Source organism: Variovorax sp. LjRoot175, from assembly GCF_964253805.1.
Taxonomy (GTDB): Bacteria; Pseudomonadota; Gammaproteobacteria; order Burkholderiales; family Burkholderiaceae_C; genus Variovorax.
This window is the reverse complement of sequence record NZ_CAXURY020000001.1, coordinates 3,464,580-3,520,922: the sequence shown is the minus strand read 5'-3', so window position 1 is coordinate 3,520,922 and position 56,343 is coordinate 3,464,580. Positions and strand designations below refer to the sequence as shown.

At 67.3% G+C, this 56,343-nt stretch carries 52 protein-coding genes (2 of these 52 running past the window's edge); 32 read left to right on the top strand and 20 right to left on the bottom strand.

Features of this window, described 5'->3' with window-relative positions; genetic code table 11:
- Together ACSQ89_RS17475 and rlmB are read left to right on the top strand one after the other, a co-directional pair.
- A protein-coding gene (locus ACSQ89_RS17475; protein ID WP_093108059.1) for an ABC transporter ATP-binding protein crosses the window boundary here: on the top strand, positions 1-552 show its 3' portion. 150 nt of this gene lie to the left of the window's left edge; the window shows 552 of its 702 coding nt (coding positions 151-702); the start codon falls outside the window, past its left edge; its stop codon occupies positions 550-552.
- 21 nt (positions 553-573) lie between these two features.
- Positions 574-1,326, top strand: coding sequence for a 23S rRNA (guanosine(2251)-2'-O)-methyltransferase RlmB (gene rlmB, locus ACSQ89_RS17470; protein WP_436292756.1), 753 nt, complete (start codon positions 574-576; stop codon positions 1,324-1,326).
- Between the two features lie 15 nt (positions 1,327-1,341).
- Here the strand turns inward: rlmB and ACSQ89_RS17465 are convergent, their stop codons facing one another.
- The 7 genes from ACSQ89_RS17465 to ACSQ89_RS17435 all read right to left on the bottom strand — a co-directional run bounded on the left by ACSQ89_RS17465 (position 1,342) and on the right by ACSQ89_RS17435 (position 5,186).
- Positions 1,342-1,653, bottom strand: a complete 312-nt coding sequence (locus ACSQ89_RS17465) for a hypothetical protein (RefSeq protein WP_436292757.1) — start codon at positions 1,651-1,653, stop codon at positions 1,342-1,344.
- A gap of 65 nt (positions 1,654-1,718) precedes the next feature.
- Positions 1,719-2,099, bottom strand: coding sequence for an Hsp20/alpha crystallin family protein (locus tag ACSQ89_RS17460; RefSeq protein ID WP_436292758.1), 381 nt, complete (start codon positions 2,097-2,099; stop codon positions 1,719-1,721).
- Between the two features lie 14 nt (positions 2,100-2,113).
- Positions 2,114-2,551: an Hsp20/alpha crystallin family protein gene (locus tag ACSQ89_RS17455; protein WP_093108051.1), complete on the bottom strand. Its 438-nt coding sequence runs from the start codon at positions 2,549-2,551 to the stop codon at positions 2,114-2,116.
- A 120-nt stretch (positions 2,552-2,671) separates the two neighbouring features.
- On the bottom strand, positions 2,672-2,842 hold the full coding sequence (locus tag ACSQ89_RS17450; RefSeq protein WP_139191699.1) for a SoxR reducing system RseC family protein: 171 nt from the start codon (positions 2,840-2,842) through the stop codon (positions 2,672-2,674).
- A gap of 91 nt (positions 2,843-2,933) precedes the next feature.
- The gene (locus tag ACSQ89_RS17445; RefSeq protein ID WP_436292759.1) at positions 2,934-3,899 is read right to left on the bottom strand and encodes an aldo/keto reductase; all 966 of its coding nucleotides are present in this window, start codon (positions 3,897-3,899) and stop codon (positions 2,934-2,936) included.
- 20 nt (positions 3,900-3,919) lie between these two features.
- Positions 3,920-4,519: a chromate transporter gene (locus tag ACSQ89_RS17440; RefSeq protein WP_436292760.1), complete on the bottom strand. Its 600-nt coding sequence runs from the start codon at positions 4,517-4,519 to the stop codon at positions 3,920-3,922.
- A 79-nt stretch (positions 4,520-4,598) separates the two neighbouring features.
- Positions 4,599-5,186 carry a chromate transporter gene (locus tag ACSQ89_RS17435; protein WP_093108045.1) on the bottom strand — a complete coding sequence of 196 codons (588 nt, stop codon included), beginning with the start codon at positions 5,184-5,186 and terminating at the stop codon, positions 4,599-4,601.
- A gap of 77 nt (positions 5,187-5,263) precedes the next feature.
- Here ACSQ89_RS17435 and ACSQ89_RS17430 point away from each other — a divergent pair, with 77 nt between their 5' ends.
- Complete coding sequence (locus ACSQ89_RS17430; protein ID WP_436292761.1) at positions 5,264-6,154, top strand: YihY/virulence factor BrkB family protein; 891 nt, start codon at positions 5,264-5,266, stop codon at positions 6,152-6,154.
- Here ACSQ89_RS17430 and ACSQ89_RS17425 read toward each other — a convergent pair.
- The gene (locus tag ACSQ89_RS17425) at positions 6,151-6,696 is read right to left on the bottom strand and encodes a DUF924 family protein (protein WP_436292762.1); all 546 of its coding nucleotides are present in this window, start codon (positions 6,694-6,696) and stop codon (positions 6,151-6,153) included. The genes ACSQ89_RS17430 and ACSQ89_RS17425 overlap by 4 nt on opposite strands.
- 106 nt (positions 6,697-6,802) lie before the next feature.
- Here ACSQ89_RS17425 and ACSQ89_RS17420 point away from each other — a divergent pair, with 106 nt between their 5' ends.
- The 3 genes from ACSQ89_RS17420 to ACSQ89_RS17410 all read left to right on the top strand — a co-directional run bounded on the left by ACSQ89_RS17420 (position 6,803) and on the right by ACSQ89_RS17410 (position 9,382).
- Positions 6,803-7,252, top strand: a complete 450-nt coding sequence (locus ACSQ89_RS17420; RefSeq protein WP_436292763.1) for a CHRD domain-containing protein — start codon at positions 6,803-6,805, stop codon at positions 7,250-7,252.
- Positions 7,253-7,296: 44 nt separating this feature from the next.
- On the top strand, positions 7,297-8,496 hold the full coding sequence (locus tag ACSQ89_RS17415) for a patatin-like phospholipase family protein (RefSeq protein ID WP_436292764.1): 1,200 nt from the start codon (positions 7,297-7,299) through the stop codon (positions 8,494-8,496).
- Between the two features lie 103 nt (positions 8,497-8,599).
- Complete coding sequence (locus ACSQ89_RS17410; RefSeq protein WP_436292765.1) at positions 8,600-9,382, top strand: 3-hydroxybutyrate dehydrogenase; 783 nt, start codon at positions 8,600-8,602, stop codon at positions 9,380-9,382.
- Here the strand turns inward: ACSQ89_RS17410 and ACSQ89_RS17405 are convergent.
- On the bottom strand, positions 9,372-10,325 hold the full coding sequence (locus ACSQ89_RS17405; protein ID WP_093108033.1) for a bifunctional helix-turn-helix transcriptional regulator/GNAT family N-acetyltransferase: 954 nt from the start codon (positions 10,323-10,325) through the stop codon (positions 9,372-9,374). The genes ACSQ89_RS17410 and ACSQ89_RS17405 overlap by 11 nt on opposite strands.
- 167 nt (positions 10,326-10,492) lie before the next feature.
- On the opposite strand from ACSQ89_RS17405, the gene ACSQ89_RS17400 reads away from it, so the two are divergent.
- Together ACSQ89_RS17400 and ACSQ89_RS17395 are read left to right on the top strand one after the other, a co-directional pair.
- The gene (locus ACSQ89_RS17400; RefSeq protein WP_093108031.1) at positions 10,493-12,835 is read left to right on the top strand and encodes a YgiQ family radical SAM protein; all 2,343 of its coding nucleotides are present in this window, start codon (positions 10,493-10,495) and stop codon (positions 12,833-12,835) included.
- An 88-nt stretch (positions 12,836-12,923) separates the two neighbouring features.
- Positions 12,924-13,838, top strand: coding sequence for a hypothetical protein (locus tag ACSQ89_RS17395; RefSeq protein ID WP_436292766.1), 915 nt, complete (start codon positions 12,924-12,926; stop codon positions 13,836-13,838).
- 18 nt (positions 13,839-13,856) lie between these two features.
- Here the strand turns inward: ACSQ89_RS17395 and ACSQ89_RS17390 are convergent, their stop codons facing one another.
- Positions 13,857-14,303, bottom strand: a complete 447-nt coding sequence (locus tag ACSQ89_RS17390) for a universal stress protein (protein WP_436292767.1) — start codon at positions 14,301-14,303, stop codon at positions 13,857-13,859.
- A gap of 183 nt (positions 14,304-14,486) precedes the next feature.
- On the opposite strand from ACSQ89_RS17390, the gene ACSQ89_RS17385 reads away from it, so the two are divergent.
- Together ACSQ89_RS17385 and ACSQ89_RS17380 are read left to right on the top strand one after the other, a co-directional pair.
- Entirely contained in the window at positions 14,487-16,592 is a 2,106-nt protein-coding gene (locus tag ACSQ89_RS17385; protein ID WP_436292768.1) for an esterase-like activity of phytase family protein, read from the top strand.
- A 143-nt stretch (positions 16,593-16,735) separates the two neighbouring features.
- Complete coding sequence (locus ACSQ89_RS17380; protein WP_436292769.1) at positions 16,736-17,452, top strand: hemerythrin domain-containing protein; 717 nt, start codon at positions 16,736-16,738, stop codon at positions 17,450-17,452.
- Here the strand turns inward: ACSQ89_RS17380 and ACSQ89_RS17375 are convergent.
- Together ACSQ89_RS17375 and ACSQ89_RS17370 are read right to left on the bottom strand one after the other, a co-directional pair.
- Positions 17,449-18,801, bottom strand: a complete 1,353-nt coding sequence (locus tag ACSQ89_RS17375; protein ID WP_436292770.1) for a GAF domain-containing protein — start codon at positions 18,799-18,801, stop codon at positions 17,449-17,451. The two genes, ACSQ89_RS17380 and ACSQ89_RS17375, sit on opposite strands and share 4 nt — an antisense overlap.
- Positions 18,798-19,307: a hypothetical protein gene (locus tag ACSQ89_RS17370; RefSeq protein WP_436292771.1), complete on the bottom strand. Its 510-nt coding sequence runs from the start codon at positions 19,305-19,307 to the stop codon at positions 18,798-18,800. Before ACSQ89_RS17370 ends, ACSQ89_RS17375 begins: the two co-directional genes overlap by 4 nt.
- A 94-nt stretch (positions 19,308-19,401) precedes the next feature.
- On the opposite strand from ACSQ89_RS17370, the gene ACSQ89_RS17365 reads away from it, so the two are divergent.
- The gene (locus ACSQ89_RS17365) at positions 19,402-20,382 is read left to right on the top strand and encodes a Bug family tripartite tricarboxylate transporter substrate binding protein (RefSeq protein ID WP_436292772.1); all 981 of its coding nucleotides are present in this window, start codon (positions 19,402-19,404) and stop codon (positions 20,380-20,382) included.
- A 6-nt stretch (positions 20,383-20,388) separates the two neighbouring features.
- Here the strand turns inward: ACSQ89_RS17365 and ACSQ89_RS17360 are convergent, their stop codons facing one another.
- Complete coding sequence (locus ACSQ89_RS17360; protein ID WP_436292773.1) at positions 20,389-21,264, bottom strand: CoA transferase; 876 nt, start codon at positions 21,262-21,264, stop codon at positions 20,389-20,391.
- A 103-nt stretch (positions 21,265-21,367) separates the two neighbouring features.
- On the opposite strand from ACSQ89_RS17360, the gene ACSQ89_RS17355 reads away from it, so the two are divergent.
- Positions 21,368-22,270, top strand: coding sequence for an SDR family oxidoreductase (locus tag ACSQ89_RS17355; protein ID WP_436292774.1), 903 nt, complete (start codon positions 21,368-21,370; stop codon positions 22,268-22,270).
- A gap of 96 nt (positions 22,271-22,366) precedes the next feature.
- Here ACSQ89_RS17355 and ACSQ89_RS17350 read toward each other — a convergent pair whose 3' ends face one another.
- Entirely contained in the window at positions 22,367-22,759 is a 393-nt protein-coding gene (locus ACSQ89_RS17350; protein WP_093108011.1) for a DUF488 domain-containing protein, read from the bottom strand.
- Positions 22,760-22,856: 97 nt separating this feature from the next.
- Between ACSQ89_RS17350 and ACSQ89_RS17345 the strand changes: the two genes are divergently transcribed.
- On the top strand, positions 22,857-23,681 hold the full coding sequence (locus ACSQ89_RS17345) for a crotonase/enoyl-CoA hydratase family protein (protein WP_093108009.1): 825 nt from the start codon (positions 22,857-22,859) through the stop codon (positions 23,679-23,681).
- A gap of 9 nt (positions 23,682-23,690) precedes the next feature.
- On the opposite strand, the gene ACSQ89_RS17340 is transcribed toward ACSQ89_RS17345, so the two are convergent.
- On the bottom strand, positions 23,691-24,359 hold the full coding sequence (locus ACSQ89_RS17340) for a nitroreductase (protein WP_093108007.1): 669 nt from the start codon (positions 24,357-24,359) through the stop codon (positions 23,691-23,693).
- Positions 24,360-24,534: 175 nt separating this feature from the next.
- Here ACSQ89_RS17340 and ACSQ89_RS17335 point away from each other — a divergent pair, with 175 nt between their 5' ends.
- From ACSQ89_RS17335 to ACSQ89_RS17245, 19 genes are all read left to right on the top strand, one after another.
- Positions 24,535-24,759, top strand: coding sequence for a hypothetical protein (locus ACSQ89_RS17335; protein ID WP_436296304.1), 225 nt, complete (start codon positions 24,535-24,537; stop codon positions 24,757-24,759).
- A gap of 301 nt (positions 24,760-25,060) precedes the next feature.
- The gene (gene aceE, locus ACSQ89_RS17330) at positions 25,061-27,733 is read left to right on the top strand and encodes a pyruvate dehydrogenase (acetyl-transferring), homodimeric type (protein WP_436292776.1); all 2,673 of its coding nucleotides are present in this window, start codon (positions 25,061-25,063) and stop codon (positions 27,731-27,733) included.
- Positions 27,734-27,746: 13 nt separating this feature from the next.
- Positions 27,747-29,342: a dihydrolipoyllysine-residue acetyltransferase gene (gene aceF, locus ACSQ89_RS17325; protein ID WP_436292777.1), complete on the top strand. Its 1,596-nt coding sequence runs from the start codon at positions 27,747-27,749 to the stop codon at positions 29,340-29,342.
- A 13-nt stretch (positions 29,343-29,355) separates the two neighbouring features.
- Positions 29,356-31,107, top strand: coding sequence for a dihydrolipoyl dehydrogenase (gene lpdA, locus ACSQ89_RS17320; RefSeq protein ID WP_436292778.1), 1,752 nt, complete (start codon positions 29,356-29,358; stop codon positions 31,105-31,107).
- Between the two features lie 11 nt (positions 31,108-31,118).
- On the top strand, positions 31,119-31,913 hold the full coding sequence (locus ACSQ89_RS17315) for an alpha/beta fold hydrolase (protein WP_436292779.1): 795 nt from the start codon (positions 31,119-31,121) through the stop codon (positions 31,911-31,913).
- Between the two features lie 42 nt (positions 31,914-31,955).
- Positions 31,956-34,238: an NADP-dependent malic enzyme gene (locus ACSQ89_RS17310; protein ID WP_436292780.1), complete on the top strand. Its 2,283-nt coding sequence runs from the start codon at positions 31,956-31,958 to the stop codon at positions 34,236-34,238.
- 10 nt (positions 34,239-34,248) lie between these two features.
- Entirely contained in the window at positions 34,249-35,193 is a 945-nt protein-coding gene (gene lipA, locus ACSQ89_RS17305) for a lipoyl synthase (RefSeq protein WP_436292848.1), read from the top strand.
- 18 nt (positions 35,194-35,211) lie between these two features.
- Positions 35,212-36,555, top strand: coding sequence for a dicarboxylate/amino acid:cation symporter (locus ACSQ89_RS17300; protein WP_436292781.1), 1,344 nt, complete (start codon positions 35,212-35,214; stop codon positions 36,553-36,555).
- Positions 36,556-36,587: 32 nt separating this feature from the next.
- Entirely contained in the window at positions 36,588-37,922 is a 1,335-nt protein-coding gene (locus ACSQ89_RS17295; RefSeq protein WP_436296303.1) for an NAD(P)/FAD-dependent oxidoreductase, read from the top strand.
- Between the two features lie 12 nt (positions 37,923-37,934).
- Positions 37,935-39,404, top strand: a complete 1,470-nt coding sequence (locus ACSQ89_RS17290) for a PHA/PHB synthase family protein (RefSeq protein ID WP_436292783.1) — start codon at positions 37,935-37,937, stop codon at positions 39,402-39,404.
- A gap of 48 nt (positions 39,405-39,452) precedes the next feature.
- Entirely contained in the window at positions 39,453-40,637 is a 1,185-nt protein-coding gene (locus tag ACSQ89_RS17285) for an acetyl-CoA C-acetyltransferase (protein WP_436296302.1), read from the top strand.
- A 40-nt stretch (positions 40,638-40,677) separates the two neighbouring features.
- Positions 40,678-41,430 (top strand): acetoacetyl-CoA reductase, encoded by a 753-nt coding sequence (gene phbB / locus ACSQ89_RS17280; protein ID WP_436292785.1) that lies wholly within the window; start codon positions 40,678-40,680, stop codon positions 41,428-41,430.
- 10 nt (positions 41,431-41,440) lie between these two features.
- A complete protein-coding gene (locus ACSQ89_RS17275) occupies positions 41,441-42,094 on the top strand; it encodes a DUF6781 family protein (protein ID WP_436292786.1) in 654 nt (217 codons plus the stop codon).
- A gap of 46 nt (positions 42,095-42,140) precedes the next feature.
- Positions 42,141-43,559, top strand: coding sequence for a cytochrome ubiquinol oxidase subunit I (locus ACSQ89_RS17270; RefSeq protein WP_436292787.1), 1,419 nt, complete (start codon positions 42,141-42,143; stop codon positions 43,557-43,559).
- Complete coding sequence (locus ACSQ89_RS17265) at positions 43,556-44,551, top strand: cytochrome d ubiquinol oxidase subunit II (RefSeq protein WP_093107978.1); 996 nt, start codon at positions 43,556-43,558, stop codon at positions 44,549-44,551. Before ACSQ89_RS17270 ends, ACSQ89_RS17265 begins: the two co-directional genes overlap by 4 nt.
- Positions 44,552-44,642: 91 nt before the next feature.
- Entirely contained in the window at positions 44,643-46,466 is a 1,824-nt protein-coding gene (locus tag ACSQ89_RS17260; protein WP_436292788.1) for a sensor histidine kinase, read from the top strand.
- A gap of 7 nt (positions 46,467-46,473) precedes the next feature.
- On the top strand, positions 46,474-47,838 hold the full coding sequence (locus ACSQ89_RS17255) for a sigma-54-dependent transcriptional regulator (RefSeq protein ID WP_436292789.1): 1,365 nt from the start codon (positions 46,474-46,476) through the stop codon (positions 47,836-47,838).
- 45 nt (positions 47,839-47,883) lie between these two features.
- Positions 47,884-48,726: an ATP adenylyltransferase family protein gene (locus ACSQ89_RS17250; protein WP_436292790.1), complete on the top strand. Its 843-nt coding sequence runs from the start codon at positions 47,884-47,886 to the stop codon at positions 48,724-48,726.
- Positions 48,727-48,768: 42 nt separating this feature from the next.
- A complete protein-coding gene (locus ACSQ89_RS17245) occupies positions 48,769-49,104 on the top strand; it encodes a hypothetical protein (RefSeq protein ID WP_436292791.1) in 336 nt (111 codons plus the stop codon).
- A 35-nt stretch (positions 49,105-49,139) separates the two neighbouring features.
- Here the strand turns inward: ACSQ89_RS17245 and ACSQ89_RS17240 are convergent, their stop codons facing one another.
- The 5 genes from ACSQ89_RS17240 to ACSQ89_RS17220 form a co-directional block, all read right to left on the bottom strand.
- On the bottom strand, positions 49,140-49,517 hold the full coding sequence (locus ACSQ89_RS17240; RefSeq protein ID WP_436292792.1) for a PH domain-containing protein: 378 nt from the start codon (positions 49,515-49,517) through the stop codon (positions 49,140-49,142).
- Positions 49,518-49,678: 161 nt separating this feature from the next.
- Entirely contained in the window at positions 49,679-50,347 is a 669-nt protein-coding gene (locus ACSQ89_RS17235; protein WP_436292793.1) for a GMC family oxidoreductase N-terminal domain-containing protein, read from the bottom strand.
- Between the two features lie 431 nt (positions 50,348-50,778).
- Positions 50,779-55,188 carry a LamG-like jellyroll fold domain-containing protein gene (locus ACSQ89_RS17230; protein WP_436292794.1) on the bottom strand — a complete coding sequence of 1,470 codons (4,410 nt, stop codon included), beginning with the start codon at positions 55,186-55,188 and terminating at the stop codon, positions 50,779-50,781.
- Positions 55,189-55,336: 148 nt separating this feature from the next.
- The gene (locus ACSQ89_RS17225) at positions 55,337-56,194 is read right to left on the bottom strand and encodes a class I fructose-bisphosphate aldolase (RefSeq protein WP_436292795.1); all 858 of its coding nucleotides are present in this window, start codon (positions 56,192-56,194) and stop codon (positions 55,337-55,339) included.
- Positions 56,195-56,237: 43 nt separating this feature from the next.
- A protein-coding gene (locus ACSQ89_RS17220; RefSeq protein WP_436292796.1) for an aldo/keto reductase crosses the window boundary here: on the bottom strand, positions 56,238-56,343 show its 3' portion. It continues 875 nt past the right edge of the window; only the last 106 of its 981 coding nucleotides appear in the window; the start codon falls outside the window, past its right edge; the stop codon is at positions 56,238-56,240.

The following is a 56,343-nucleotide window of genomic DNA, read 5'->3' as shown; positions in this document are numbered from 1 at the left end:
GGCAAGAGCACGCTGCTGTCGATCGTCGCCGGCCTCGACACACCCACCCGCGGCACGGTGAGGCTCGCGGGCGAAGACCTGTTCGCGATCGACGAGGACGAGCGCGCCGCGCTGCGCGCCCGCAAGGTCGGCTTCGTGTTCCAGAGCTTCCAGCTGCTCGGCAACCTGAGCGCGCTCGAGAACGTGATGCTGCCGCTCGAACTGGCCGACCGCCGCGACGCACGCAAGGCCGCCACCGAGATGCTCGGCCGCGTCGGCCTCGGCCAGCGCCTGGGCCACTATCCCAAGGTGCTTTCGGGCGGCGAGCAGCAGCGCGTGGCGCTGGCCCGCGCCTTCGTCGTGCAGCCGGCGCTGCTCCTGGCCGACGAGCCCACCGGCAGCCTCGACTTCGCGACCGGCGAGCAGGTGATGCGGCTGATGTTCGACCTCAACCGCGAGCTCGGCACCACGCTCGTGCTCGTGACGCACGACCGCGGCATCGCCGCGCAGTGCGAGCGCCGCATCACGATCGAGGCCGGGCGCGTGGTCCCCGGGGACGAAAACGGGGTCTGAACCCGGCTCGATAATCCCCACATGTCTTCCCCCAAAGTGATCTTCGGCTTCCATGCCGTGGGCGTGCGCATCAAGACCGCGCCCAAATCGGTGATCGAGGTGCTGTTCGATGCCAGCCGGCGCGATGCGCGCATGCGGCAGTTCGTCGCCCGGGCCCAGGAGGCCGGCGTGCGGCTGGTCGAGGCCGACGGCCTGCGCCTGGCCAAGCTCAGCGGCAGCCACGGCCACCAGGGCGTGGCTGCGCGCGTGGAGCCGATCCCGCAGACCCATTCGCTCGACGAATTGCTCGAAGGCCTCGAGGCGGCCGGCACCGTGCCCTTGCTGCTGGTGCTCGACGGCGTCACCGACCCGCACAACCTGGGTGCCTGCCTGCGGGTGGCCGACGGCGCGGGCGCGCAGGCGGTGATCGCCCCCAAGGACCATGCGGCCGGCATCAACGCCACCGTGGCCAAGGTGGCGAGCGGCGCGGCCGAGACGGTGCCGTACTTCATGGTGACCAACCTCGCGCGCACGCTGGGCGAACTCAAGGAACGCAACATCTGGTGTGTCGGCACCAGCGACGACGCGCCGGGCACGCTCTACCAGAGCGACCTGAGGCGCCCGCTCGCGCTTGTGCTGGGCGCCGAGGGCGAGGGCATGCGGCAGCTCACGCGCAAGACCTGCGACGAGCTGGTGAGCATTCCGATGGCCGGTGCGGTAGAGAGCCTCAATGTCTCGGTCGCGAGCGGGGTGTGCCTCTACGAAGCGATGCGGCAGCGCAGCCTCGCGGCTTAGGGGCCCGTTCAGGCCCTAAAGGCTGACGAAGCCGGTGTTGCCGGTGTGGTCGCGGGAACTCCAGTCGTCGACCCAATCCCTGGCCTTGCGTTCCAAGGCGTCGCAGGCCTGCGCATCGTCCTCAAAGCGGCCCGACAGCGCAACGCGGCACAGGTGGGCTCCTTCTCGCCACAGATCGGCATGTCCGGCCGTCTGACCATCGACCCCCAGGGCACTCAGGCAGACGCGAATCTCCCAGTCCGCATAGACGAAGCGTTTGACTTCGCCGTCTTCATTCATGATTTCCTCGCTCAAGGTCTTTTTGTTCCGATGGCCGAATTGATCCATGCGGAAGCTTAAACCTTCCGCATGGGCCTACTTTGCACTTTGACCGCCGGGGGCGGTCCGAGCGCTCAGGCTACCTTGACGTCGATGCGCCGCGGCTGCGCCTGTTCCACCTTGGGGATGCGCAGCGTCAGTACGCCGTTGGCCAGCTCGGCCGAGACCCTCTCGGTGTCGAGCTCCTTGCTCAGCGTGAAGACGCGGTGGAAGCGCGCGAGGCCGACCTCGGCGTGGCTCGATTGCAGGCCTTCGGGGACGGCCAGGTCCGACTCGGCGTCGATGGTGAGCGTGTCGGACTCCACCTGGAGCCGCAGCTTGTCCTTGGAGACGCCGGGCAGATCGGCATAGAGCGTGATGCCGGTGCTGTCCTCCACCACGTCCACCGGCGGCGTGAGCGCCGCCTCGCCGTAGCCCGCCTTGTCCTTGCGGGCGAGGGTGTCAAGCTCGTTCATGGCAAGTGCTCCTTTCATTGGATGGCGATGCGACGGGGCTGCGCGGAAGCGCGCCGCTGGATCGTGATGTGCAAGATGCCGTCGCGGTACTTGGCGTCGACGGCGTCGGGGTCTGCGTCTTCCGGCAGCGTGAGAACGCGGCGGAAGCTGCCCGCAAAACGCTCGTGGATGTGCACGGTGGAAGGCGAGTCGTCTTCCGGCAGCAACGACTTGCGCTCGCCGGCAATGGTCAGCAAGCCACGGTCGAGCTGGACCTCGAGCGTGGCCGGATCAATGCCGGGGGCGAAGGCGTAGATTTCTACCGTTTGCGGCGTGCCGCCGACGTTCAGGGCCGGGAAACCGCCGCGGCCCAAACCTCGGATGCTCGGAGACAGATCGAAGGCCTGCTGCATTTCGCGTTGCAGGCGATCCATCTCGGCGAACAGATCGCGTGGGAACAGGGATCGATACATGGCGAAACCTCCATTTGGCTGAAGAGACAAACGGAGCGCCGGAGACGCCTCCGGCGCTTCCGGTCAAGAAGTAGGACCGGCCCGCGCGGATTTCAAGAGCGGGGCAGCGCTAAAAAAAGCTCAGGAAGGATCCTTGCTGCGCGTGCGCCCCACGGCGGTGAAGATGCCGATGCCGAGCAGGATGAGCGCGCCGATGCCGATGTAGAGCGTCGGCACGCCGGCCACCGAGGCGCCCCAGGCCACGCCGGCCAGGAAGATCAGAAAACCGATCAGGTAGAGCGCAAAGGACATGGTTCTCTCTCCGATGTTTGGATCGAGCCAGTGTGTCCGGGGAATCGGCCAGGCACGGCGGCTGGTGCCGCCAATGCGTGTGGGAGGGTGCCTACCGCGCCGTGGTCTCGGCGCTCGCGGCGTCGAGCGCGGCGATGGTTTCGGCATCGAGCGCAAGGCCGGCCGCGGCCACCAACTCGTCGAGCTGCTTCTGCGAAGTGGCGCTCGCGATGGGTGCCGTGATGGAGGGGCGCGCGATCTGCCAGGCGATCGCGACCTGGCCCGGCGTCGCGCCATGTGCCTTGGCCGCCGCATCGAGCGCGGCCAGGATGCGCAGGCCGCGCGGGTTGAGGTACTTCTTCGTGGTGTTCGCGCCGCGCGCGCTCTTGGCGGCGTCGGCCTCGCTGCGGTACTTGCCCGTGAGGAAGCCGGCCGCGAGCGCGTAGAAGTTGATCACGCCGACGCCGCGTTCGAGGCACAGTGGTTCCAGCGCGTCCTCGAACACGGCGCGGTCGTAGAGGTTGTAGAGCGGCTGCAGGCTCTCGTAGCGCGGTAGGCCTTCGCGCTCGGCGACGTCGAGCGCGTCCGCCAGCCGCGGCGCGCTGTAGTTCGAGGCGCCGATGGCGCGCACCTTGCCGGCCTTGATCAGGTCGGCGAAGGCGCCGAGCGTGTCGGCCAGCGGCGTCTCGGCATCGTCGTCGTGCGACTGGTAGAGGTCGATGTGGTCGGTCTTGAGGCGCTTGAGCGACGCATCGACCGCCTCGCGGATGTAGGCCGGCGAAAGCCCCTTCTTGCCTTCGCCCATCGGCTTGCCGACCTTGGTCGCGAGCACCACGCGGTTGCGCTTGCCGGTCTGGCGCAGCCACTTGCCGATGATGGTTTCCGATTCGCCGCCGCTGTGGCCCGGCACCCAGCTCGAGTAGACGTCGGCGGTGTCGACGAAGTTGAAGCCGGCGTCGAGCCAAGCATCGAGCAGCCGGAAAGAGAGCGCCTCGTCGACGGTCCAGCCGAAGACGTTGCCGCCGAAGGCGAGCGGCGAGACCTGGAGGCCGGAGCGGCCGAGGGGGCGAAGTTGCATGGGATGCTTTCCTTGAAGACTCAGACGAAGCCCAGCGCGCCCAGCAGCGCCCCGGCACCGAGCAGCCAGAGCAGATGGATGCGGGTGCGCCAGACGATAAATGCTGCCACGCCGGTCAGCAGCCAGAGGTGCCAGGCGGGCGCACCGCCGCCATGGTTACCGGCGGCGAGCACCCAGCCGGTCGCGATCAGCAGGCCCACCACCACCGGCGCCATGCCCTGCTTGAAGGCGCGCACCTCGCGCCGCGTGCGGTTGCGATGGCCCCAGCGCGTCGCGACGTAGGTCAGCGTGGTGCTCGGCAGCATGATGCCGACCATCGTGATCGCGAGTCCGAGCAGGCCGAGCCCCCAGGCCTGCGGGCCGGCGCCGATGCCGCCGCCGGCATTGAGGCCCACGTTCCACCCCATCAGCGCCACGAAGAGCACGTTGGGCCCCGGCGCGGCCTGCGCGATCGCGACCGAGGAGCTGAACTGCGCGTCGCTGAGCCAGCCGTGCTGCGCGACCAGGTAACGGTGCATGTCGGGCACGGTGGTGATGGCGCCGCTGATCGAGAGCAGCGAGAGCAGCAGGTACTGGCCGAAAAGGGCCAGCCAGTCGTGCCAGTGCATGGCAATGGTCATGTGGCCCCCACGCTCGGCACTGGCGTGTGCTCGCTGCCCCCCGAGGGGGCTCTCGCATCTTGGGGCGGCCCGGCGATGCTCATGGTCCGATCTTTCGCCAGGTCCACACGCACGCCACGCCGCCCACCGCCAGCAGCACCCATCCGAGCGGAATGCGCGCGAACGCGATGGCAGCGAAGACCAGGGCCACGAAGCCCAGGCAGGCGCCGAAGCCGAGCGGATGCCGGCGCAGCGCCGGGATCAGCTTGATACCGGTGGCGGCGATCAGCCCGCCGGCCACCGCGCCCATGCCGCGCAAGGCGCCGGCGACCTGCGGGTTGCCGGCGTAGTGGGCGTAGAGCACGGCCAGCGCGAGGATCACGACCAGCGGCACGGTCAGCATGCCGGCCACCGCGGCCACGGCGCCGCGCAGGCCGAAGTAGCGGTCGCCGATCATCAGCGCCAGGTTGATCACGTTCGGCCCCGGCAGCACCTGGGCGACTGCCCAGTCCTCGAGGAATTCGTCGGCCGTGAGCCAGCGCTTCTTCTCGACCATCTCGCGCTGCACGATCGCGAGCACGCCGCCGAAGCCCTGCAATGCGAGCCAGGTGAACGAAACGAAGAGGTCGCGGGCGGATCGGGGTTGCGGGCGGTCGGGTGCCGCCGCATCGGTAGGGGCCGGGTGCATCGCGCTCGATTATCGGGGCAGGTCGGGCGGGCCGTTTGCCGACACGCCGGCGCTGCGCATGCTGCGACACTCGCGCCATGCAGCCGCGCGAACTCTTCGATCTCTGCAAGCAGGCCCTCATGTCCTGGAAGGCCGACTACGCGCCGAGCATGGGCGCGGCACTGGCCTACTACACGGTGTTCTCGGTGGCGCCCCTGCTGCTGATCGTGATCTCGGTGGCCGGCCTGGTGTTCGGCCAGGAAGCGGCGCGCGGCGAGATCATGACGCAGCTCTCGGGCCTCATGGGCGAGCAGGGCGCGCGGGCGGTGCAGGGCATGCTGGAGGCCGTCAACAAGCCGAAGGAAGGCATCATCGCCACCGTGATCGGCATCGCCTTGCTGGTGATCGGCGCGACCACGGTGTTCGGCGAACTGCAGGATGCGCTCGACCGCATCTGGCGCGCCCCCGCGCGCGACGAGAGCAGCGGTCTCTTGAGCCTGCTGCGGGTGCGCCTGCTGTCCTTCGGCATGATCATGGGGATTGGCTTCCTGCTGATGGTGTCGCTGGTGGCCAGCGCGGCGCTGGCGGCGCTCAGCAAGTGGTGGGCACCGGTCTTCGGCGGCTGGGCGACGCTCGCGCAGGCGGTCAACTTCGTCTTCAGCTTCGCGATGGTGACGGTCGGCTTCGCGATGATCTACAAGATCATGCCGCGCGTGCGCGTGCAATGGCGCGACGTGTGGGTGGGGGCCGCGGTCACGGCGCTGCTGTTCACCGTGGGCAAGCACCTGATCGGCCTGTACATCGGCAAGAGCAGCGTGGCCTCGGGCTACGGCGCCGCGGGTTCGCTGGTGGTGGTGCTGGTGTGGGTCTACTACTCGGCGCAGATCTTCCTGCTCGGCGCCGAGTTCACCTGGGTCTACGCGCACAAGTACGGATCGCTGCGCGGCGTCGCGCGCCCCGATGCGCCTTCGTCGCCGACGCGAGCCTAGCCCGCAAAGCCGCCCTCATCGAGGAACGTCTGCTCCTCCGGCGTGGTCTCGCGGCCCAGCGCCTTGTTGCGATGGGGAAAGCGGCCGAAGCGCGCAATGATGTCCCGGTGCAGCACCGCGTAGCGCTGCGTGTTGGCGTCGAGCGCGGCATTCAGTTCGACGGAGCGCTCCTGGTCCTGGAGCGATTCCGAATGCATGAAGGGCAGGTAGAAGAAGGGCCGCAGCGCGGCTTCGACCTGCCGGTCCAGGCCGGCCTCGATCGCCGTACCCGCGATGGCGCGCGCCTTGCCGTCGGTGGCGAACATGTGGGCGCTGTTGCGCCACGCGTTGCGCGGGAACTGGTCGAGCAGCACCATGAGGGCGAGCGCGCCTTCGGCATCGGCTGCCCAGGCGTCGAGCGCGCCGGTGGCGGCGGCATGGTGGGCGGCTTCGAAGCGCGACTTGAATTCGGCATCGAAGGCCTCGTCCTTGGCGAACCAGCGCTTCGGTCCTGCCTCGGTCCAGAAGGTCGCGACATCGTGGGCTGTAGGCAGGGATTTCATGGGCTCGATGATGCCATCGGGTGCCCCGAAGTCGGGCTCGTGGCCGACACGCTGCGCGCCGGGCGCTGTCTATGCTGGGTGCTCTTGAAACTGACGGAGATTCGCAATGAACAAATATGGCACCCTCTTGCGCATGGCCCTCGTGGCTGGCGCCGCGACCGCGATACTCGCGGGCTGCGGAATGATGTCGAAGTCCAGCACGGCGAGCTTCAGCGGCAGCATGAACGCGGCCAGCCAGGTGCCGCCCAACATGACGCGCGGCAGCGGCCTGGCCGAGGCCTGGCTGAACAAGGACACCAATGTCCTCAAGTACAAGATCGTCTATACCGGCTTGAGCGGTCCGGCCACCGGGGCGCACTTCCACGGTCCGGCCGCCGCCGGCGCCAATGCCGGCATCGTGCTGCCCTTCGCGAGTCCGGCCAGCCCGATCGAGGGCCAGGCCACGCTGACGCCGGCCCAGGCCGCCGACCTCATGGCCGGCAAGTGGTACGCCAACATCCACACGGCGGCCAATCCTGGCGGCGAAATCCGCGGGCAGATGCTGCCGAAGATGTAGCCCTGCGAGCCGCGGCGGCGGTGCGCATGGTGTCAAATTGATCCATGCCCGCCGCCAAAAAACCGAACTCGCATCCCTCCACCCCTCGCGTCGACATCACGACCGCCAAGAAGGCCCTGGTGCTCCAGGGCGGCGGCGCGCTGGGCGCCTACCAGGCCGGCGTGTACGCCGGCGTGTTCGAGAAGCACAAAGAGCTCGACTGGGTGGCCGGCGTGTCGATCGGCGCGGTCAATGCCGCGCTGATCGCCGGCAACGCGCCCGAGCTGCGCGTCGCTCGCCTGCGCGAGTTCTGGGATCTCGTCTCATCGGGCCCGGCCCAGCGCCTGCCGCCGGGCTGGGGCGACCGCGCGCTCTTCAACCAGTGGAGCGCCACCTCCGCCGCGGTATTCGGCGTGCCGGGCTTCTTCACGCCGCGCCGCAGCCCGGCGCTGCTGCTCGGAGGCGCGGCGCCGGTGCTGAGCTACTACGACACCGCGCCCTTGAAGTCCACGCTCGAGCGGCTGGTGGATTTCGACCGCCTCAACGACGACGAGATCCGCTTCAGCGTGGGCGCGGTCAACGTGCGCAGCGGCAACTCGGTCTATTTCGACAACAAAAAGCAGCGCATCGGCCCCGAGCACATCATGGCCAGCGGCGCCTTGCCGCCCGGCTTCGCGCCGGTGCACATCGAGGGCGAGGACTACTGGGACGGCGGCATCGTTTCCAACACGCCCCTTCAGTACGTGCTCGACACGCATCCGCGCAGCGAGCCGTTGATGGTGCTGCAGGTCGACCTGTTCAGCGCCCGCGGCACCATGCCGCGCACGCTGGCCGAGACCCTGGAGCGGCAGAAGGACATCACCTACTCGAGCCGCACGCGCATGAACACCGACGCCATGGCCTCGAACATGAACCTGCAGCAGGCGGTGGCCGACCTGATCGCCAGGCTGCCCGCCGCGCTGCGCAAGGACGCCAGCGTCGCCGCCGTGTGCGCCCAGCTGACGCACCAGCCGATCGAGATCGTGCACCTGATCTACCGCGACAAGCCCTACGAGCTCGACTCCAAGGATTACGAGTTCTCGCGCGCCTCGGTCGACGAGCACTGGGAGTCCGGCCTGCGCGACATCTGCAACACGCTGGAGCATCCGGAATTGCTGCAGAGCGCTTCGCAGGTCAACGGCGTGACCACCTTCGACCTGGCCCAGCCCAGCGCGCCGCGCGTTCGCCATCCGATGCGGGTGCCGGCCATTCCGGCGGGTCGCTGAGGGCACTGGTCAGCTTCATTCAAGACTTCGGGCGCAGGCTGCGTCACAGGCACGCAGCTTGCACGCGCCATCCTCTCTTCACCTTTCATTCCAAGGAGATCCCATGCAACTCAAGGACAAGGTCGCTTTCATCACCGGTTCGGCCAGCGGCATCGGCAAGGAGATCGCCATCCTGTTCGCGCAGGAAGGCGCGAAGATCGTGATCGCCGACCTCAACAAGCAGGCGGCCGACGCCACCGCCGCCGAGCTCAAGGAGGCCGGCGCGCAGGCGATCGGCGTCGGCGTCGACGTCACCAGCGAAGAACAGGTCGATGCCGCCATCGAGGAAGCCGCCAAGGCCTTCGGCGGCATCGACATCCTGATCAGCAATGCCGGCATCCAGATCGTGCATCCGGTCGAGGAGTTCAGCTTCGCCGACTGGAAGAAGATGCTGGCCATCCACCTCGACGGCGCCTTCCTCACCACCAAGGCCTGCCTCAAGCACATGTACGCGCAGGGCCGCGGCGGCAGCGTGATCTACATGGGCTCGGTGCATTCCAAGGAAGCCTCGCTGCTCAAGGCGCCCTACGTCACGGCCAAGCACGGCCTGATCGGGCTGGCCAAGACGGTCGCGAAGGAGGGTGCCAGGCACGGCGTGCGCGCCAACGTGATCTGCCCGGGCTTCGTGCGCACGCCGCTGGTCGAGAAGCAGATTCCCGAGCAGGCCAAGACGCTGGGCATCACCGAGGAGCAGGTGATCAAGAACGTGATGCTCAAGGAGACGGTGGATGGCGAGTTCACCACCACCGACGACGTGGCGCGCGTGGCGCTGATGTTCGCGGCCTTTCCGACCAATGCGCTTACCGGGCAGTCGCTGGTCGTGAGCCACGGCTGGTTCATGCAGTGAGCTTGAGCTCCCAGGTCTCGCCGACCAGCTGCTGGCCGAAGCCTTCGTAGGGCTCGGACTTGACCAGCTTGAAGCCGCGCGCAGCGTAGATGCCGCGTGCGGCGCTCAGGCAGCTGTTGGTCCACAGCAGCATCTTCTTGTAGCCCTTGTGGCGGGCGAAGGCGATGCATTCGTCGGTGAGCCGGGCGCCCAGGCCCAGGCCGCGCGCCTGCGGCGTGAGGATCAGGAGCCGCAGCTGGGCGACGGTGGCCGATTTGCGCATCAGGAACACGGCGCCGACGCGCTCGCCGTCGAGCTCGGCGATCCAGCAGCGCTCCCATTCGGGCTGGAACTTGCGCAGGAACTGGCCTGCGATCTCGGCCACCAGCGCTTCGAATTCGCCGTTCCAGCCGTACTCGCGCGCATAGATCTCGCCATGCTGCTGCACCACCCAGCCGATGTCGCCGGGGCCCGGATCGCGCAGCACGGCGGTGCGGGGCTTGGCCGGCGCGTTGGCCGCGGGTTCGATCAGCGCCTGCACCGTGTGCATCGCATCGATCAACTGGCGTTGCTGCGGCGCCGACAGCGCCGAGAGCAGGGCGCGTGCCTCGTCGCGCGATTTCTGCTGCAGTGGCGCGAAGGCCGCATGGCCGGCCTCCGTGAGGCGCAGCAGGCTCTGGCGGGCATCCTTCGGATGCGTCTCGCGCGTGAGCCAGCCGGCGCTTTCGAAGCGGCGCAGGATGCGGCTCAGGTAGCCGCCGTCGAGCCCGAGGTCCTTGCCGATCTCGCTCGCCACCGCGCTTTCGCGGTGGGCAAGCTCGTAGAGCACGCGCACGTCGGTCAGCGACATCTCGCTGCCCAGGTAGGGGTCGAGGGCACCGATGCGGCGCGTATAGAAGCGGTTGAACTGGCGCACCGCCTTGACGGCGGCCACGTCGGAAAGAAAAGGTGTTTCGACGGACATGCTTGCTATTGTCAATTGAATAGTTGACTTGAGCAAGCATTTGTGGGGCTCGCCTTCGCGCCCCGCCAAGGCCTTTAGGGCGACAGACCCACCCCGAACCCGTAAAATCGCGGGTTGCCTGAAAACGGGCCACCGCGGCATGTCCAGCCGCCCCCCCCCTTCCCCCGATGAACGCCCCTGTCGACGTCTCTTTCTTCCAGCGTGCTGCGAAGCCGCTGACCAGCTACCGCAAGTACTGGGCAGCCCGCTTCGGCACGGCGAAATTCCTGCCCACCTCGCGGGCGGAGATGGACGCGCTCGGCTGGGACAGCTGCGACATCGTCATCGTCACTGGCGACGCCTACGTCGACCATCCGAGCTTCGGCATGGCGGTGATCGGCCGCATGCTGGAGGCGCAGGGTTTTCGCGTCGGCATCATCGCGCAGCCCGACTGGCACAGCGCCGAGCCCTTCAAGGCACTGGGTAAACCGAACCTGTTCTTCGGCGTGACCGCCGGCAACATGGATTCGATGATCAACCGCTACACGGCCGACCGCAAGATCCGCAGCGACGACGCCTACACGCCTGGCGACGTCGGCGGCGGCCGGCCCGACCGCGCGGCCATCGTCTATTCGCAGCGCTGCAAGGAAGCCTGGAACGAGGTGCCGATCGTGCTCGGCGGCATCGAAGGGTCGCTGCGCCGCATCGCCCATTACGACTACTGGCAGGACAAGGTGCGCCGATCCATCGTGGTGGACGCCAAGTGCGACCTGCTGCTCTACGGCAATGCCGAGCGCGCGATCGTCGAGATCGCGCACCGCCTGGCCGCGCGCGAGCCCGTGGCGCAGATCACGGACGTGCGCGGCACCGCATTCGTGCGGCGTAATGGCGACGAGTCGGCCCGAGGCTGGTTCGAGATCGACTCGACCAGCGTCGATGAGCCTGGCCGCGTCGAAGCCCATGTGAACCCCTACCTGATGGTCTCGGAGCAGGCCAAGGCGAATGGCGCGACCTGTGCGAAGGAAGACGAGGCCGAGGCGGTGGCCGCTGCGGCGCAGGCGGCTGCTTCGGTCAATCCAGCCATCAAGCCGCTGAACTTCGTGCCCAACCCGGCCTTGCAGGGTCGCAGCAAGCTCAAGGTCCCGCCGCGCGACCGCTCGGTGATCCGCCTGCCTTCCTACGAGCAGGTGCGTGCCGACCCGGTGCTCTATGCCCATGCCAACCGCGTGCTGCACCTCGAGACCAACCCTGGCAATGCCCGGGCCCTGGTGCAGGCGCATGGCGAGGGCACGACCGCGCGCGACGTCTGGATCAACCCGCCGCCGATCCCGCTTACCACGGCAGAGATGGACCACGTGTTCGACCTGCCGTACGCGCGCAGCCCGCATCCGCGCTACGCCGACGAGCACGGCAGCCACGACGGCGCGACCAAGATCCCGGCCTGGGAAATGATCCGCTTCAGCGTGAACATCATGCGCGGCTGCTTCGGCGGCTGCACCTTCTGCTCGATCACCGAGCACGAGGGCCGCATCATCCAGAGCCGTTCGGAAGAATCGATCATCAAGGAGGTCGAGGCCATCCGCGACAGCGTGAAAGGCTTCACCGGCACCATCTCCGACCTCGGCGGGCCGACGGCCAACATGTACCGCATCGGCTGCAAGAGCCCCGAGATCGAATCGGCCTGCCGCAAGCCCAGCTGCGTGTACCCGGGCATCTGCCCGAACCTCAACACCAATCACGACCCGCTGATCAAGATCTATCGCCGCGCGCGTGCGCTGAAGGGCATCAAGAAGATTCTGATCGGTTCGGGGCTGCGCTACGACCTGGCCGTGCAGTCGCCCGAGTACGTGAAGGAACTGGTGCAGCACCATGTGGGTGGCTACCTGAAGATCGCGCCCGAGCACACAGAGCAGGGCCCGCTCACCAAGATGATGAAGCCCGGCATCGGCAGCTACGACAAGTTCAAGCAGATGTTCGAGAAGTTCAGCGCGGAAGCGGGCAAGAAGCAGTACCTGATCCCCTACTTCATCGCCGCGCATCCGGGCACCAGCGACGAGGACATGATGAACCTCGCGATCTGGCTCAAGAAGAACGGCTTTCGCGCCGACCAGGTGCAGACCTTCTATCCGTCGCCGATGGCCACCGCGACGACGATGTACCACACCAACAAGAATCCGCTGCGCAAGATCACCCGCGAGAGCGAGACGGTGGACATCGTGCGCGGCGACAAGCGCCGCCGCCTGCACAAGGCCTTTTTGCGCTACCACGATGCCAACAACTGGCCGCTGTTGCGCGAGGCGCTCAAGAAGATGGGCCGCGCCGACCTGATCGGCAACGGCAAGCACCACCTGATCCCGACCTATCAGCCGCTGACCGACGGCAGCTACCAGAGCGCCCGGCGCAAGAACTCGACCACGGTCGCGTTGAAGCCCGTGCAGCCCGTCAAGGGCCGCATCCTCACGCAGCACACCGGGCTGCCGCCGCGCGACAACGGCGCCGGGCGCGGCAAGCCGCTGCGCAAGAGCCGCTGAGCGCTGCGGCCTCTAAGCCTGTCTCTCGCGCATGCGGCGCAGGCGCGCCGGCAGCGGCTGAAAGCCGAGCCGTTGTATGGTGTCGGACATGAACAGCTTTTTGGCCGCTTCGTGTCGCTGCGTATCTCGCATGGTCCTGTGGCTCGCGCTGGGTGCCTGGGCGCTCGGCGCGCAGGCAATTGCGCAAGAGGCCGGCTCGGCGCAGGCCCTGCGCGAGCTGCACCAGAAGCTGGCCGGCCAGCTCGCACGCAGCCCGCTGAAGCGGCCGATGCATCTGGAATCGGTGGAAACGGAGAACGGGCTCCAAGGCGATATCTATGCCGTCGTCGATCACCCGTTGGGCGAGGTGCGCGCCGCGCTCGGCAATGCGTCTCAGTGGTGCGAGATGCTGCTCCTGCACATCAACAACCGGCGTTGCCGCGTGGCCCGGCAGCCGGACGGCGACGTGCTCACGCTCAGCGTGGTGCGGCGCTACGACACGCCGGTGGAGCAGGCCTTCGAGCTCCCCTTCACCCATCGCACCGCCAGCGCCACGCGCGACTACCTGGCGATCGATTTGTCCGCGGAAGCAGGGCCGCTCGGCACCAGCCGCTACCGCGTGATGCTCGAAGCCACGCCGCTCGGCGAGCGCCAGACCTTCCTGCACTTCGGCTACGCGTACGACCACAACATGATGGCGCGCTACGCCACCATGGCCTACCTCGCGACCTTCGGCAGCCACAAGGTGGGTTTCACCGTGGTCGGAAAGGCGCCGAACGGCCAGCCCGAATACATCCGCGGACTGCGCGGCCTGATGGAGCGCAACGCGATGCGCTACTTCCTCACCCTCGATACCTACCTGGCCGGCCTCAAGGTGCCGGCAGTGAAGCGCTCGGAGAAGCGCTTGCATCGCTGGTTCGAAGCCGTCGAGCAATATCCGGAGCAGCTGCACGAGATCGACCTCGCAACCTACCTCGCGCACAAGCACGAGGACCGGCAGCGCGAAGCCGGCGCGGCGCGCTGACCAGACCCTGTTATCCGCTTAACGCAGCACCAGCACCGGCGTGTGCGAGTGCGTCAGCACGTGCAGCGTTTCGCTGCCCATCAGCAGGCGCTTGATGCCGCGCCGGCCGTGCGATGCCATGACGATCAGATCGCAGCGGAAGTTGCGGGCGGCTTCGATGATGGCTTCCGAGACGAGCTCGGACTTCATGACGACCGCCTTGGTGCTCTCGACGCCCTTGGCCAGCGCCTTTTCCTTCACCTTATCGACCACGCGCTGCGCTTCGGAATCGGCTTGTTCCTGCAGGCGCGTGACTTCCATCTGGTTCAAGAGCAGCGAGCCCTCGAAATAGCCGGTGGGGTAGTGGTGCACCACCTTGACGGCAACCAGTTCGGCTTTCATCAGGATGGCCAGGTCGATCGCGCTGGTCACGGCTTGTTCCGAGAGCTCGGAACCGTCGGTGGCGACGAGTATGCGTTCATACATGGCGGTCTCCCGGGCGGGAGGGGCCCCGCCCCTGCTTGCAGGTTAATGCGCGGACCGGTGCCGAGCAAGGCATCCGGCGCGTTCTAGGCGGGCCAGCCTAGCGTTTCACCGCAGCGTCACAGAGCTTCGCCTTAATCCCCGGGGCTCGCGCACGGTGCGCGGGTCGAACCAGCAGGAACAAGAATGAACAAGCGATCGAGGATGGGGTGGCTGGCAGCGATGACTGCCGGCGTGGTGGCGACGGCATGCGGCGGCGGGGGAGGCGGGGGCGGGGGCGGTTTCGCGCCGTCGTCGGGCGGTGGAGATGCACCGCCTGCAGCCAAGAGCGTCACCGGCGTGTTCCTCGATTCCGCCGTCGAAGGCCTGGACTACATGGCGGGCTCGTCCGCCAAGGCAGTCACCTCCGCCAAGGGCGAATTCGTCTGCAAGGAAGGCGAGACGGTGCGCTTCAGCCTGGGTGCGCTCGTGCTCGGCAGCGCGACCTGCGGTGCCGCGATCACCCCGCTCACGCTGGCCAATCTGCACGCCACCGCGGCCGGCGTGAAGGCCGACAAGGTGGTCAATCGGCTGTTCGCGCTGCAGAGCTTCGACGAGGACGGCGACCCCTCCAACGGCATCAAGATCACCGATGCGCTGAAGGCGGCGCTCACGGCCGGTTTGCTCGATTTCGACGCCGAGGCCAGCGCCTTCGACGCCAAGCTCGGCACGCTGCTCGCAGCTCTGCCCAGCCCGTACAGCACGCGCGTGATCGATGCCGGCCGCCGCCTGCTGGCGCGCGAACACTTCGAGAACACGCTGGCCGCCAACCTGGGCACGCCGGTGACCGAAGCTTCGACACAGACCAACGCGCTCGGCAGCATCGCGGTGAACGTCACGCGCCATCAGCTGCAGGCCGACAAGAAGTTCTACGTGCCCTACGAAGGCAGCAACGAGAAGACCCGCGCCGAGTTCGCGGACGGCTTCCTGCCGGCCTACGGTTCGGGCCTGGCCTTCAAGGGCACGGCGGCCGACGGCGCACTGGAGTTCTACGCCATCACCGACCGCGGCCCCAACGGCGACGGCCCGACGGCGCCCGTGCCCGGCGGCGGCGGCGCCACCAACATCAGCAAGGTGTTCCCGGCGCCGTCCTTTGCGCCGAGCTTCGGCGTGGTCACCGTCGGCAAGAACGGCGCGGTGCTGCAGTCGAGCACGCCGCTCAGGCGCGATGCCGCGCGCAAGCTCACCGGCCTGCCGCCGCAGTCGGGCGTGGGCTCCACCGGCGAGACGCCGCTGACCGAGAACTACGTGTTCGACGCCGCCAAGGCCGGCTTCGACGCCAACGGCCTCGACCCGGAGACAATGGTGCTCGACAAGGCCCGCAACGTGCTGTGGACCAGCGACGAGTACGGCCCCTTCATCGCGCGCATCAACATCGCCAGCGGCGTGGTCGAGAAGAAGTACGGCCCCGGTGCAGGCGCAGCGGATCTGCCCGCGGTGCTCTCGCAGCGGCGGCCCAACCGAGGCATGGAAGGCCTTGCGCTGGAGGCGGCCGGCGGCAAGCTGCATGGCTTCCTGCAAAGCCCCATCGATCCGAAGGACGGTGCCGGCAAGTCCATCAAGGCCAAGCCGCCGGGCGGCACCGACACCGACGTGCGCCACATCGCCAAGTTCGCGCGCTGGCTCGAGTTCGACCCGGCCACCGAGACCTCGAAGATGTACGCCTACCCGATCGACGGCAGCCAGTACGACAAGGACCGCACCGGCAACGCCAAGCTCGGCGATATGGTGAGCCTGGGCGGCGGCCGTTTCGTCGTGATCGAGCAGGGTGCGCGCAAGAGCGATGCCAAGGTGTTCAACAAGCTGATGCTGGTCGAGATTCCGGCCAACGCGACCGACATCGCGGCGCTGGACCACAACCTCGAGATCAGCAGCATCACGCAGGCCGTGTCCGGCGCTGCCGACTGGTCCACCGTGGTCCCGATGAAGAAGACCGAGCTGCTCGACCTCAACGCGCTCGGCTGGCTGGCCGAGAAGGCCGAGGGCCTGACGCTGGTGGACGAGAACACGCTGGCGCTGGTGAACGACAACGACTTCGGCCTCGGCACCATGCTCCTGGACGCCAGCGGCCAGCGCGTGGCTGGCAGCATGGAAGACTGCACCGTGGACGCCGCCGGCGCGATCGTCAGCGGCTGCCCGGCGGGCGCGGTCGGTGCGCGCATCATGCGCGGCAGCGAGCTGGAGCGGCCGACGCGCATCTGGCTGCTGCGCTTCGAGCGCAAGCTCGGCGAGCTGCGGCTTCCGGCGCCCTGAAGCCGGGCCTCGCGAAATTTAAGGTTTCGTGAGGGATTGCTTAAGCAATTCTTAGCGGCGCCGCGGGCCTCGGATTCCTAGACTTCTTTTCCAGCAGGCCGGTGCATGGTGCACCGGCCGCTCACCGAAAAGAAGGACACCCCATGAACATCGATCAGCGCGAGATGCGCAACGTCGCCCAGGCGGCCATGCCCCGCGTCGACCTCTACGCCGGCATCCACAAGGCGCTGCGCGCGCTGATGGCCGACACCCTGCTGGCCGTCGGGCGGATGGACAGCGACGATGCACTCGAACTGGCGCAGGTTGCGCAGCGCGTGATGCAGCTGCTCGACTTCTGCCGCTCGCACCTGCGGCACGAGAACGAGTTCGTGCATGCTGCCATGGAGGCCCGCGCACCCGGCGCCAGCGGCCAGATCGCCCACGAGCATGCGCAGCATGAGGAAGAGATCGCGGTGCTCGCGAACCAGACCGCCGCGCTGCTGCAAGACAGCGCGGCGAACCGGGCGGCCGGCGCGCTCGCGCTGTATCGGGCGCTCTCGCTCTTCGTCGCCCACAACTTCGCGCACATGCACGTGGAGGAAACGGCGCACAACGCGGTGCTGTGGGCGCGCTACACCGATGCCGAGCTGATCGAGATCCACAACGCGCTGGTCGCATCGATCCCGCCCGAAGAGATGATGTTCGTGCTGCGCTGGCTGGTGCCTTTCATGAACCCCGCCGAGCGTGCCGCCATGCTGGCCGACATGCGCGCGCATGCGCCGGCGCCGGCCTTCGCGGCTGCACTCGACGTGGTGCGCCCGCACCTGAGCGAACGCGAATGGGCCAAGCTCGGCGCGAGCCTGGGCCTGCCTGCCGCCTAAGCAGGGATCTCTTCGAGCGCGACCGGCCGGTCCACGCGCAGGCGAAAGCGGCCGCGCCCGGTCTTCTCGATGCGGATGTGCGGGCAGTTCTCGACCAGGCGGCGCTGCAGCAGTACCAGGCGCGCCTCGAGGTTGTCCGAAAGGTCGGGCAGCCGGATGGCCGGGTCGAGCCGCAACTCGCGGTTGGTGAACTCCGAGCGGCCCAGCTGCGCGTGCTCGCGCAGCAGCTTGCCGAGGATGGCTCCGGCCACGCCCTTGATCAGGTAGCGCTCGCCGACGAAGACGCTGTTGTTGGCGAGGTAGTGCCGCACCGGGAAGGGCGGGCCGCTGGCCGAGGGCGCAGCCGCCGCCACGGGCTCCTCGGGCGCCGCGGGCTCGGCCACGGTGTGTAGCAGATCGAGCGCCGCGCCGAGGTGGCCCGCGATGGCGACCAGCGCATCCTCGTCCTCGAAGCCGAAGCGCATGTCGAGCGGGCTCTCGACGAACAGCACGCCGAGCAGCCGGCCGGTCGAGAGGATGGGCACGGCCAGCTGGCTGTGCGGCTCGGCCAGGCCCGGGAAGGGGATCTCGGTGTCGAGCGCGAGGCCGGGTTCGCTCTCGCGCATGCTGCTGCGCACGGCGTGGCTGTAGGCGGCTGCGTTCGTCATATGGCCGATGCGCACCGGCGTGCGTTCGCGCGCGGCCACGCCGATGACGCCATGGCCCATCTCGATCTCGGAGCCGACGCCGGAGGTCGCGTAGCCGCAGCTCGCCACGGCATAGAGGCGCTGCGTCGCCGCGTCGTGCATCAGCACCATCGCGTGCCGGATGTCCAGGTGGTCGTTGAGCGCGGCCAGCGCGGCCTGCAGCAGCTCGTCGGTCGCGCTGCAGGCGGCGAGGCCTTCGGCCGCGCGCCGCACACCGGCGAGCAGGCCCGGGCGCGGCGCTGCCGGCAGGCATTCGCCTTCCAGGCGCTCGACGGCCTCGACCTCGTAGATGTCGGAACCGAGCAGCCGGAACACACCGGCCATGCCCGAGTGCGAGGCGATGCCCGCGAGCTGCGCCTTCATGCCCTCGAACAGCGGGCCCCCGGTTTCGGTGCGCAGGTAGCGCATCTGCAGTCGGTAGAAGCCGGCCGTGACCGGATCCATCACCAGCACGCTGCCGTGCGGATTGGCCAGGATGTTCCGGCGCGTCTTGTTGAAGAACTGGAAGGACAGCGCGACATGGCGCTCGTCCACGTAGTAGACCTGCGAGATGTAGGCCACGTTGGGGGTGCCGTCCTCGGCGCAGGTCGCCATCATGGCCGGGATCGCGCCCTCGAAGCAGGCGCGGATTGCGGGCAGCGAGGGCGCGATGCCTGCGGTCATGGCGCGGCGGACGAAGCGGGCAGGGCGCTGCCTGCGCGCGGGCCGGGCGTCTGGTCGAAGGCCTCGGTGGGGCAGAAACTCACGGCGACCACGTCGCCGAGTTCGCAGGCGAGCATCGCGCGCACGAAGACGGCGCCGTAGCCCACGCAGCCCACTTCGTGTTCCATCGAGGCCAGGTAGCGGCGCAGCACCGGCAGGTCGCTGTCGTCGGCAGCGCGAAGCCGCACCGCCTTGGCCTTGACTTGCACGGTGCGGTGACTCAGCGGCTCGCTGAACACCACGGCCACATGGCCGGTGGCAGCCAGGTCCTGCAGCAGCTGGCGCGATTGGGTGCGCGCGAGGTACACGGTGATCTCCGAACCCTCGGCCGAGATGCCGGTGCCGACGGCGCGCATCAGGCTCGGGCGAAGCGCAGCGTCGCGCGAAGCCACGATGGCGGACACGCCCTTGCCGATCATCGCGATGCGATCGGGGCTCAGCAGCAGCGGTGGAGGGGCGGCGGTCATGAAAGGAGCTGGAGCGGGAAGAGGGGCATTGTGGTTCAAAGTGGCGCTTCGCCGCATGATTTGCGCGCGGGCATCGCTTTTGCTTGGAAGCGCCATGACCCTCACCACCCGCTCCACGCGCCGCGGCGCGCTTCAACTGCTGGCCGCCGGCGCCGCCTCCCTGGCGCTGCCGGCCTTTGCCCAGTGGCCCGACAAGCCGATCAAGATCATCGTGACCTTCCCGCCCGGCGGGTCGAGCGACATCCTGGCGCGCGTCATGGCCGAGCAGCTCGGCAAGAAGCTGGGCCAGCCCGTCGTGGTGGACAACAAGCCCGGCGCCGGCGGCACCATCGGCGGCGCGCTGGTGGCCGCGGCGCCGGCCGACGGCTACACCTTCATGCTCTCGAACACGACGCCGATCGCGCTCGGACCCTTCACGCTGGAGAAGCAGCCCTACGATCCGCTGCAGGCCTTCACGCACGTCGCCTACCTGGGCTCGGCGCCGCTGGCGATCATGGCGAGCAAGCCCTCGGGCATCGCGAGCTATGCCGAGCTCGACGCGCGAGCGCGCAAGGAAGGGCGGCTGGATTTCGGCTCGGGCGGTCCCGGATCGATCGGCCATATCCACGGCGAGCTGATCCGCAAGACGACTGGCGCCAACCTGGTGCACGTGCCCTACCGCGGCGGCGCGCCGATGACCACCGACCTGATCGCCAACGTGATCCCGGTCGGCATCGACGTCATCACCGCCTACGTGCCCTTCTTCAAGAGCGGCCAGTTGGTGCCGCTGGCAGTGACCGGCAGTGCGCGCTCGCCGCTCATGCCCGAGGTGCCGACGGTGGTGGAACTCGGCCAGCCCAAGCTGGTGCTCGAGAACTTCTTCGGGCTCAGCGGGCCGGCGAAGCTGCCCGCGGACATGGTTGCCAGGCTCAACACCGCCTGCAACGAGGTGCTGGTGATGCCCGAGGTGCAGAAGAAGCTCGTCGAGCTGGGCATCGTCGGCAAGCCCGAGAGCACGGCGCGCTTCGAGAGCTTCGTGAGGGAGCAGGTGGGCGTGCTCGGCCCGACGGTGAAAGGCGCGGGCATCAAGCTTTGAGTTGGTTCAGTCGGCCAGCGTGAGCAGTGGCACGTCGCGCTCGTCCGCCATCGCCTCCAGCTCGGCGCGCGTTCGCGTGCGCAGCCAGGCCGCGAGCGCTTCGCGGGTGCCTGGCGCCAGCATGTCGCGCGAGGCCACGCCGGCGGCTTCGCACAGGCGCGCGGCGAAATGCGGCTCCAGCGCAGCCACCGCCACGCGCCCATCGGCGCAGGGGTAGACGCGGTAGCCCGCATGCGCGCCGCCGACCGCGCCGGTGGGCCGGGTCAGGCCCCAGGTGCGCGGCAGCGCGAGCCAGTCGGCCGCGGCATTGAGCGCGACTTCGAGGTACGCGCCCGTCCCCGGCGCGGCACGGGTATGGAGGAGGGCCTTCAGCACCGCCTCGCTCGCGAGCACGGCACCGCCCATGTCAGCATAGAGCGTGGGCGGCAGCTCGGTGCCGGTGACGAGGCCGCTTTCGGCCAGGTAGGTGAGGTCGTGGCCCGGCTCCTCGGCGCGCGCGCCGGGTGCGCCGACGATCGCCACCTGCGAGAGCGCCGGATGGCGCGCATGCAGCGCCGCCCAGCCCAGGCCCAGCTTGTCGAGGGCCGAAGGTCGAAACGAAGTCAGCAGCACATCGGTTTCTTCGAGCGTGCGATGCAGTTCTTCCTGGCCGGCCTCCGTCTTGAGGTCGGCAGTCCGGACGTCGACGCCCTCGTGCAGCGCGGCGTAGGCGGCCTTGTTGTAGTGGCCCATCGGGTCGCCCGTCGGCGGCTCGAACTTCACGCAGCTCGCGCCCATGGCACGGCAGCGCAGCAGCGCGGCGGGGCCCGGGAGGTTGAGCGCGAGGCTCAGCACGCGCACGCCGGCGAGCGGTGCGAAGGCGGGGGCAGGGGAAGTCGGCATGCTGGGTGTCCTCGGCGGTGTCACCTTGGGAGCTTACCGGCTCGGGCCGGCCGCTCTACGATGCGGCTTGCACAGCCCTCAAACCCAAGACAAGGAGACCCACATGTACCAATCCGATCTCATGGCCGGCCGGCGCATTCTCGTGACCGGCGGCGGCACCGGCCTCGGCCGGGCGATGGCCGAGCGCTTCCTGGGCCTGGGCGCCGACGTTGCGATCTGCGGCCGGCGTCAGGCGGTGGTCGAGGAGACGGCGGCCGAATGGCGCACCCAGTTTCCGGGGCGGCGCATCGATGCCTTCGGCGTCGACATTCGCAACGCGCAGAGCGTGGAAGAGATGGTCGAAGCCCTCTGGCAATCTGGCGGGCTGACCGGGCTCATCAACAACGCGGCCGGCAACTTTGTCGCGCCGACCGAGAGCCTGTCGCCGCGCGCCTTCGACGCGGTGGCCAACATCGTCTTCCATGGCAGCTTCTACGTCACGCAGGCGGTGGGCAAGCGCTGGATCGCCGAGGCCAAAGCGGGGCAGTGGAAGGCGGGCGACCCGTACCGCAGCGTCATGAGCATCATCGTGACCTGGGTCGACAACGGCAGCCCCTACGTCGTGCCTTCGGCGATGAGCAAGGCCGGCGTGGAGGTGATGACCAAGTCGCTCGCGATCGAATGGGCGCGCCACGGCATCCGGCTCAATGCCGTCGGACCGGGCGAGATCCCCACCGAGGGCATGAGCAAGCGCCTGAACCCGGGCGAGGAGCCCGGCGCGCGCAGCAAGGCCCACAACCCGATGGCGCGCACCGGGAAGATGAGCGAGCTGCAGAACCTCGCGGCCTTCCTGATGGCGCCGGGCCAGTGCGACTGGCTCACCGGCCAGAGCATCATGATGGACGGCGGCAACGCGCTGGCGACCGGCGGCAACTTCTACGAGCTGCGGCAGTGGAGCGATGCCGACTGGCAGGAGGCGCGCGAGCGCATCGAGGCACAGAACCAGAAGGACAAGGCGCAAAGATAAGGCCCCCCCCCGGCTTTTCACTCCGCTTCGCCGCGTGTAACTCCACTCCCCGAGGGGGAGGCCCGGCCGCCTTGGGGCGGCCCGGCGGCGGCCGGATCAGTCCTTGGCGATGTCGGCCCCGCGTTCGGCCAGCAACTCGCGCAAGAATGAGCGGTGGCAATGCGCTTCGTCTTCGCAATAGCAGCCGATCGAGAACGCGCTCTGGTGCGACAGTGCCGCCAGCAGGTCGAGGCTGCGGCTGGCGTCGGCCTCGGCCATCTCGCTCTTGAACTTGCGGCCGAAGGCAGTCCATTGCGCCGGGGTTTCGGCGGCCTGAGCCATCTTCATGGTCTCGACCGAGGGCGCGAGATTCGGGTACCAGACGTCGTACCAGTTCTGCGAGGCGAACTCGGTCTTCGGCACGCCGCGCGGCGGGCGGCGCACGGTGCCGATGCGCAGGCCCTCGCCGGGTGCGCGTTCGGAGCCGAGGCGAACAATGCGGATGGCCATGGGCATTCCTCCTGGATGGACTGTACTGTTGGCTGCGCGACAGGCGCCATCATCGCCGGGCGCCGATACTTGCGTCGATCCAACCCGGAGACATCCAATGAACGACCGCATCGAATCGATCCGCCACGCCGATGGCGTGGTCGAACTCCAGCTCTCGCGCGCCGACAAGATGAACGCACTGGACCCCGCGATGTTCGATGCGCTGATCGATGCCGGCACGCGGCTTAGCGATGACACGCGCGTGCGCGCGGTGGTCCTTGCAGGCCGCGGCAAGGCCTTCTGCGCCGGGCTCGACATGCAGTCCTTCGAGCGCATGGGGCAGGGCGGCGCGAGCGGTGTCATCGGGTCAGGCGCCGCTGCGGACCTGCTCGCGCGCACGCACGGCATCGCCAACGCCGCGCAGCAGGTGGCGATGGTCTGGCGCGAAGTGCCGGTGCCGGTGATCGCCGCGGTGCACGGCGTGGCCTTCGGCGGCGGCCTTCAGGTCGCGCTGGGTGCCGATGTGCGGCTCGTCGCGCCCGACACCAAGCTGTCCGTGATGGAGATCAAGTGGGGCCTGGTGCCCGACATGGGCGGCATGGTGCTGATGCGCGAGCTGGCGCGGGCCGACGTGGTGCGCGAGCTCACCTTCACCGGCCGCATCTTCTCGGGCGAGGAGGCGGTGGCGCTCGGCTTCGCGACGCGGGTGTCGGCCGATCCGCTGGCCGATGCCTTGCAGATGGCGCACGAGATCGCGCAGAAGAGTCCCGATGCGATCCGCGCCGGCAAGCGGCTCCTGAACGCGGCAATGGCGCACAGCGCCGCCGACCTGCTGCTGGCCGAATCGGTCGAGCAGAAGGCGCTGGTCGGCAGCGCCAACCAGATCGAGGCCGTGCGTGCCAACATCGAGCGGCGCGCGCCGCGTTTTGTGCCGGAACCCTGAACGCTTTCGTCAGAAGCCGTGGAAGCGAAGCCACTCGTCGGCGGGCGCCCGGTCGCTGACAAGCGCGTTCACCGGATGCCCGGGATCGCGGTGGCCGATGGACATGCCGCAGAACAGCATGCGTTCGGGCGGCAGTCGCAGCACGCTGCCCACCGTGTCCGGATAGACCGCCCAGCACTCCTGGGGACAGCTGTCGAGGCCTTCGCCGCGCAGCAGCAGCATGACGGTTTGCAGGTACATGCCGAGGTCCGACCATTGCGGCGGCCCCATCGAGCGATCGACCGAGCAGAACAGCGCGAGCGGCGCGCCGAAGAATCCGTAGTTGTTGGCGAACCAGCGTCGCCGCGCCGCCTTGTCCTCGCGCGGAATGCCGAGGCGCGCGTACATCGCCTCGCCGACCTGGAAGCGCCGCTCGCGCCAGGGCGAGCGCAGCTCTCTGGGATAGATGTCGTAAGCGGCGGGCTCCGTTTCGCCGGCAGCGAGCCGCGCCTGCATGCGCTGCCTGAGTTCGGCCAGCGCGTCCCCCGCGAGCACGTCGATGTGCCAAGGCTGCAGGTTGCCGCCGGAAGGCGCGCGTGCGGCGGCCGTCAGCACGCGGCGGATCGTCTCGCCGTCGACCGGCGTCGACAGAAAAGCCCGGATGGAATGGCGGCTCGCAACAGCTTCTTGAACGTGCATGGGATCGGCCCGCAGAAAAAATGGGCCAAGCCTATACGCTCCGCGTCGTCAGCGCTTGCCGGCGCCTACCGGCCTTCGCGGCGGGCCGGCAGTCAGGCATCGACGCGCGTTGCCTGCTGTATTCGCCCTACAAGCCTGTCGCAGACCTGACGCCGCGAGCCGGCATACTCGCTGGGTGCCCATCATCCTGCTTCATCGTTTGGCAGAACACGATCTGCCGGTCGCCGTCAACCACGGTTCGGACGTCGATGCCGTGCGCGTGCTGAGCCTCGCGGGTCACGTCAGGGCGTCCATCCCCAAACCCGTGCGGACCTTGGACGGCTACAACCAGCCGCCGGCCACTGTCATCGCCATCACCTCGCTGGGACACAGCATGATCAAGCGCTTTCCGCGGCGCTAGCCGCCAAGTCGCCCTGATCCGCATGCTGACCGCGGCGTGATGGAGCACGGCGGTCTCCGTCTCGCACGCCTGAGTGACCCCAGGGTTTGCCCGGATCACCGGTCCGGCGATTCGGACGGCCTCTTCGCTCCGCATCCGGATCATCGGCGGAGCACTCGCCCCATCCTCAGCTCATCCCTCATGAAATCAACGACTTAGCGTGCTTTGCGCGCCGCGCGCCGCGTGGCACATCGATTGCTCTGTAGCAAGGCCGACCGCGTCGCCCGATGCGGATCCTGGCCATGACACAGGAGACAAACCGATGAGCACCATGGGTGATCTTGACCCCACGGAAACTGGCGAGTGGATCGACGCGCTTGGCGCGGTTCAACAACACCGCGGCAGCGAGCGCGCGAATTTTCTGTTGAATCGCCTCGTCGACGAGGGCCGCCGCGACGGCGTGTACGTGCCCCGTTCGCTGAACACGGCCTACAGGAACACGATCCCGCCCGAGAAGGAGGAAAAGTCTCCCGGCAACCGCGAGATCGAACACCGCCTGCGCTCCATCATCCGCTGGAACGCGATGGCGATCATCCTGCGCGCCAACAAGGACTCGTCCGAACTCGGCGGCCACATCGCGAGCTTCCAGTCGGCGGCCACGCTCTACGACATTGGCTTCGGCCATTTCTGGCATGCCGCCACCGACACGCATGGCGGCGACCTGCTCTTCATCCAGGGCCACAGCTCGCCCGGCATCTACGCGCGCGCTTTCCTCGAAGGCCGCCTGAGCGAGCAGCAGCTGCTCAACTACCGCCAGGAGGCCGATGGTGGCGGCATCCCGTCGTACCCGCACCCCTGGCTCATGCCCGACTTCTGGCAGTTCCCCACCGTCTCGATGGGACTCGGCCCGCTGATGGCGATCTACCAGGCGCGCTTCCTCAAGTACCTGCACGGCCGCGGCCTCGCCGACACCGCGCCGCGCAAGGTCTGGGCCTTCATGGGCGACGGCGAGATGGACGAGCCCGAATCGCTCGGCGCCATCTCGCTCGCGGGCCGCGAGAGCCTGGACAACCTCGTGTTCGTCATCAACTGCAACCTGCAGCGCCTCGACGGGCCGGTGCGCGGCAACGGCAAGATCGTGCAGGAGCTCGAGAGCGTGTTCCGCGGCGCCGGCTGGAACGTCATCAAGGTGCTCTGGGGCAGCGGCTGGGACGCGCTGCTCGCCAAGGACAAGAGCGGCAAGCTGCTGCAGCGCATGGAAGAGTGCGTCGACGGCGAGTACCAGGACTTCAAGAGCAAGAGCGGCGCCTACGTGCGGGAGCATTTCTTCGGCAAGTACGACGAGACGAAGGCCCTGGTCGCCGACATGAGCGACGAGCAGATCTGGGCGCTGACCCGCGGCGGCCACGACCCGGAGAAGGTGTTCGCCGCCTATGCCGCCGCCGTCAAGCACAAGGGCCAGCCCACGCTGATCCTGCCCAAGACGGTGAAGGGATACGGCATGGGCGAATCGGGCGAGGGCCAGATGATCGCGCACCAGGCCAAGAAGATGACGCAGGACGCGCTGCGCGGCTTCCGCGACCGCTTCCAGATCCCGGTGTCCGATGAAGAGCTGCCCAACGTGCCCTTCATCCAGCTCGCCGAAGACAGCCCCGAGATGAAGTACCTGCGCGAGCGCCGCGCCGCGCTCGGCGGCTACCTGCCGCAGCGCCGCCGCAAGTCGACCGCGCTCGAGATTCCGCCACTGGCCACCTTCGAGCGCCTGCTCAAGGACACCGGCGAGCGAGAGATCTCCACCACCATGGCCTTCGTGCAGATGCTCGGCACGCTGGTGCGGGACAAGGCCATCGGCAAGCACGTGGTGCCCATCGTGCCCGACGAGTCGCGCACCTTCGGCATGGAGGGCATGTTCCGCCAGCTCGGCATCTGGTCCTCGCTCGGCCAGCTCTACAAGCCGCAGGACGCCGACCAGCTCATGTACTACCGCGAGTCGAAGGACGGGCAGGTGCTGCAGGAAGGCATCAACGAGGGCGGCGCGATGTCCAGCTGGATCGTCGCGGCCACCTCGTACAGCACGAACAACGTGCCGATGATTCCGTTCTACATCTACTACTCGATGTTCGGCCTGCAGCGCGTGGGCGACCTGGCCTGGCTGGCCGGCGACATGCGTGCGCGCGGCTTCCTGCTCGGCGGCACCGCGGGGCGCACCACGCTCAACGGCGAGGGCCTGCAGCACGAGGACGGCCACAGCCACATCCTGGCCGGCACGATCCCGAACTGCGTCTCCTACGACCCGACCTTTGCCTACGAGGTGGTGGCCATCGTGCGCGACGGCATGCGGCGGATGTACGCCGAGCAGGAGGACGTGTACTACTACATCACCCTCATGAACGAGAACTACCCGCACCCCGGCATGCCCGAGGGCAGCGAGGCGGGCATTCTCAAGGGCCTCTACCAGTTGAGCGAGGGCGGCAAGACGCCGAAGAAAGGCCACCGCGTGCAGCTGATGGGCAGCGGCACCATCCTGCGCGAGGTGATGTTCGCGGCCGAGCTGCTCAAGAGCGACTTCGGCATCGCGGCCGACGTGTGGAGCGCCACCAGCTACAACGAGCTGCGCCGCGACGGCATGGCCGCCGAACGCTGGAGTCGCCTGCATCCCACCCAGCCCGCGCGCCGGAGCCATGTCGAGCAATGCCTCGACGGCCACGACGGCCCCGTCATCGCGGCCACCGACTACATGCGCAACTACGCCGACCAGGTGCGCGAGTACGTGCAGGCCGCGGGCCGGCGCTACACCGTGCTGGGCACCGACGGCTTCGGCCGCAGCGACTACCGCCGCAAGCTGCGCCGCTTCTTCGAGGTCGACCGCTGGCACGTGGTGGTGGCCGCGCTCAAGGCGCTGGCCGACGACGGCGTGATCAAGCACACCGTGGTGGCCGAGGCCATCGAGAAATACGGGCTCCAAGCCGAGCGCGCCGCCCCCTGGACCGTCTGAGGCAAGGCAGAACATGAGCAACGCAATCGACATCAAGGTTCCCGACATCGGTGACTTCAGCGACGTGCCCGTCATCGAGATCTTCGTGAAGCCCGGTGACACGGTGAAGGCCGAGGACCCGCTGGTCTCGCTCGAATCCGACAAGGCCACGATGGATGTGCCCGCCCCGCGCGGCGGCGTGGTCGAGTCCATTGCCGTGAAGCTGGGCGACAAGGTCAGCGAGGGCAGCGTCATCATGACGTTCAAGGCCGAGGGCGGCGTGGCTGCGCCCGCTCCCGCCGAAGCCGCCAAGCCCAGCGTCAGTGCGGCGCCGTCGGCCACCAGCGCGCCTGCCGGCGTGGCCGAGGTGCGCGTGCCGGACATCGGCGACTTCAAGGACGTGCCCGTCATCGAGATCTTCGTGAAGGTCGGCGACACGGTGAAGGCCGAGGACCCGCTCGTCTCGCTCGAATCCGACAAGGCCACGATGGACGTGCCCGCGCCGCTCTCGGGCGTGGTGACGGCCATCGGCATCAAGATCGGCGACAAGGTCAGCGAGGGCTCGGTGATCCTGTCGCTCGCGACCGGCGATGCGCCTGCGGCGAGCGCCGCTGCACCGGCGCCGGCAGCATCTGCCGCGCCCGCACCGGCGCAGGCCGCTGCAGCCGCCGGCGGCGCCATCGACGAAGCTGCCTTCGCGCTCGCCTACGCCGGCCCCGCCGTGCGCAAGCTCGCGCGCGAACTCGGTGTCGATCTCGGAAAGCTCAAGGGCACCGGCGAGCACGGCCGTATCGTGCGCGCCGACGTCGAGGCCTTCGCGACGGGTGGCGGTGCAACTGCCGCGCCGGCCGCTGGCAAGGCCGCTGCAGCCCCTGCGGGCGGTGGCGTCGGCGGCATCGACCTGCTGCCCTGGCCCAAGGTCGACTTCGCCAAGTTCGGACCGACCGAGCGCAAGGAACTGTCACGCATCAAGAAGATCAGCGCAGCGAACCTGCACCGCAACTGGGTCGTCATTCCTCACGTGACGACGCACGACGAGGCCGACATCACCGAGCTCGAACCCTTCCGCGTGCAGATGAACAAGGAGCTGGAAAAGTCGGGCGTGAAGATCAGCATGCTGCCCTTCATGATGAAAGCGGCCGTGGCGGCGCTGAAGAAGTTCCCGGAGTTCAACGCCAGCCTCGACGGCGATGCGCTGGTGCTCAAGAACTACTGGCACATCGGCTTCGCGGCCGACACGCCCAACGGCCTCATGGTGCCGGTGATCCGCGATGCCGACAGGAAGACCGTGCCCGAGATCGCGAAAGAGATGGGCGAGCTCGCCAAGCTCGCGCGCGACGGCAAGCTCAAGCCCGATCAGATGTCGGGCGGCACCTTCACCATCAGCTCGCTCGGCGGCATCGGCGGCATCTACTTCACGCCGATCATCAACGCGCCCGAGGTCGCCATCATGGGCGTGTGCAAGAGCTACTGGAAGCAGCACTCTTCCGACGGCAAGACTTACACCTCGCGCCTCACGCTGCCGCTTTCGCTGTCGTGGGACCACCGCGTGATCGACGGCGCCGCCGCCGCGCGCTTCAACGTCTATTTCGCCAACGTGCTCGCCGACCTGCGGCGCGTGCTGTTCTGAAGGAAGCTCCCAAATGGCACACATGGTGGAAGTCAAGGTCCCCGACATCGGCGAATTCAAGGATGTCGCGGTCATCGAGCTGCTGGTCAAGCCCGGTGAGGTCATCGCGGTCGATACCGGCCTGATCATGGTGGAGTCCGACAAGGCCTCGATGGAGATTCCGTCGAGCCATGCGGGTACGGTGAAGGAACTGAAGGTCGCGCTCGGCGACAAGGTGAGCGAAGGCTCGGTGATCCTGGTGGTGGAGGCATCGGCGGCCGCGCCTGCAGCGGCGCCGGCCGCCGCTGTCGCCGCGGCGGCTCCCGTTGCCGCCGCACCCGCGCCCACGGCCGGCAGCTACGCCGGCAAGGCCGACATCGAGTGCGAGGTGCTCGTGCTCGGCGCCGGCCCGGGTGGCTACTCGGCCGCCTTCCGCAGCGCCGACCTCGGCATGAAGACCGTGCTCGTGGAGCGCTACGCCACGCTCGGCGGCGTGTGCCTCAATGTTGGCTGCATTCCGTCGAAGGCACTGCTGCATACCGCAAGCGTGATGGACGAAGTCAAGTTGCTGGGCCACCACGGCATCAAGTACACCGCGCCCGAGGTCGACATCGACGCGCTGCGCGGCTTCAAGGACGGTGTCGTCAAGAAGCTCACCGGCGGCCTGGCCGGCATGGCGAAGGCGCGCAAGGTCGAGGTCGTCACCGGTGTCGGCAGCTTCCTCGATCCGCACCATGTCGAGGTGGTGGGCGAGGGCGGCGCGAAGAAGGTGGTGAAGTTCGCCAAGGCCATCATTGCCGCGGGCTCGCAGGCCGTGGAGCTGCCTTTCATGCCCGAGGACGAACGCGTCGTCGACTCCACCGGCGCGCTGCTGCTCAAGAGCATTCCGAAGCGCATGCTGGTGGTCGGCGGCGGCATCATCGGGCTGGAGATGGCCACGGTGTACTCGACGCTGGGCACGCGCGTCGACGTGGTCGAAATGCTCGACGGCCTGATGCAGGGCGCCGACCGCGACCTCGTCAAGGTGTGGGAGAAGTTCAACGCGCCGCGCTTCGACCACGTCATGCTCAAGACGAAGACCGTCGGCGCCAAGGCCACCAAGGCTGGCATCGAGGTGAGCTTCGAAGGCGAGAAGGCGCCGAAGGAGGCCCAGGTCTACGACCTCGTGCTCGTGGCCGTGGGCCGCAGCCCCAACGGCAGGAAGATCGGCGCCGACAAGGCCGGCGTGGCCGTCACCGAGCGCGGCTTCATCGACGTCGACAAACAGATGCGTACCAACGTGCCGCACATCTTCGCCATCGGCGACATCGTCGGCCAGCCCATGCTCGCGCACAAGGCCGTGCACGAGGCCCACGTGGCGGCCGAGGCGGCGCACGGCGAAGCGGCGTTCTTCGATGCGCGGCAGATCCCCTCGGTGGCCTTTACCGACCCCGAGGTGGCCTGGGCCGGCAAGACCGAGGAGCAGTGCACGGCCGAGGGCCTGAAGGTCGGCAAGGCCGTGTTCCCCTGGGCGGCGTCGGGCCGCGCCATCGCCAACGGGCGCGACGAAGGCTTCACCAAGCTGCTGTTCGACGAGGCCACGCACCGCATCGTCGGCGGCGGCATCGTCGGCACGCATGCGGGCGACCTGATCAGCGAGCTGTGCCTGGCCATCGAGATGGGCTGCGAGCCCGGCGACATCGGCAAGACCATCCATCCGCATCCGACACTGGGCGAATCGATTGGCATGGCGGCCGAGCTGTTCGAGGGCGTCTGCACCGATCTGCCGCCGGTGAAGAAGAAGTAGGACGCGCTGCCATGCCAGTTCAACTTGCCTTCGAGGCACTCGGATCGGGGCCTCCCATGGTGATCCTGCACGGCCTGTTCGGCGCCGGCCGCAACTGGACGCAGATCGCCCAGTCGCTGGCCGCCGGCTACCGCGTCTACCTGCCGGATGCCCGCAACCACGGTGCTTCGCCGTGGGCCGAGACCATGTCGTACGCCGACATGGCGCTCGACGTGCTGGCTCTCATCGAAAGAGAGCAGCTGGAGCGGCCGTTCGTCGTCGGCCACAGCATGGGCGGCAAGACCGCCATGGCCCTGGCGCTCGGCCACCCAAAGACCATTGGCGGCGTCGCGGTGATCGACATCGCGCCCGAGTGCTATGCCGACCAGTTCGCCTCGCATGTGTCCGCCATGCGAGGCCTGGACACCGCTGCCGCGGCAAGCCGCCGGCGGATCAGCCAGGCGCTGCTGGACGGTCTGGGCGGCACCGCACCTGTGGACTTCATGATGCAGAACCTGCGGCGCCAGACCGAGCGTTTCGACTGGCGGCTCAATCTGATGGCGACGGCCTTGTGCATGCCGGACCTTTGCGGGTTCCCGGAACAGTTGCTGCGCGAACGCTACGACGGGCCGGCCCTGTTCTTCGCGGCGGCGGAGTCCGACTACGTGCGACCCGATTCGCTTCCACGCATCCAGGCGATGTTCCCCTGCGCGCAGCTGGAGCACATCCCCGAGGCCGGCCACTGGGTGCACGCGGATCAACCGGAAGCGCTGTTGTGCGGCCTGCACGGCTGGCTGGGCGACGCCTGCGCGCTCGCCTCGCGCTGATCAAGACACCCTCGGTACAGACAGACACACGGAGACAAAACCATGTCCGACAACCTGCGCGAAGCTGCCCTCGACTACCACCGCTTTCCGACGCCCGGCAAGATCTCGGTGAACCCGACCAAGCCGATGGCCACGCAGCGCGATCTCGCGCTCGCCTATTCGCCCGGCGTGGCCGACGCCTGCATGGAAATCGCGCGCGATCCGGCCGAGGCCATGAATCTCACCTCGCGCGCGAACCTGGTGGCGGTCATCACCAACGGCACGGCGGTGCTGGGACTCGGCAACATCGGCGCGCTGGCCGGCAAGCCGGTGATGGAAGGCAAGGCCTGCCTCTTCAAGAAGTTCGCCGGCATCGACGTCTTCGACATCGAGCTCGACGAGACCGACCCCGACGCGCTCATCGACACCATCGCGCGCATGGAGCCCACCTTCGGCGGCATCAACCTCGAAGACATCAAGGCGCCCGAGTGCTTCTACATCGAGAGGAAGCTGCGCGAGCGCATGAAGATCCCGGTTTTCCACGACGACCAGCACGGCACCGCCATCGTCGCGGCCGCCGCCATCCTCAACGCGCTGCGGCACGTGAACAAGGACATCCGCGAGGTGAAGCTGGTGGCCTCGGGCGCCGGCGCGGCGGCGCTGGCCTGCCTCGACCTGATCGTGAGCCTCGGCCTGCCGCTGCACAACATCTACGTGTCCGACAGCGCGGGCGTGGTCTACACCGGCCGCAAGGAGCAGATGGACCCGAACAAGGCCCGCTATGCGCAGGACACCTCGGCGCGCAAGCTGGCCGACGTGATCGGCGGTGCCGACATCTTCCTCGGCCTGTCGGCCGGCGGCGTGCTCAAGCCGGAGATGGTGAAGGAGATGGCGCGCGATCCGATCATCCTCGCGATGGCCAACCCGACGCCGGAGATCCTGCCGGAAGACGCGCTGGCCGTGCGCCCCGACGCCATCCTCGGCACCGGCCGGTCGGACTATCCGAACCAGGTCAACAACGTGCTGTGTTTCCCGTTCATCTTCCGCGGTGCGCTCGACGTGGGCGCGACCACCATCAACGAGGAGATGAAGCTTGCCGCCGTGCGCGCCATCGCGGAGCTCGCGCATGCCGAGATTCCCGAGGTGGTGGCGCAGGCCTACGGCGCGCTCGGCCTGCGCTTCGGCCGCGACTACCTGATCCCCAAGCCCTTCGACCCGCGCCTGATCGAGGCGGTCGCGCCCGCGGTGGCGCAGGCCGCGGTCGACAGCGGCGTGGCGACGCGGCCCATCGCCGACATGAAGGCCTACCGCCAGCGCCTGTCGCAGTTCGTCTACCAGTCGGGCAGCAGCATGCAGCCGCTGTTCGCAGCCGCCAAGCAGTCACCCAAGCGCGTGGTCTACGCCGAGGGCGAGGACGAGCGCGTGCTGCGCGCCGCGCAGGTGGTGGTGGACGAAGGCCTGGCGCGGCCGCTGCTGCTGGGCCGCCCCGAGGTGATCGCGGAGCGCATCGCGCAGTACGGCCTGCGCCTTGCGCTGGGCACCGACTGCGAGGCCGTCGACCTGCTCGACCCCGCCGTGCACGGCGACGCCGCCGAGGCCTACTACCAGCTCAAGCGCCGCGACGGCGTCTCGCGCCTGGTGGCGCAGACCGAGATGCGCAGCCGCGGCACGCTGCTCGCGGCGATGCTGGTGCGCCAGGGCCGGGCCGACGCCATGTTGTGCGGCACGCTGGGCGGCTACGGCGATCACCTGCGCCATGTGCGCGACGTGATCGGCCTGCGCCCAGGCACCAAGACCATGGCCGCCATGCAGATGCTGATGCTGCCGGGACGCCAGCTCTTCATCTGCGACACGCACGTCAACCGCGACCCCCATGCGGCGCAGATCGCCGAGATCACGCTGCTCGCGGCCGAAGAGGTGCGCCGCTTCGGCGTGACGCCGAGCGTGGCGCTGCTGTCGCACTCGAACTTCGGCGGCTCGGATGCGGCCTCGGCCGTGAAGATGCGCGAGGCGCTCGCGCTCATCAAGGCGAGCGATCCGCAGCTCGCGGTGGAAGGCGAGATGCGCGGCGACGCGGCGCTGTCCAAGTCGATCCTCGACCACGAGTTCCCGGACTCGGCGCTGGACACCGAAGCCAACGTGCTCATCATGCCCAACGTCGACGCGGCCAACATCTCCTACAACCTGCTGCGCATGGCGGCCGGCAGCGGCATCACGGTGGGAGGCATCCTGCTGGGCGCCGCGCGCTCGGTGCACATCCTCACGCCGTCGTCCACCGTGCGCCGCATCGTCAACATGACGGCGCTGGCGGTGGTCGATGCCAACTCGCACCGCGGCGCGTCCTGACGGCACGGCCATGAACGACATCGTGCTCCATGGCCCGCAGCGCGGCGCCGCCAAGACGCGCCGGATACCGATCCGCGTGGCCGAGGCAGGCCCGGCCCTGCCCAAGCCCGACTGGATCCGCGTGCGCGTCTCGCAGAGCGAGAGCTTCCGCGAGGTGAAGCGCACGCTGCGCGAGGCCAGCCTGCACACCGTGTGCGAAGAGGCCTCGTGCCCGAACATCGGCGAATGCTTCGGCAAGGGCACCGCCACCTTCATGGTGCTGGGCGACCTCTGCACGCGTCGCTGCCCTTTCTGCGACGTGGCCCACGGCCGTCCGCAGCCGCCCGACCCGAAGGAGGCGCAGCACCTGGCCGACACGGTCGCTCGGCTGCGCCTGAAGTACGTGGTGATCACCAGCGTCGACCGCGACGACCTGCGCGACGGCGGTGCGGCGCATTTCGCCGCCTGCATCCGCGCGGTGCGCAGGCAGTCGCCCGGCACGCAGATCGAGGTGCTCACGCCCGACTTCCGCGGCCGCGCCGAGGTTGCGCTCGACATCCTCGCGGCCGACCCGCCGGACGTGATGAACCACAACCTCGAGACCGTGCCGCGCCTGTACCGCCAGGCGCGACCCGGCGCCGACTACATGCACTCGCTTCGGCTGCTCCAGTCGTTCCGCGCGCGCTGCCCCGGCGTGCCCACCAAGTCGGGCCTGATGCTGGGCCTGGGCGAGACCGACGACGAAGTGCTGGAGGTGATGCGCGACCTGCGCCGCCATGGCGTCGACATGCTCACCGTCGGCCAGTACCTGCAGCCGCGCCCCGGCAACCTGCCGGTTGCGCGCTACGTCGCTCCGGCGCAATTCGAAACCCTTGCGCAGCAGGCGCACGCCATGGGCTTTGCCCATGCCGCCTGCGGACCGCTCGTGCGGTCGAGCTACCACGCCGACCGGCAGGCGCATGCCGCCGGCGTCTGAATTTTCTAGGAGACATTCGTGGACCACCAACCCGTATCCAAGCCCTTCTACAAGTCCCTGTACTTCCAGGTCATCACTGCGATCGTCATCGGCGTGCTGTTGGGCCATTTCTATCCACAGACCGGCGCGGCAATGAAGCCGCTGGGCGACGGCTTCATCAAGCTCATCAAGATGATCATCGCGCCGATCATCTTCTGCACGGTGGTGGTCGGCATCGCCGGCATGGAGGACATGAAGAAGGTCGGCAAGACCGGCGGCCTGGCGCTGCTGTACTTCGAGATCGTCAGCACCATTGCGCTGGTGGTGGGGCTGGTCATCATCAACATCGTGCGGCCCGGCGCTGGCATGAACATCGACGTGAGCCAACTCGACACCAAGGCGATCGCCGCCTACACAGCGCCTGGACAGATGCAGGGCACGGTCGACTTCCTGCTGCATGTGATCCCGAGCACGGTGGTCGACGCGTTCGCCAAGGGCGAGATTCTCCAGGTGCTGCTGTTCGCCGTGATGTTCGGCTTCGCGCTGCACAAGTTCGGCGGTCGCGGTACGCTGGTGTTCGACTTCATCGAGAAGTTCTCCCACGTCCTGTTCGTCATCGTCGGCTACATCATGAAGGTGGCGCCGATCGGCGCTTTCGGCGCGATGGCATTCACGATCGGCAAGTACGGCGTCGGCTCGCTGCTGCAGCTCGGCCAGCTGATGGCGACCTTCTACGCCACGTGCCTGCTGTTCATCTTCGTCATTCTCGGCGGCATCGCGCGGGCGCACGGCTTCAGCATCTGGAAGTTCATCAAGTACATCAAGGAAGAGCTGCTGATCGTGCTGGGCACCTCCTCCAGCGAATCGGTGCTGCCGCGCATGATGGCCAAGCTCGAGAACCTGGGCGCCAAGAAGTCGGTGGTCGGCCTGGTCATCCCGACCGGCTACTCGTTCAACCTCGACGGCACCTCGATCTACCTGACGATGGCGGCCGTGTTCATCGCGCAGGCCACCAACACCGACATGACGGTGACGCAACAGATCACGCTGCTGCTGGTGCTGCTGCTGACGTCCAAGGGCGCGGCCGGCGTGACCGGCAGCGGCTTCATCGTGCTGGCCGCCACGCTGTCGGCAGTGGGGCACGTGCCGGTGGCGGGCCTGGCGCTGATCCTGGGCATCGACCGATTCATGTCGGAAGCCCGCGCGCTGACCAACCTGATCGGCAACGGCGTCGCCACGGTGGTGGTCGCCAAGTGGACCAACGACCTGGACGCCGCCCGCATGAAGCGCATCCTGGACAACGAGACGCCGGCCGAGGCCGACGCGCCCGAGGCAGTGCTGGATCAGGTCGAAACCCACATGCCCGTGGCCCAGCCGCGCTGAAGCGAGCACATGCCTGTACGGAGCAGCCAACCATGAACAGCCCCGTGCAGAGGCACCGAGTCGTCATCGTGGGCGGCGGTGCCGGCGGTCTGGAGCTGGCCACGCGTCTCGGCGATACGTTGGGCAAGCGCGGCATGGCGGACATCACGCTGATCGACATGCACCGCACCCACGTGTGGAAGCCCAAGCTGCACGAGATCGCCGCGGGCAGCATGGACCTGAGCGCACACGAGGTCGACTACCTTGCGCAGGCGCACTGGCATCGTTTCCGCTTCCGGCTCGGCGAGCTCACCGGCATCGACCGCGAGCGGCGCGAGGTGCATGTCGCACCCTACCTGGACGACGAGGGCCGGCTGGTCACGCCGGCGCGCGCCTTCGGCTACGACACGCTGGTGGTCGCCATCGGCAGCCTCAGCAACGACTTCGGCACGCCCGGCGTGCGCGAGCATGCGCTGCGGCTCGAGTCGAAGGCGGACGCCCAGCGCTTTCACCAGCGCATGGTCAACGCCTGCATCCGCGCGCACGCGCAGACCGCGCCGCTGCGGCCCGAGCAGCTGCACGTGGCGATCATCGGTGCGGGCGCCACCGGCGTGGAGCTGGCGGCCGAGCTGCATCGCACCACGCGCGAGGTCGTGGCCTACGGGCTCGACCGCGTGGATGCCGAGAAGGACATCCAGGTCAGCGTGATCGAGGCCGCCGACCGCGTCCTGCCCGCGCTGCCGCCGCGCATGTCGGCCGCCACCGAGGCGCTCCTGCGCAAGCTGGGCGTGGACGTGCACACCTCGGCCAGGGTGGCCGAGGTGCTGCCCGAGGGCGTGCGCCTGGCCGACGGCCGCACGCTGCCGGCCGAGCTGGTGGTGTGGGCCGCGGGCGTGAAGGCGGCCGACTTGATGAAGGACATCGCGGGGCTGGAGACCAACCGCAGCAACCAGCTCGCGGTGCTGCCGACCCTGCAGACCACGCGCGATGGCGACATCTTCGCCATCGGCGACTGCGCGGCCTGCGAGTGGCCCGAGGCCAACGGCGGCAAGGGCGGCCTGGTGCCGCCGCGCGCGCAGGCGGCGCACCAGCAGGCCTCGCACGTCGCGGCGCAGATCCGCCGGCGCCTGGGCGGAAAGGCGCTCAAGCCCTACCGCTACCGCGACTTCGGCTCGCTCGTGTCACTCGGCGAGTTCAGCACTGTGGGCAACATGATGGGCGGCCTGATCGGCGGCAGCCTGATGATCGAAGGCGCCTTCGCACGGCTGATGTACGTGTCGCTCTACAAGATGCACGAGCTGGCGCTGCACGGCGTCGTCAAGGTCTCGCTCGACACGCTCGCCCGCCTCATCACGCGGCGCACCGAACCCCACGTCAAGCTGCATTGAGCAGTCACGGCCATGACCCAACCCTCACCCGATCTCGATGCGACCTCGTGGGTGCAAGCCTGGCAGCAGGGCCTGTTGCAGGGGCACACGCAGTTCGGCGCATTGATGCGCCGTGCGCTGGAGGCGGCGCCGTTCGACGCGCGCGGCAAGGCACAGATGGACTTCGCGCTGCGGCAGGTCGTCGATGCCATGAACCCGGCCAACAGCCTCGCCACCAACCCCGAGGCGATGCAGGCCGCGCTCGACTCCGGCGGTGCGAGCCTGCTCGAAGGTGCGCGTCTCTTCCTGGCGGACGTGGCGAAGGGCCGCATCTCGATGTCGGACGACGAGGCCTTCGAGGTCGGCCGCAACGTCGCGACCAGCCCCGGCAGCGTGGTGTTCGAGAACGAGTTGATGCAGCTCGTGCAGTACACGCCGTCCACGGCGAAGGTCCACAAGCGCCCGCTGGTCATCGTGCCGCCTTGCATCAACAAGTTCTACATCCTCGACCTGCAGCCGGGTAACTCGCTGGTTGCCTATGCGGTCGAACAGGGCCACACCGTCTTCCTGGTGTCGTGGCGCAATGTCTCGGCCGAGCAGGGCCATCTGGGCTGGGACGACTACGTCGAGCAAGGCGTGCTGCGGGCGCTCGATGTCGCGCGGAGCATCGCCCGTGCCGACAAGGTCAACACGCTGGGCTTCTGCATCGGCGGCACGCTGCTGGGCAGCGCGCTCGCCGTAGCCGCCGCGCGCGGTGAAACGCCGGCCGCCAGCGTCACGCTGCTGACCGCGATGCTCGATTTCTCGGACACCGGAGAACTGGGCCTGATGGTGGATGAGGCCATGGTGGCCGCGCGCGAAGCCACCATCGGCCGCGGCGGCCTGCTCAAGGGCCGTGAGCTCGCGACCGTGTTCGCCGCGCTGCGCGCCAACGACCTGATCTGGCCCTACGTGGTCAACGGCTACCTCAAAGGCAAGGCGCCGCCGGCTTTCGACCTGCTGTACTGGAACGGCGACGACACCAACCTGCCGGGGCCGATGTACTGCTGGTACCTGCGCAACACCTACCTGGAGAACAGGCTGCGCGTACCCGGCGGCACGGTGCAGTGCGGCGTGCCGGTGGATCTATCGCGCGTCGATGCGCCGGCCTTCGTCTACGCCTCGCGCGACGACCACATCGTGCCGTGGAAGACCGCCTATGCCGGCACGCAACTGCTCGGCGGCGACACGCGTTTCGTGCTCGGCGCCAGCGGCCACATCGCGGGCGTGATCAACCCGCCCGCGAAGAAGAAGCGCAACCACTGGGTCGGCGATCTCGCGTCCGACGCCGGCGCCTGGCTCGATGGCGCGCAGAGCATCGACGGCAGCTGGTGGCCCGGGTGGAGCGACTGGCTCGCCGCGCATGCCGGCGCGAAGGTCGCCGCCCGCCGCGCGTTGGGCAGCGCGGATTTTCCCGTGATCGAGCCCGCTCCCGGGCGCTATGTCAAAGCCAAGGCGGCCTGAAGCCGGGCCGTCGTCATTCCCTTCGCATCAACCCCCAAGGAGACTCTCATGTCAGACGATATCGTGATCGTGGCCGCGCAACGCACGGCGGTCGGCAAGTTCGGCGGCTCGCTCGCCGGCACGGCCGCGCCCGAGCTGGGCGCGCACGTGGTGAAGGGCCTGCTCGCCAAGGCCGGCGTGCCGGGCGATGCGGTGTCCGAGGTGATCATGGGCCAGGTGCTCGCGGCCGGCTCGGGCCAGAACCCCGCGCGCCAGACCGTGATCAAGGCCGGCTTGGCCGTCGGCGTGCCGGGCCTCACCATCAACAAGGTCTGCGGCTCGGGCCTGAAGGCCGTGATGCTGGCGGCGCAGGCCGTGAAGTGCGGCGACGCCGAGATCGTGGTGGCCGGCGGCCAGGAGAACATGAGCGCTGCGCCGCACGTGCTGCCCAATTCGCGCAACGGCCAGCGCATGGGCGACTGGAAGCTGGTCGACACCATGATCGTGGACGGCCTGTGGGACGTCTACAACCAGTACCACATGGGCACCACGGCCGAGAACGTGGCGAAGAAGTACGGCATCACGCGCGAGATGCAGGACGCGCTGGCGTTGGCCTCGCAGCAGAAGGCCGCGGCCGCGCAGGACGCGGGGCGCTTCGACGACGAGATCCTGCCCTTCAGCATTGCGCAGAAGAAGGGGGACCCCGTCGTCTTTGCGGCCGACGAGTTCGTGAACCGCAAGACCAATGCCGATGCGCTCGCCGGCCTGCGCCCGGCCTTCGACAAGACCGGCTCGGTGACGGCCGGCAATGCCTCGGGCCTGAACGATGGCGCGGCCGCGGTGCTGGTGATGTCGGCCTCGCGCGCCGCCGCACTCGGCCTGCAGCCGCTCGCGGTGATCCGCGCCTACGCGAGCGCAGGGCTGGACCCGTCGCTCATGGGCATGGGCCCGGTGCCCGCTTCGCAGCTGGCGCTGAAGAAGGCCGGCTGGAAGGCGCAGGACCTCGACCTGATGGAGATCAACGAAGCCTTCGCGGCGCAGGCCTGCGCGGTCAACCGCGAGATGGACTGGGACACCAGCCGCATCAACGTCAACGGCGGCGCCATCGCCATCGGCCACCCCATCGGCGCCTCGGGCTGCCGCGTGCTGGTGACGCTGCTGCACGAGATGCGCCGCCGCGGCGCCAACAAGGGCCTGGCCTCGCTGTGCATCGGCGGCGGCATGGGCGTGGCGCTGGCCGTCGAGCGCGCCTGACCGATTTTCTTAGTCACACAACGTACCAAGGAGAAAGCAGATGAGCGAGAAGCAGCAACAAGTGGTCCTGGTCACCGGCGGCATGGGTGGCCTGGGCGAGACGATCTCCACCAAGATGGTCGATGCAGGCTACAAGCTCGCGGTGACCTATTCGCCGGGCAACAAGTCGCACGCCGAGTGGGTGGCGCAGATGGCGCAGCGCGGCTATGAGATTCTGGCCGTGCCCTGCGACGTGGCGGACTTCGACTCGTGCGCGCGCGCCGTGTCGGAGGTGCAGGCGGGGCTGGGCCCGGTCGACGTGCTGGTCAACAACGCCGGCATCACGCGCGACATGACCTTCAAGAAGATGGACCGCATCAACTGGGACGCGGTACTGCGCACCAACCTCGACAGCCTGTTCAACATGAGCAAGCAGGTGGCCGACGGCATGGTGGACCGCGGCTGGGGCCGCATCATCAACGTGTCCTCGGTGAATGGCTCGAAGGGCGCGTTCGGCCAGACCAACTACTCGGCCGCCAAGGCCGGGGTGCATGGCTTCACCAAGGCGCTGGCGCTCGAGGTGGCGAAGAAGGGCGTCACCGTGAACACCATCTCGCCGGGCTACATCGGCACCAAGATGGTCACGGCCATTCCGAAGGAAGTGCTCGACAGCAAGATCCTGCCGCACATCCCCGTGGGCCGTCTCGGCAAGCCCGAGGAGGTGGCGGGCCTGATCATCTACCTCGCCTCGGAAGAGGCGGCGTTCGTGACCGGCGCCAACATCGCCATCAATGGCGGCCAGCACATGCAATGAGCAAACGACCATGATCCTCAAAAACGGCATCGATCAGGTCGCACTGATCAAGAAGTTCTCCGAGGCCTCCGCCAAGCAGGGCGAGACCGTCCGCAAGGCGGTGCACGAGGCCACGCTCAAGGCGCTGCAGGGCCGCGAGCTCACGCTGGCGAACATCCGGCAGGTGTTGGGGACGGTCACCAGGACGGCCTCGGCCGGCGCGGCCGGCAGCAAGCTGCCCGCGCCCGATGTGGAAGGCCTGCTCGGCAAGGTCTTTGCCGGCATGGACGGCGCGCTGGAGCAGGCCGTGCTGGCCAACCAGCGCGCGCTGCAACAGCTGGTCGACCAGGGCGTGAGCCTGCGCGAGACGCAGCTCAAGAAGGCGCTCGCCGACATCGAGAAGATGGAGGAGACGCTGTTCGCCAGCGTGCGCAAGGCGGCGCCGGCCGACGGTCCGTGGAGCGGCGTCTTCCAGGCGATGCAGGGCAAGGGCACCGGCACCGGCGCGCGCGCCACGGCGGCGCTCGAGCAGCTCATGGAAGACACGCAGAAGAGCCTGCGCGACGGCCGCGCGATGGGCCTGCGCGCCTCGCAGGCGCTGATCGACAGCTACTCGGCGCTGGTGAGCGGCGTGCTCATCGGCATGTCGGAAGCCTTGAAGCAGGGCGGGGCGGCGAAGCGATGACCCAGGCCGGCGGCGGCCGCGCCGCCGCCGGCCCGAAAGGAACCTGATGGACGCCCTGATCCTCGCCCGCATGCAGTTCGCGGCCAACATCACCTTCCACATCCTGTTCCCCACGATCAGCATCGCACTGGGCTGGCTGCTGCTGTTCTTGCGCTGGCGCTGGCTGCGCACGCGCGGCGGCGGCAATGCACCGCTGGCGCAGGGCTGGCTCGACGCCTACCGCTTCTGGACCAAGGTGTTCGCGCTGACCTTCGCGCTCGGCGTGGTCAGCGGCATCACCATGAGCTTCCAGTTCGGCACCAACTGGCCGGGCTTCATGGAGCGCGTCGGCAACGTGGCGGGGCCGCTGCTGGGCTACGAGGTGCTCACCGCGTTCTTCCTGGAGGCGGGTTTTCTCGGCGTGATGCTGTTCGGCCACGGCAAGGTCGGCGAGCGCGTGCACCTGCTGTCGACCTTCATGGTGGCCTTCGGCACCACGCTGTCGGCCTTCTGGATTCTTGCTCTCAACTCGTGGATGCAGACGCCCGCGGGCCACGAGGTCGTGAACGGCGAATTCCATGTCGCGAGCTGGCCGGCGGTGGTGTTCAACCCGTCGTTTCCGTACCGCTTCGTGCACATGCTGCTGGCCTCCGCGCTGACCTGCGCGTTCCTGCTGATCGGCCTGTCGGCCTGGCAGGTGCTGCGCGGCGTGGGACAGCGCAGCGCGGCGCGCGTGATGCGGGTAGGGCTCACGCTGGCGGCGGTGCTGATTCCGGTGCAGATCGTCGTGGGCGACATGCACGGCCTCAACACGCTCAAGCACCAGCCCGCCAAGATTGCTGCCATGGAAGGCGTGTGGGAGACCGGGCGCGGCGTGCCGCTGCTGCTGTTCGCGATTCCCGACGCCGAGGCGCGCAGGAACCGCTTCGAGATCGCGGTGCCCAATGGCGCGAGCCTGATCCTCACGCACGAGGCCGACGGCGAGATCCGCGGCCTGAACGACTTTGCCGGCGCGCATCCGCCGCCGCTGCCGATGTTCTTCGCCTTCCGCATCATGGTCGGCATGGGCGTGCTGATGCTCGCGACCAGCTGGCTCGGCTGGTGGCTGTACCGCCGCGCACGCTGGCAACCGGCGCTGCTGCCGCGCGCGCTGCTGTGGCTGTTCGCGGGGATGACCTTCTCGGGCTGGATAGCCACGGTGGCGGGCTGGTACGTCACCGAGATCGGCCGCCAGCCCTACATCGTCTACGGGCTGGTGCGCACGGCCGACGTGGTGTCGAAGGTGCCGCCCGCGATGATCGGGCTCACGCTCGCGCTCTACATCGCGCTGTACCTCGCGCTCATCGTGGCGTACGTCGCGGTGCTCAAGTACATGGCCGAGAAGCCCGACGAGGTGCTGGTGATCGAGGCCGTCGAGCGGGCCGCGACGCCGCCGGGCGCGATCACCGCGATCACCGCGCCGATGGCCGAAGGAGGCCGCGCATGAGCTTCGACGCCGCGTTGCCGGTGATCTTCATGGTGCTGATGGGCGCCTCGATGCTGGTCTACGTGGTCAGCGACGGCTACGACCTTGGCGTGGGCATGCTCATGCACCGCGCGAGCGACGCCGAGAAGGACGTGATGGTCGCCTCCATCGGCCCGTTCTGGGACGCCAACGAGACCTGGCTGGTGCTGGGCGTGGGCATCCTGCTGGTTGCCTTCCCGAAGGCGCACGGCCTGGTGCTGGGCGAGCTTTACCTGCCGGTGGCGCTGATGCTCGTCGGCCTCACTTTGCGCGGCGTGGCCTTCGATTTCCGCGTGAAGGCGCGCGACAGCCACAAGCGCACCTGGGACCGGCTCTTCTTCGCGGGTTCCACCCTGGCCTCGGTGGCGCAGGGCTGGATGCTCGGGCGCTACATCAGCGGCTTCGGATCCGGCTGGAACTATCCCTTGTTCGCCGCCGCCATCGCCGTGGCGCTGCCGATGGCCTACGTGCTGATGGGCGCGGCCTGGCTCATCATGAAGACCGAGGGTGCGCTGCAGGAGCGCGCCGTGCAATGGGCACGCACCGCCTGGGCGCCGATGGTCGGCGGCATGCTGCTGATCTCGATGGCCACGCCCTGGATCAGCCCCGAGGTGCGCGAGCGCTGGTTCGCGCTGCCCGAGATCCTGGCGCTGGCCGCCATTCCGCTCATGACCGGCGCGGCGCTGCTCGCCGTGCGCGGCCTGCTGAACACGCGCATGGTGCGCGGGCCGGTGTGCTGGCTGCCTTTCGTGCTGCTGGTCATGGTGTTCGTGCTCGGCTTCCTGGGGCTGGCCTACAGCATCTATCCCTACGTGGTGATCGGCCAGCTCACGATCTGGCAGGCGGCTAGCAGCGCACCGGCGCTCAAGGTGATCCTGGTGGGCGTGTGCATCTCGGTGCCGGCCATCGTGGGCTACACCGTATTCTCCTACCGGGTCTTCCGCGGCAAGACCGGCGAACTGCGCTATGCCTGAGCAGACACTGGGCCTGAATGAAACCACCCGTGACACGCGCCACCGGGCAGCCACTGATGCGGCCCGCGCGGCCTTGTGCAATAACGGGTTCATGAATTCACGGGAGCCGGCCCGGCGCTTCGACTTGCCTTCCGACACTCAAAGACGCTGGCGCGGCCTGCCGCGCTGGTGCGGCGCGCTGGCGCTGGTGGCCCTGGCCGCCGTCGCCGGCCATCACCTCGCCATGCAGAACGGCCTGGCGCGGCTGCGCGAGGCGGCCGACCACCGGCTCGACATGCTCGCGACCGGGCTCGATGCCGACCTGGCCCGTTTCGAGTATCTGCCAGCGCTGCTGGAGATGACGCCCATCGTTCCGGCGCTGCTCGGCACGCCGTCGGACTCGAGGCTGCGCGACGCGGTCAACCGCTACCTCGACGGCGTCAACGCCACCGCGGGCGCGGAGATGCTCTATGTGCTCGACGCCGCCGGCACCTCGCTGGCGGCGTCCGACTGGGACCGGCCCGGCACCACCATCGGCCAGGACCTGTCGTTCCGGCCCTACGTGATCGATGCGCTGGGGCAGGGCAGGGGCCGCTTCTACGGCGTCGGCATCACCAGCCGCAAGCCCGGCTACTACCTCTCGTACGCCTTGCGCCACGACCAGCCCGCGCGTGGCGTGGTGGCCGTCAAGGTTAATCTCGAGGAGTCCGAGCGCGCCTGGCGCATGCTGCCAGGCAACGTGGCGCTGATCGACCAGCGCGGCGTGGTGATCCTCGCCACCCGCGAGGACCTGAAGTTCCGGCCGCTGTGGCCGCTCGACGCTTCGCAGCGCGCCGAGGTGCAGCGCTCGCGCCCCTACGGCGAGGCCGGCCTGCAGCCGCTGCAGTGGACGCAGAAAGAGGCGCTGGCGCGCAACGTGCAGGTCATCGCGCTCGACGGCGTGGACCAGCTCGCTTCGACGCGCGCGCTGCGCGGGGCGCCTTGGCAGCTGGTGGTGCTCGACGATCTGGCGCCGGTGCGCGTCGGTGCACGTTACGCGGCCATCACAGCGAGCCTGGCGATGGCGGTGCTGCTGCTGATCGCCGTCACGCTGTGGCAGCGCCGCCGCGCCGTGCGGCAGAAGCTGGCCAACCAGGCCGCGCTGCAGGCGGCGCACGACTCCCTCGAGTCGACCGTGGTCGCGCGCACCGCCCAGCTGCGCGCGGCTCAGGGCGAGCTGGTGCATGCCGGCAAGATGGCGGCGCTGGGCCAGATGTCGGCCGGCGTGGTGCACGAGCTGAATCAGCCGCTCACGGCGATGCGCACCCTCTCGGAAAGCGCCGCCATCCTGCTCGACAAGAGCCGCTTCGATGACGTGCGCGGCAACCTGCAGCGCATCCGCGGCATGGTCGATCGCCTGGCGCGCCTGACCTCGCAGCTCAAGACCTTCGCGCACAAGAGCGAGCTGCCGCTCGCGCCGGTGCCGATGGCGCAGGTCGCGGCCGACGCGCAGGTCATCGTCGCCGAAGCCTCGAAGAAGAACGGCATCGTCATCGAGGTCGATGTGCAGCCCGCCACCCTGAGCGTCATGGCCGAAGAGGCCGCGTTGGGTAGCGTGCTCGTCAACCTGATGCGCAACGCCATCGACGCCATGCAGGCATCGCCGCGGCGCACGCTGCGCCTGGAAGCGCGACCGCAGGACGGCCGCGTGATCCTGCGCGTGAGCGACACCGGGCCGGGCATTCCGCCCGACATCCTGCCGCGCCTGTTCGAGCCCTTCGTCACCAGCAAGCCGGCAGGCACCGGGCTGGGCCTGGGCCTCGTGATCTCGGCACAATTGGTGCGGGCCATGGACGGCACGCTGCGTGCCGCCAACCTGCCGGACGGCGGCGCCTGCTTCGTGGTCGACCTGCCGGCCGCCATCCGCACCATCCTTACCCCCACCCCACAGGAGTGATCAAAAAGTGAGTGAAGCCCCTGCCATCCGGGTGCTGTTGGTCGAGGACGACGAAGACGTCCGAATCAGCACGACCCAGGTGCTGACCCTGGCCGGTTTCGAGGTCGAATCCTTCGCGAGCGCCGAACGCGCGCGCGCGCAGATCGGTTTCGGCGTGCCTGCCATCGTGGTCTGCGACGTGCGCCTGCCGGGCCTGAGCGGCACCGAATGGCTGATCGAACTCCACAACGCCGACGCCGAGCTGCCCGTCATCCTGGTCACCGGCCACGGCCACATCGCGATGGCAGTGCAGGCCATGCGCGAGGGCGCCTACGACTTCATCGAGAAGCCTTTCAGCTCCGAGCGGCTGGTGGCCATCGTGCGCCACGCCATCGAGCGCCGGCAGCTCACGCTGCAGGTGCGCGCGCTGCGTGATGCGCTGGAGAACTGGCACGGCATCCAGGCAGTGCTGATCGGCCGCTCGGCGCAGATGCAGCAGGTGCGCCGCACCGTGATGACCTTGGCCGAGACCTCGGCTGATGTGCTGATCTACGGTGAAACCGGTACCGGCAAGGAGCTCGTCGCCCGCTGCCTGCACGAGCACAGCGAACGTCGGCGCCAGCATTTCGTGCCGCTCAACTGCGGCGGCCTGCCCGAGGCGCTGGCCGAGAGCGAGTTGTTCGGCCACGAGGCCGGCGCCTTCACCAGCGCCAACCGCGTGCGCGTGGGCAAGTTCGAATACGCCAACGGCGGCACGCTTTTTCTCGACGAGATCGAGAGCATGCCGATGGCGGTGCAGATCAAGCTGCTGCGTGCGTTGCAGGAGCGCTCCATCGAGCGCATCGGCTCCAACAAGGCCATTTCCTTCGACTGCCGCGTGGTGGCCGCGAGCAAGGACGACCTCAAGGATATGAGCGACCGGCAAAAGTTCAGGGCCGACCTGTACTACCGGCTCGGCGTTGCCTTCATCGAGCTGCCGCCGCTGCGCGAACGGCGCGAGGACATCCCTCTGCTGTTCGAGCATTTCACGCTGCTGGCGGCCGCGCGCTATGAGCGCGTCGCGCCGATCCTGAGCGGCGCGCAGGTGGCCGACCTGATGGCCTACGCCTGGCCCGGCAACGTGCGCGAGCTGCGTAACGTGGCCGACCGCTTCGTGCTTGGCCTGCTGGGCGAGCGCCTGACGCAGGCGCGCGGCAACGCCGAAGGCATGCCGGCCTTGCCGCGCGGACTGCCGCAGCAGGTCGAGTCCTTCGAGCGGGCGGTGATCGTCGAGGCGCTGCGCAAGCACCAGGGTGACCAGCCGGCCACCGCCAGCGCGCTGGCGATCGCGCGGCAGACGCTGCACGACAAGCTGCGCAAGCTCGGTATCACGGCGGAAGAATTCAAGTCTTAGTGCCTGGGCGTGCCTCGTTGCCCGGAACGGGTCGAGAATGACGGCATGTTTTCCCTGTCCGTCGTCCAGAACGCAAGGCAGCGCGCCCTGGCAGACGGTGCACTGCAGCCGATCGAGACTCAGACCATCCTCCTCGACAGCGATGGCGTTCGGTTCGTCGTGCGCACGGTGTCGAGCCTCGCGCGCAAGGACAAGGCGCGCCATGTCGCGGCGGCCACGGATCCACTCGGCGACTACGACCGTTCTCTGTTCGTAGGTGACCTCGCGCCTTCGCACTACATTCTGCTGAACAAGTTCCAACTGCTCGCCGGCCATGTGCTGCTCGTCACGCGCCGCTTCGAACGCCAGGAGCGCCTCCTTACCGTTGAGGATTTCGCGGCGCTCATCGCCTGCCTGAGCGAGGTCGATGGACTCGGCTTCTACAACGGGGGCGTCGAAGCCGGGGCCAGCCAGCGGCATAAGCACCTGCAGCTTGTGCCGCTCCCGCTTACACGCGAAAGCCCGGACCAAGTGCCGATGGAGCGGGTGCTCGGCAGCGGTTCACCGCTGCCGTTCAGGCATGCGTTCGCACGTCTGGCGCCGCAAGCGACGGCTCCCGAGTTGCATGTCCTCTATCGCGAGCTGCTTCATCGGTGCGGCATTTCCGCTGTCGCCGCCGAAGAGGGCGAAGTTCAGTCGGCACCTTACAACCTGCTGATTCGCCGAGGCTGGATGCTCGTCGTGCCGCGTTCGCGCGCATGCTTCGAATCGATCTCCGTGAACGGGCTCGGCTTCGCTGGCTCATTGTTCTTGCGTTCGCAAGAGGAACTGGACCGCGTCCACGCAGTGGGACCAATGCAGGTGCTGCGCGCGGTGGCGATGCCGCAGGACGTGCCTCATGACGTATGACCGATCTGGACAACGTAAGCCCACCTTGCCAAACTGCCCCGCATGGCACTCCCCCACGCATCATCCGGTCAGGTCGTGAATCTCGGCGCGCTCGACGTGCAGGCGGCGGAGACCTGTGCACTCCTGAAGGCCGGCGACATCGAGATCATGTGGCTGGTGCTGCCGGCCGGCAAGCAGGTCCCGTCGCACGCCGTCTCGACGTCGATGACCTTGCAGTGCATGCGCGGAAGGGTCGAGGTGCAGTTCGACGGCAGCGTGAAGCTGCTCGAGGCCGATCAGGTGATGTACCTCGCCGGCGGCGTGCCGCACGGCTTGCATGCGCTGGAAGACACCAGGCTGCTGATGACCATCGTGCTGCCGGCCAGCCGCACCGACTGAGTCGGAGCGTGGCGCCCCGTCTCGCGAGGCTCAGCTCACCTGAGCACGTAGCTCGCAAGCACGCTCTGCACCTCGTAGATGCTGAGCTTCTTGTTGAACTGCTTCTGGATCGGAGCGACCGTCCCCGAGATCCATATCTTGAGCTCGGCATCGAGATCGAAGGTACCGGCGGTCTCGACGCTGAAGTGCGTGATGCTCTTGTAGGGAATGGAGTGGTATTCGACCTTGCTTCCCGTAATGCCTTGCTTGTCGACCAGGACGAAGCGCTTGTCGGTGAACACGAAGTAGTCGCGGATGAGCTGGTAGGCGTGCTCGACCACTTCCCCTTTCGCCAGGATCTGGCTGAACTCCTGCTGAATCTTTGCAGGGTCGATCTTGGCTGCGTTGCCAAGCATTCCATCAAGTAGTCCCAAGGTTGCTTCCTTCCAAACTCGTTCAATACACGCGACCGTCGCCGGTCTTTAAGAGCTGCGCGGGGCGCAGCGCGTGGGTAATGTAGTGGGTGGGGCGCACCGCCGCGGAGCCACCCTCCCTACGCAGACGGTCGAGTCTGATGCACGCTTCGCGATCCTACTCAAGAAGAACAACGAATCGCGGTCATCCCAAGAATCGGCCGTCGATTCGATCGCGCATTCCGTAATATCGCGTTGCCAAGGCCACGCCAAGGTGGCGAAACGCGTGGAATGCGAAGCTCTTCATGTGTCGGCTTCAACGCCATGTCCGCGACGTTCATGCCGAGAAGCCGTTGCCCAAGCAGCGAGCCGATCGCTGTGGAAATGGCGATGCCTCGTCCGTGCACCGCCCGCGCGCTTCCCTGGCGCAACACGACGCCGATGGCGCGCTGGCCTTCGAACAGCACCTTCAAGACTGTCGCCCGCGATCGGATTTGAAGGTTCGGTCTTCGCTCTGCAGGCTTCAGGTACGCCCGGGAGGCGCTCCAGCGCACGCCTCCGTGGATGTGGGCTTGGGCGATGTGGAGGCCTTCCTGGTTCCGCGCGTTATGGTCCGAGGCGAGCGGGAATCCGGCCTGCTCGCCCGCGCGGAGAAACTGGTGATAGAGCGGGAAGTCGGCCTTGCACCGGGAGACTTGCAACGGACCTTGGTCACCACGCCATTCGCTTCCGCCCTCCGAGAAGGTCTCCATCTTCTTGAAGTACGGCAGGCAGTCGCTCCAACTCCAATCGGAGAGCCCGTTCTGGGCCCAGCCGTCGTAGTCGAGCGGATTGCCGCGGTTGAAGATCATCGTGTGCGGCCGGGTCCAGCGTTGCCTTGGTGCGCGTCCTTTCAGGCAGCGACCGGCTTGGTCGCTCGACAGGCCAAGGAAGGCTCTAGTCAGCGATCCTCAAGATCGGAAGACGCAACACAATCGCTGATGTTAGAAACATCAACTGGTTGCACGTCAGAGCCCGCCGCTGTTTTCCCTGATGTCCGTGCAGCCGCTGTGCCTGTCGTCGATGAGGAAGGAGCACCCGCCGAGGACTGAGGAATGGATTTGACAGGGGAGGAGCTTTCCCCACCTCCGCCACCTCCACATCCACTTGTGAAAATAGCGACACATAACATGACGGTCTGCAACCAGTTCTTTCGAAAGATCATCGTTTCGACCTCTTTCACAATGGGTGAACAGACCATCTGAATACCTCTCATCTATTCAATGTCGATTGCCAACCCTGTTCACTGCGCAGCAGTGCTGGTCGGCGACGAAGAAGGTGGCGCAGTCGAGCCAACACTCGCATCATCTTTAGGTCCATCCAGGGACCGAAGATATTCGACCAGCGCATCCGAATCTGCAGGCGACAAGTTCGGTGCATTGCTATTTCCATGACCGGAGACGATCAGATCCTTTGTCGTTGCCTTCTGGCCATTGTGGAAACTGGACGCATTGCTCCAGATCCCATGCAAAGTTGGCGTGTCGAACCCTGCACCGGCGAGTTTCTTGCCACTGCCTTTGCCCGAGCTGGGTTGAATAGTCCCTACATCGTGCCGTTGTCCATCACGCATAGCGAGACCGGAATGGCAAGTGATGCACTGCAGGTCGCCGAATAGTTTCTTACCTTGCAGGGCCGTCACGCTCAAAGCTCCATCGGCGTTGCGTACCGGACTGCGCATGTACTTGTCGAGCGAAGCAAGGTATGCAGCCAAATCGTCCAGCTCGGGGCTCTTGCCGGCCTTCCGTGCTCCCAACGGGTCGGCCGTGACCTCGAAGTCCGCTCTAGTCATGAAGCCATCCCCCCCGAACTCCCGACGAATGTCGTTCTCGAAGTCCTGGACTTCATCGAAGTTGGCACTCCAATGCAGATTGCCATGGCCCAGCCCGGCACGCCCTAGCAGAGAAATGGTGCGGCGCATGCCTTCACCGCGCTGAGTGAAGTCCCATACCATCCCGTCATCTCCGCCATCCACATGACAACTCGCGCATGAGATGTAGCTTTCGTTGGACATGCGGATGTCGCTGGCGTTGTAGAAGAGCTTCTTGCCGCGCAGCACGGATGCCTTCAACGGCTCGGTCGCGACTGTTGAAACGTAGTGAAGCAACGGAGCGTCAGCGTTCTTACCGGAGTAGATCGTGCTCACGTCATACGCAGATACCGAACGATCGAGGAAATTGTTGGTGAACAACAACTTGCGCTCAGCATCGATGTACAAGCCATGCGGCGTACTCCGCATCCGAGTGATCTGAGCCCCCCGACTACCGCTGTAGGCATCGGCGACCGTTACCGTATTTCCCTCCATCTGGGCAACGAAAACGAAGTCGCCCAATGGCGAGAAGACTGCCGCTCTCGACGGCGGCTGATTGTCGAAGTCGATCTGACTGGCGGGGAGGTCTTCACCCTTGGCAAGGTCCACCTGATTGAGCACGGAGCGCACCGTTTTATCGTGATCCAGCTTCCGGCCGTCTCGGCACTGGCCGCGCAGAATATTGTCTTTCTTAGAAGGCAAGACCGCGCGCAAGCCATCTGGCGAGATCACGACCTGATGCAGGTAGTTGGGAACACCGCGCGCACCTGCTTCGGTATCAACGGTTGCGGTATCGACCCGCAGCACAATCGTGCGTCGAGTATTCATCCCGGCCAGATCGACCTCGTACAGTTCACCCCCGCTGCGTTTTGACTTGAAGCGCGTGACATAGGCCGTTCTGGCATCCCCCGTCACAGCGATGCCGCGGCCGCCGCCGGGTGGTAGATCGAGGGAGCTGCGCCTCTCACCTGTTGTCGGATCAAAGCTGATGAGCTTGGACTTGCTCTCCAATGTCAGCAACCCCATTACGCCGCCCGGCGCGAATACCACGCTATGCGGCCCGCTGCCGTAGTCCAACGCGACGGTAGTTGAAACTGCACCGGTCACCGCATCCAGTGCGACCAGCTTGTCTTCGCCCTGAACCGCCACCCAGACGCGTCCATCCGGCCCCACAGCCACAGTACGCGGCTCCTCCCCGACGCGGGTCTCCCACTTCTTGACGAGCTTCCGGGGATCTCGCGCATCCACCGCCGCTACTGTTCCGCTGTCGGAATTGACGCTGTAGATGTAGGCTCCACGGCCCGTGATGTTCGTGCTGTGCACGGGTGCATTGGCAGTCAAAGGAGCAGTCACAGCCAACACGAAACTGTACCGAACTTCCACCCCATCACTCTGTTTAACGGTCAAGATCACGCTGTAGTGTCCGGGCCGATTGAACAAGCGCGTGTACTTCGGATCGCTGGAGAACGGCGTACTTTGCCCATCGTCGAAGCGCCAGCTGTACTGCGCACCCTTGCCCCCCATCAACGGAGGATCGAACGCCACTTCATTGCCATAGAGCACGGGTTTCATCCCCAATTGTCCGATCACGACCTGCTCGTTCATCTTCTTGACCTCGGCGTCGGTCAGCACCCGGTCGTAGACACGCACATCAGCGAGCTCACCCTTGAACCAGTCCGGACTGTCTTGAAGTTGACCTAGAAACTTGAACTTGTTCTGCAGCCCCATCGCACCCTTGACCCCACTTCCGGTGAACTTGGTACCGTCGACAAACATGGTCATCGCGCCGGAGCTGGAATCGCGTGTCATGATCACGTGATGCCACTTGCCGTCATTGATCGGTGAACCCGACTTGACACCCGGATTGGTCTGCGAGTGGTTACCCACCGTCAGCCTCAGGTCGCCCTTGCCGTCGATCCAGCCCCAGAAAACATCATTGTCGGCAGCCGCCTGGTCGCGCCCGAAGATGCCCGGCGCCAGCCATTGGCTGTCGACTCCTTTCTGCGAGGTCTTCATGTAAAAGCTCACCGAGGCGGTTCCACCGAGGGTTGTGGCCGCAGAGTCGCTTTGCAGCGGGATGCCGCCGGCACGCGAACTGAAATCCATACCAATGCGTCCATAGACATCCTGACCATTCGTGGGGATGCCGTTGTTCTTCCCAATGGTGTCGTCCAAGCTCCCATTGAGCGGCCAGTGGTTGACCATCCCTGCATCGACCGCACTGCGGGTCGTAAAACTGAAGGTGTAGTCTTCCACCAAGGCGTTCCCGGCATAGTCCTTCAACCCGCCTTTCCTGAGTACCACCTCGTAGGTCGTTTCCAGCTTGAGCGGCTCCTTGGGCGAGAAGTTGATGATGCCGAGCTGGGCACTGTAGAAGCCTTCTATCGCCGGACTCTCCCCGACAGAGGGCTTGGGTGGTTTGACACGGACAATGAAGTTTTGAGCATTTACGGTCTCGGGCCGGATGTTGTCAGTCAGAGCTATGCCGATACGCGTAGTCAGCGCTGTGTTCTTCTCGTCGGCACGTGGCGAGATCTGACGTACCTTTGGCGCTGTCGTATCGGGGCCGGTCGCATGCGGCATGAAGCCGCTACCGTTGCCATGGTCGTTGCCGACATACACCAGGTTCCCCAGGAAAGTCACCTGGCCATGGTCTGAGTGGTCTCGCTCCGTCTTATCCTCGAACAGGCTTCCAGAACCAACCTCCTTGTAGTTCTTGGGGTCGCGGACATCGATCTTGTGAATATAGTGTTGCGCTCCCTGCATCACGTAGTCGTCCTGCGTAGCGCAATACAACTGCTGATTGATGACCAGCGCGCTGTTCTCGAGAACGATGTTGTTGCGATCACTGATATCAAGGGTGTGCATCTTGGCGCCATCGTTGCGCATGGAGCCATGGACCTTGACGCCATCGAAGCAGGTCGCATAGTAGAAGGGCAGCGCCCCTTTCGTAGCGAGCAGCCGGGGATTCAGCGGGTCGGAGATGTCCAGGCTGGATATGCCCTTGTCGGTCGCCTCCATGGAAGTGATCACCATGTGATTGCCCATGGTGAAGATCGGCCCCACATTGAAGCTTCCCAGTTCGCTCGTAGGCACAGGATTGGGACGGCCTTGGCCTCGATCGGCGTACTTGGGATTGGCCGGATCACTCGCATCGATGATGTGGATCCCATCGTCCGATGACGCGACATACACATAGGGTGCCTGCCACCAGAGTTGCCAGCTCACATCGAAGTAGTCCCCGGCATTCACGCCCTTGAGTTCGAGGCGCTTGGTCGGCTTGATATCTTCGATGTCCGTGAAATCCCAGAACTCGATGCCCGTGATGCTCGGGACGACGACGTACACCTTGCCCTTGATGGTCGACGTGCCGATCGCGTGCGACTCCCGGAACTGGCTGGTCTTACCCTCCGGTTCATAGATCTTCTTCTTCAGCTTGATCTTCTGCGGGTCCGAGACGTCATACACCAGAAATCCTCCTGGCCCACCCCCGCTGTCAGGCGTGAACATGGTGACGAAGTAGCCATTGAGCATCAGGCCCACGTTGGTACCAAAACGCTTTGCCGTCTTGTACTTGTTGGGCACATCTCCGCCTTCACTATCCCGGACCATGTAAAGCGGCTTGAACAGCTCCTCCTTCTTGAAGGAATGGTTGCCAAGACCAGGCCCCTGGGGGATCTGGGGAGAGGCCCGGTCGAGCTGATTGGCGAGATCAGTGAAGGCTGTCAGTGCGCCAGACGCCATGTTGGCGACCGTTGTCACCGGATTCGTGCCGGTGATGCCGGCATGGGTCAGCAGGCTTACAAACACCAGCAGGATCACCGAGGTCAACTGTCGGATCTTCATTCTTGCCCCATTTCTTCTTGCGCCGTTGACACCCGTTCTTCAATCAACTTCGTCTCGATCAACTGCGCGCTGTCGAGAATGATCATTGCCTTCTCGAGCCGGCTTTTCGCCTCTGCGCAAAGCGGCCAGCGCTACTTTGCTTTCAGGTTCACTCTTGGGATACGCCGCCGGATTCGTAGATGTCCCAGGCCGCCTCGGCGCTCGCGCCGCGGTGGATCATGGCCATCAGCGCACTGACCACCGCTGACGGATTGGCGTGCTGGTATACGTTGCGTCCATAGACCATGCCGACGGCGCCCTGGTCCATCAGCACGCGCGAACGCGCGAACACCTGCCGCAGGTCTTCGCGCCCGCCGCCGCGCACGAGCACGGGGCAGCGCGCGGCCTGCACCACGCGGTGGAAATCCGGGGGGTCGCTGGTCGGGTCGGCCTTGACGATGTCGGCGCCCATCTCGCGCGCGAGGCGCACCAGCGTGACGATCTTCTCGGCGTCGCCGTCGACCATGTAGCCGCCCTGGTCGCTGTGCGGGCGCATCACCAGCGGCTCGATCATCAGCGGCATGCCGTAGCGGTCGCAGTCGGCGCGCACGCGCGCAATGTTCTGCACGCACTGGCGGAACAGTTCGGGCTCGTTCGGCAGCATGAACAGGTTGACGACCACGCAGGCCGCGTCGCGCTGGATGGCTGGCAGCACCGGGTCTTTCTCGTTCTGCAGCACGGCCCACATCACGCGGTGCGCGGTGGCGTTGTAGGGGTTGCCCATGTCCAGCCGCATCACGAGCGCGGGTTTGTTGCTTCCCGGGCGGTCCTGCAGCAGGTCGGCCTGGCCGTAGTTGAGCTGGATCGCATCGGGCGCGGCGGCCACGAGCTTGTCCATGACCTGGGGCATGTCCTCCAGGCCGTTGAGGAACGAGGGCTCGTTGCACACCCCGTGGTCGAGTGCGATGTCCAGGCAGCGGCCGTTGTTCAGCAGCCGGTTGAGCCGCGCGTCTTTGTCCTTCGACATGTGGAAAGAACTCCTTGTTGGCAGAAATGAAGTGAGGAGGGTGTCAGGCGAGCGCGACCAGGTGGCGCTTCGCCGCGGCGTCGATCAGGCGCAGGGCGTCGTCGCCCAGTTCGACCGAGCCGGCGCCGGCGTTTTCAATCGCCTGCTGG

Coding starts and splice junctions, on each gene's coding strand:
- rlmB (WP_436292756.1), top strand. CDS start 574: ATGTCTTCCCCCAAAGTGATCTTCGGCTTCCATGCCGTGGGCGTGCGC.
- ACSQ89_RS17465 (WP_436292757.1), bottom strand. CDS start 1,653: ATGGATCAATTCGGCCATCGGAACAAAAAGACCTTGAGCGAGGAAATC.
- ACSQ89_RS17460 (WP_436292758.1), bottom strand. CDS start 2,099: ATGAACGAGCTTGACACCCTCGCCCGCAAGGACAAGGCGGGCTACGGC.
- ACSQ89_RS17455 (WP_093108051.1), bottom strand. CDS start 2,551: ATGTATCGATCCCTGTTCCCACGCGATCTGTTCGCCGAGATGGATCGC.
- ACSQ89_RS17450 (WP_139191699.1), bottom strand. CDS start 2,842: ATGTCCTTTGCGCTCTACCTGATCGGTTTTCTGATCTTCCTGGCCGGC.
- ACSQ89_RS17445 (WP_436292759.1), bottom strand. CDS start 3,899: ATGCAACTTCGCCCCCTCGGCCGCTCCGGCCTCCAGGTCTCGCCGCTC.
- ACSQ89_RS17440 (WP_436292760.1), bottom strand. CDS start 4,519: ATGACCATTGCCATGCACTGGCACGACTGGCTGGCCCTTTTCGGCCAG.
- ACSQ89_RS17435 (WP_093108045.1), bottom strand. CDS start 5,186: ATGCACCCGGCCCCTACCGATGCGGCGGCACCCGACCGCCCGCAACCC.
- ACSQ89_RS17430 (WP_436292761.1), top strand. CDS start 5,264: ATGCAGCCGCGCGAACTCTTCGATCTCTGCAAGCAGGCCCTCATGTCC.
- ACSQ89_RS17425 (WP_436292762.1), bottom strand. CDS start 6,696: ATGAAATCCCTGCCTACAGCCCACGATGTCGCGACCTTCTGGACCGAG.
- ACSQ89_RS17420 (WP_436292763.1), top strand. CDS start 6,803: ATGAACAAATATGGCACCCTCTTGCGCATGGCCCTCGTGGCTGGCGCC.
- ACSQ89_RS17415 (WP_436292764.1), top strand. CDS start 7,297: ATGCCCGCCGCCAAAAAACCGAACTCGCATCCCTCCACCCCTCGCGTC.
- ACSQ89_RS17410 (WP_436292765.1), top strand. CDS start 8,600: ATGCAACTCAAGGACAAGGTCGCTTTCATCACCGGTTCGGCCAGCGGC.
- ACSQ89_RS17405 (WP_093108033.1), bottom strand. CDS start 10,325: ATGTCCGTCGAAACACCTTTTCTTTCCGACGTGGCCGCCGTCAAGGCG.
- ACSQ89_RS17400 (WP_093108031.1), top strand. CDS start 10,493: ATGAACGCCCCTGTCGACGTCTCTTTCTTCCAGCGTGCTGCGAAGCCG.
- ACSQ89_RS17395 (WP_436292766.1), top strand. CDS start 12,924: ATGAACAGCTTTTTGGCCGCTTCGTGTCGCTGCGTATCTCGCATGGTC.
- ACSQ89_RS17390 (WP_436292767.1), bottom strand. CDS start 14,303: ATGTATGAACGCATACTCGTCGCCACCGACGGTTCCGAGCTCTCGGAA.
- ACSQ89_RS17385 (WP_436292768.1), top strand. CDS start 14,487: ATGAACAAGCGATCGAGGATGGGGTGGCTGGCAGCGATGACTGCCGGC.
- ACSQ89_RS17380 (WP_436292769.1), top strand. CDS start 16,736: ATGAACATCGATCAGCGCGAGATGCGCAACGTCGCCCAGGCGGCCATG.
- ACSQ89_RS17375 (WP_436292770.1), bottom strand. CDS start 18,801: ATGACCGCAGGCATCGCGCCCTCGCTGCCCGCAATCCGCGCCTGCTTC.
- ACSQ89_RS17370 (WP_436292771.1), bottom strand. CDS start 19,307: ATGACCGCCGCCCCTCCACCGCTGCTGCTGAGCCCCGATCGCATCGCG.
- ACSQ89_RS17365 (WP_436292772.1), top strand. CDS start 19,402: ATGACCCTCACCACCCGCTCCACGCGCCGCGGCGCGCTTCAACTGCTG.
- ACSQ89_RS17360 (WP_436292773.1), bottom strand. CDS start 21,264: ATGCCGACTTCCCCTGCCCCCGCCTTCGCACCGCTCGCCGGCGTGCGC.
- ACSQ89_RS17355 (WP_436292774.1), top strand. CDS start 21,368: ATGTACCAATCCGATCTCATGGCCGGCCGGCGCATTCTCGTGACCGGC.
- ACSQ89_RS17350 (WP_093108011.1), bottom strand. CDS start 22,759: ATGGCCATCCGCATTGTTCGCCTCGGCTCCGAACGCGCACCCGGCGAG.
- ACSQ89_RS17345 (WP_093108009.1), top strand. CDS start 22,857: ATGAACGACCGCATCGAATCGATCCGCCACGCCGATGGCGTGGTCGAA.
- ACSQ89_RS17340 (WP_093108007.1), bottom strand. CDS start 24,359: ATGCACGTTCAAGAAGCTGTTGCGAGCCGCCATTCCATCCGGGCTTTT.
- aceE (WP_436292776.1), top strand. CDS start 25,061: ATGAGCACCATGGGTGATCTTGACCCCACGGAAACTGGCGAGTGGATC.
- aceF (WP_436292777.1), top strand. CDS start 27,747: ATGAGCAACGCAATCGACATCAAGGTTCCCGACATCGGTGACTTCAGC.
- lpdA (WP_436292778.1), top strand. CDS start 29,356: ATGGCACACATGGTGGAAGTCAAGGTCCCCGACATCGGCGAATTCAAG.
- ACSQ89_RS17315 (WP_436292779.1), top strand. CDS start 31,119: ATGCCAGTTCAACTTGCCTTCGAGGCACTCGGATCGGGGCCTCCCATG.
- ACSQ89_RS17310 (WP_436292780.1), top strand. CDS start 31,956: ATGTCCGACAACCTGCGCGAAGCTGCCCTCGACTACCACCGCTTTCCG.
- lipA (WP_436292848.1), top strand. CDS start 34,249: ATGAACGACATCGTGCTCCATGGCCCGCAGCGCGGCGCCGCCAAGACG.
- ACSQ89_RS17295 (WP_436296303.1), top strand. CDS start 36,588: ATGAACAGCCCCGTGCAGAGGCACCGAGTCGTCATCGTGGGCGGCGGT.
- ACSQ89_RS17290 (WP_436292783.1), top strand. CDS start 37,935: ATGACCCAACCCTCACCCGATCTCGATGCGACCTCGTGGGTGCAAGCC.
- ACSQ89_RS17285 (WP_436296302.1), top strand. CDS start 39,453: ATGTCAGACGATATCGTGATCGTGGCCGCGCAACGCACGGCGGTCGGC.
- phbB (WP_436292785.1), top strand. CDS start 40,678: ATGAGCGAGAAGCAGCAACAAGTGGTCCTGGTCACCGGCGGCATGGGT.
- ACSQ89_RS17275 (WP_436292786.1), top strand. CDS start 41,441: ATGATCCTCAAAAACGGCATCGATCAGGTCGCACTGATCAAGAAGTTC.
- ACSQ89_RS17270 (WP_436292787.1), top strand. CDS start 42,141: ATGGACGCCCTGATCCTCGCCCGCATGCAGTTCGCGGCCAACATCACC.
- ACSQ89_RS17265 (WP_093107978.1), top strand. CDS start 43,556: ATGAGCTTCGACGCCGCGTTGCCGGTGATCTTCATGGTGCTGATGGGC.
- ACSQ89_RS17260 (WP_436292788.1), top strand. CDS start 44,643: ATGAATTCACGGGAGCCGGCCCGGCGCTTCGACTTGCCTTCCGACACT.
- ACSQ89_RS17250 (WP_436292790.1), top strand. CDS start 47,884: ATGTTTTCCCTGTCCGTCGTCCAGAACGCAAGGCAGCGCGCCCTGGCA.
- ACSQ89_RS17245 (WP_436292791.1), top strand. CDS start 48,769: ATGGCACTCCCCCACGCATCATCCGGTCAGGTCGTGAATCTCGGCGCG.
- ACSQ89_RS17235 (WP_436292793.1), bottom strand. CDS start 50,347: ATGATCTTCAACCGCGGCAATCCGCTCGACTACGACGGCTGGGCCCAG.
- ACSQ89_RS17230 (WP_436292794.1), bottom strand. CDS start 55,188: ATGAAGATCCGACAGTTGACCTCGGTGATCCTGCTGGTGTTTGTAAGC.
- ACSQ89_RS17225 (WP_436292795.1), bottom strand. CDS start 56,194: ATGTCGAAGGACAAAGACGCGCGGCTCAACCGGCTGCTGAACAACGGC.